This window comes from Roseibium aggregatum IAM 12614, assembly GCF_000168975.1.
GTDB classification, from domain to species: domain Bacteria; phylum Pseudomonadota; class Alphaproteobacteria; order Rhizobiales; family Stappiaceae; genus Roseibium; species Roseibium aggregatum.
In genome coordinates this window covers 1-57671 of record NZ_AAUW01000021.1, presented here as the reverse complement: position 1 = coordinate 57671, position 57671 = coordinate 1, and the positions used below count along the sequence as shown (strand labels likewise).

Sequence of the window (57671 nt, the reverse complement as noted above, 5' to 3'; positions counted from 1 at the left end):
CCGCTGTTTGCAAATTTATTCGGCTTGCGCCTGTTCCGGCAATCTTCAAACACGTCAGGAGTCGGTTCTTTTTCGTCAAATTTTTTTCACAAAGGTTGGCGTTTCCAGTTGGTCTCAAGTGCCAAGCTTTATAATTGAGCAGCTGTTTCTTGGGACAAAACGCAAAGCCCAATGTCTCTTTGTCTGGAACTAATTGGCCATGTTGCTCAATTTCAACTCAGCCTGGTCGGGGACACAAACATGAAAGCTCTTTCGCCCACCGGAACCAAAATCATTGCGGTACGTGAACTTGTACCAGCTCATGCCCGTCTTGTTTCTGCCGGTTTCTCACGTGACGCAAACGGATCACTCCACTTTAAATACGCCCCCTCTGGTTCCTACGTGTTTTGGGACAAGCAATTCATCACGACAAATGACGAAGGCCAACTTTGGACCGAAGTTCAGATCAAACTTGGAACTGAATAATCATTGGTTGCTAGCTGCCAATTAAATACTAAACCAAGTATTTTTTACGAGAAGCGAATTTAGGATGAAAGACGAATACATTCTTCTATTTATTATTATTGTTCTTCTTTTTTTTCTGATTTCGACCGTTTTCTTCTCGGCTATGTTGCTTATCTCGATCGGAGATGTCTCGATATTCTCGTTGGATCTTTTTCAAGCCAACCGCTGCGAAGTAAGCGCCGGTGAAAAATATTAGGGAGCTAAAGCTAAAAGTTGGTGATGGCTCTTCGGGGCGGCGTATCGTGGCGAGTTTGAATACGCCGTCAATTCTCATCAGAAAAAGGGAGATACCACGCAACGCGCCGTCACAAGATGCCAGAGTTAAGGCAACTGATGATAAACTGGCGGGAAAGCATTGCCAGTTGTGGTGACGTCCCATGTTGTGGTGTAGCTCTTTTTAGGCCTCGGTCTTTTAGTGGGCCGAGCTGATCAGTCGCTCTGGGCTGCAGGCAAGCTGAGGGTGAGATCATCGCAGACCGGGGCAAGCGTTTCCAGTGTCATGTATCGGCCGCGCTGCACGGTCCATTCCTCGGTTTGTTCCATCAGGATCGCGCCGACTGGTCGGCGGATTGAGGCCACGTTCGGAAAGATCCGGACAACATCGGTGCGCCGCTTGATTTCACCGTTCAAGCGCTCGATCGGGTTCGTGGAGTGCAGCTTGGCGCGGTGCTGCTGAGGAAAGGTCATGTAGGCCAAGACGTCCTCTTCCGCCCCGTCCATCAGGTTTGCGAGCTTCGGCAGCTTGCCCCGCATCTGGTCGGCCACCAGGCGCCATTGGGCCTTGGCCGCGGCATGACCGGGCTGGGCGAAGGCGGTGGCGATGAAGGCCGAGACCACCCGGCGGCTGTTCTTGCCGGCATGGCCCAGGGCATTGCGCTGGAAATGCACCCGGCAGCGCTGCCAGGTCGTGGACAGAACCCGGGCCGTGGCGGCCTTGATGCCTTCATGCGCGTCTGAGATCACCATCTTCACGCCGGACAGGCCCCGGCGCATGAGATCTCGCAGAAACTCGGTCCAGAAGGGCTCAGCCTCAAAAGCGCCGATCGCCATGCCCAGCACCTCGTGGCGCCCGTCCGTGTTCACCCCCACCGCCAGTGTGACTGCGACGCTCACGATGCGCCCTCCCTGGCGGACCTTCAGGTAGGTGGCGTCGATCCAAAGGTAGGGCCAGTCGCCCTCGATGGGTCAGGTCAGGAAAGCATCAACACGTCATCGATGTCTTCGCACAGACGGCTGACCTGGCTTTTCGAGATCCCGGTCCCGCCCATTGCCATTGGCGAAGCGACGGACGAAGGCCTCACGCACCAGAACGGTGGCGCTCTGCACGCCGATACCTCGCAGGCTGCAGAGTTGTTGGATCATCTTACCTGCCCCATCCGGAGCCGTCGCCTCGGCCACAGCATCTCGCTCGCGCTCCAGTGCGTCGATCTGATCGAGAACGAGTTCCAGCCTGCTGATCAGTCGTTCAACCTTGGCCAACATTCGGCGGAATGGGCCCACCGAGTCCGGTGCGAAGATCAGCCAGCCGTCGCCGGCGACTCTTCAGCAGAGGATTGTAATCGCCGATCCCAAGCGTCACTAGAACAGCACCGATACGATTGGTCAGGCCGACTCGCTCGGACACCAGCTCGGCTCGTTCGCGGACGCATCGCCGCGCATCCTCATCGGCTTCTTCTGGGATAGGGACCATTGAGCAGACACGAGGCTCCCCGCGAAGCCATGCGAGTAGTGCGCGCAACAACAATTCCGCATCGATGCCATCGGATTTCGCTCGTCGCATGCGCCTATCCACCGGAACGCTGGAAGGTTGTATGACGTGCACCTCGACACCCTTCTCAATCAACCAATGCATTGATCAGCATCGTACGTTGGCGCACCAGAAGATCCCGAGCGCGATGCAGCATCAACACGGCCTGCTGGTCAGCGCTTTTGATTGCGACGAAATGCATGTTCTGTCGGGTGACAGCCTCGCAAATCGCTTCGGCATCCGCCATGTCATTCTTTTGCCGCTTCACATAGGGTTTGACGTAAGCAGGCGGGATCAGACGCACCTCATGCCCCAACGCCGCAATCTCACGAGCCCAATAATGCCTGGTCGCGCAAGCTTCCATGCCAATCAGGCAGGGGGAGAGGTCGGACAGTATCTTCAGCAATGCCCAGCGTCGGACTTTCTTCTTGAGCGTGACACCTCCGTTCGCATCAATCCCGTGAAGCTGGAAGACGGACTTGGTAAGATCGATGCCCAATATTGTAATCTGCATGTGGATGGCTCCCATTGCTGTTGGGTTCACCAACATGGCACATTGCGATGCCCTTACGTGGGGCTGTCCACACCATCAACTTGTTTTGTTCGGCGCGCATGGGGCCCGTTTAGACGGATTTCAGGCGTTCATCTCGCCGGTGTAGTCCTGCCATAGTCCGAATGCATCTGCTCTTGCGTGCCCGTATGAGGCGGCCGACAGGGTATATCGACGCGGCCGGAAGATCGTGTTGATCTGAACGTGGGCAGACAAAAACCGTTGAACTTGGCGGGGTGACTTGAACTGGCCCATGATCTTCTCCCGTTTCCGGGTCGGGCGATGGGAATTCTCAATCCTGTTGTTCAATCCCTTGTGAGCGCGATGGTCGGCATCCGGAGCAAGGGCCTGAACCGGCCTGGTGTAGCTGCGCAGCTTGTCCATTGCCCGGCAGTGTATTGCCAATGCAATGTCACGAGAGGGGGTACCACGACCCTGGGCGCGCCGAACTGCGTGACCAGCCCGCCAAAGAAACGTCTGGCCGCCTTTGCATTCCGGTGGGATTGAACCAGAATATCGAGCATGTCTCCATCGCCGTCAAATGCCCGCCAGAGCCAGTATTTCACACCGCCAATGACAATCACCGCCTCATCAAGAGGCCACTTGTTATTTGGTTTTGGCCAGTCCCGACGAGTGCAGCGCGCTAAATGCCGGACAAACCGGTTCACCCATTTGCGGATCGTTTCCCGGCTGACACCAATCCCCTGCTCCGCCAGGAGATCCCGCCTTGCCGGGCGCATCGGGTATCGAAGCCGGGACCGTGGCACCGGTGGGGCCGCGTAAGCCCTACGCAGAGCATCGTTCTCCAGCGTCAGTGCGCCGATCTTGACGTGCAGTGTTTTGACATCGACCGGGGGTGCCGCCGGTCCGGTCTTGGATTCATCGCCAAACACGCCCCCGTCGCCTCCTCAGGGAGCTGGTCTTTCCGCTGCTTGATCTGATTGGCGCGCACGTCGAACCGCTGGGACAGGTCCACCAGCGCCTGTTCGCCCTGATCGCGGCAAGCGCCACTTTCGCCTTGAAAGCCGGGCCAGCTCTGTTGAACCAAGGCTTCCTCCCAGGGAGGCGAACAGCAGCCGTTCGCCTCCGCGCTTTCAACTTGAAAAGCGCACGCTCCTAGTGGGCGGTTTATTGTGTTCAATCCGTATCGACGAATGCTGATTGTCCTGGAATTGATATCGCGGGCTGGCGCGCGAACGGTCCGTGCCCTCCCTCACCGTGCAACGCTGTTGTCACCCGGCTGCATCGCCTCCCGGTCAGGCGGGTTGCGATTTCCGGCGGCCGCCAGATGGCTCGCCCTTGATGTAGCGTCGAGTCCTGGGAATGATGTCACATTTCCTGTTCAAGGTGCCAATTCCAATTTCGACACCCTCTCTATAGAAAATGTTCCGCATGTTCCTTGCGATCTCGTGGGACCTGAAAGTCTCCGCGCCTATGATCGACTTCTGATCCCGACTCAACCTCGTCGAGCAGACAGGCACCTCACTACCCGCGAAATGATACAGCAGACGGATATGGTCCCCGTCTTGCGGCGCCTCTTCATAAACAAGTTGCGCAAGAAAGTCTTTTTTAATCCATCTTACTGGCCAAAATAGTACCCTCATATATTTGGATAACGCCTTCCGAATTATCGATGAGTTACTCTTTGAAACCGCGATGTTGCTCCCTGATGCCCGCACGGAAAGAACCTCTCTTTTATTACCTTGCAACCACTATAGCGCAATGCCGTCCACCTTCTTGTCGTAATTGATACAACCCCGTGCCATTCAGGTCTGTTCAACGCTCTTTACAGCCCGGCGTACGAGAGGGCGCCGGTGGGGCCGATAGCTGGGGCCCAAAGTGCCTTCGCGACATTCGAGACGCCGTTTGCCCTTGCGATGTCGAGTGTCTGACTGCGCAGGCGCGCCATGATGCCGAGATTGCTGCGGATGCGGCTGGCATTCTCTGCAAAGGTGACGTCGCGAACCCAGTGGTTACGGTTCTCGATGGCCTAATGATTGCGGATAGCCGGTGCGAAGGTCATGGCGTCAAGCATGACCGATGAGGCATAAATGCTTGTTTCCTCGCGGCTTTTCCAAAGGGCGGTCGCGACGATCAGCGCCTGGGCGGCCAGGATTTCGTTGGACTTCTCGTCAACGACCTCATGAGTGAGGATGATCTGGTGATCGACGGCAAAGGCCGAGAGCACATAGGCGGCCTTGGTGTCGGAAAACGCATCGAAACTTTGCCGCAACGTCTTGCCGTCTATGGCGATGAAGCGGGAAGGTCCTGCGGGAGCACAGGTTCGGTCCAGCCCCTCGGCATGACGCCGGAACGCCGTCCCCAACGCGTCGGGATCGATCTGCCGCAGTATGCCGCGCACTGATGTGTAGACCGGAGCCCGCCGCAGGGCCGCATTGAGAAGCGGCAATCTGGCGGCAATCAGGGCGTGAATTTACCGATAGGAGCGCGCTCCGCTCAGAATGGCGATGATCGAGAACAAAATCACGCCGACCTGATCGTACATTTTGCCTTCGGCGCGCCGACGGTCGGGGAACACGGCAAGGCAGGACACAAGATCAATAGCTGGGGGTCATGGAGCAACCTTCCCGTTTCGAGGTTCTCTCCATAGTTTCAGAGACTTATCGTCGGGAAAAGCAAAAAATCACGCACGTCAGCGACGCGCTCGCAGTCATGAGCGTTGAACAGTCCTGCTGTGACATTGGGGTGCGAGATTGTGTCCAGGCGCCCTTTTGGCACCAGCCGCGCTCCCAGGAGCGGGCGTTCCGGAAGACGCTTCGATTACCGTTGAATCTAAGGCTGAACCGGTTTGGCCGGTGAACTGATGCGGTGGATGCTCCATCCGACGGCATTTTAATGTGATGGCCGTCACGGCGGCAGACTTGTCGAATATCCGGCACACCTCCGCACGCCAATACATTTCGAAACAAAAAGATACGACGGGTATGCGCGCCAATTACGGCATGCGCATAGACAACACCAAAGAAAGGTCGCCTCCAGATGGCGCTCGCGGACCGGACTTTTCAAAGAAGCCGGTTCTAACGGCGGCATTCCGCGGGTCGGCTGCCTCTGAATGGTTCACGCGGATAACGTCCGGCCCTGTGCCGGACAGGAAGCCGCGAAGTTATCCGAGGTTATCAGAAGTGAGCAGCGTCAGTTCATCGCCCAAACCTGTTCTCGTAACGGGCATGCAGGAATTACTTCGCCCCAACCGTTTTTCCACGGCGATCCTTGAAAAGGATCGTCAGTTCAGCTTCTGGCGGGACCTTTTGTTCCCCTTGATGGATGTTGCGCCTGTTGCGCCAGGGGGCGAGGGTTTCAGAGCAAGTGGGCGCAGCTTCGATCTCGGTGTCGCCCAGGTGGTTGCCCTCAAGTCGGAGGCAATGCGCTTCACCAGGAGCGGCGCGCATTCGGATGCCTCAGCTAATTACTGGTGCTTGACCATCCTGAAACGCGGGACGCTCTTGAACCGGGTCGGCGACAACATCGTCGAGGTTACCCCCGGCACGATCCTGATAAACTCCCTCGCCGATACGTTTTCCGGGAAATCGAGTCGGCTGGAATGCATAAACCTGTTGTTGAACAGGGACTTTTTCTTTGACATGGAGGCGAATATCGATGCCCTCGTCAATACCCGCCTGCAGGGCCCGGCCGCTCGGATCCTGAGCGAATTCGTGCTGAACTCGGAGAAGCTCTTTCCCGCGCTGACGGTTGCGGAAACATCGCTCTGGATCGAGACTTTCTCGCTGCTCCTGGGGGCTGTCACCCGGCAGGCGAGGGAAAATCCACATCAGGCTTCAACGGCTGGCTCCCGGGACCGTGCCTCCGTTGTCCTCAACTACATTCGCGACAATCTCCATTCACCGACCCTGGGGGCGACGTCGATCTGCCAGGCTCTGAGGATGTCCAGGCGCCAGCTCTACTACCTTCTCGCCCCCTATGGCGGCGTCGCGAAGCTGATCACGCGCAAAAGGCTCATCGCAGCCTGCAAGGCGCTCGCCAGTACAGGTGAATCCAGACTGATCAGCACCGTTGCCTATTCCCTCGGGTTTTCAAACCATGCCGTTTTCTGCAAGCAGTTTCGCGAGGAATTCGGCTTCAGCCCCTCCGACGCGCGCGATGCGAGTATCTGCGGATACCTTCCCAGAAAGTCGCCGCCGAACAGCCTTTTCGACTGGCTGACCGATGGCGCGGCACACCGGCAATAAAGAACACGGAGAGGGTTCGACATCGCCTTCGACGGGGCCCCGCGGCTTTTGAAGTCTCGCGCCGGCCCGACGTCGATGCCTTTAGCCTCCGGGTTCTGACGCAAGACCCGTCCTATGAGCCCCTGTTTCGAAAGCGAGAGCAAAGATGGACCCCATCCGAAAAGACGAGTTTCCCCAAGACATGTCCGGCCTGGAAGAGCGGGACAACGGTGCTGCCATCATCGGCTTGGTCGCAGCCGCCTTGTCCGGATCCATAATCGGATTTTGCGTCGCGGGATATTTCACTCTCTCCTTCATTGTGCCCGTGATGTTCGCGGTTGGATGCCTGATGGGGTGGAAGGCTAACGGACTGGCCAGACACGAAACCGGGATTGAGCGCATCCGGCGGCCCTTCCGCCAAGCGCGTGTCGCGGGGCGACGCGGGTCGTCAGACCGCTCGTGACCGGCTTTCGTTGGTGGCCCGGTTTCCCGGCACCAGCGGGCCGGGCCGGTGGCGCACAGCCACCTCCTGCAAGGTGACAGCCGTCACAGCAAACGAGCTTCAGGCTCCCCAAATAGGTGTAAGCGGCACACACCGGACGCAGTGCCGAATGAAGAACAGAAAACATGCAACGAACCGTTGGACCCTCGACAAGCCCGACGCTTCCTCGTCCACTGAAAGAACCAACCCAATGTCAGATCAAGCAATTCCGGCACTGCAACAGACCACAATCATCCGCTCGCCCTTTCGCCTGACCGCGCTTCCCGGTCTGCAGCGCTTGTGCGCACTCGCTGGAAATTTCCGGAAAAGGCAGGCCTACCGGGAATTGCTCGACAATCCGAATTACCTTCTCGACGACGTTGGCCTGTCGGGTACGAAGTTGCGGGCAGCTATCCGGGCGGCTGGCGGTGGCGTTTCCTCAGGCAAGCCCCCGAAGGGTGAGGCCCCACAAACGAACACATGGCGCTGACATCGGTGATGGTTCCCGACTGGCTCGTCCGCATCGCGTGGCGAGCCAGGTGATCTTGAAACTCGGCGCGGTACCCATCTCCGCCCGACGGACCGCGGTTGCTCCGGCCCCCCGGCGAACCAGACCGCGCCAAACGCTGTCACGGGCGGACGGAAATGGGACAGCTCGGATGCCATGTCTGACAGCATCAAGACGATCCGGTGCGACAGATCGGCAGTGCCCTTCGCCGTCAACTTCGTCAGTTCTTTCTGGAATACGTGACGGCCTGTACCGACACGGATGCCGCGTTCCATCAGAAAGCCACGGCCCTGATTGATCAGGCGCGTCCTGTCCGACAACCAGACGTTCCCGCGCAGTGTAATGCCTGGAGGTCGAGTTGTTCTTCGGATTTGATTGGGACGAACGACATGGTCGGTCGGGTGGCGACTTCGGCGATCGCCTCCGCATCGCGGTCGTCATTCTCGTGAACCTTTACATAAGGTCAGACATACAGCAACGACATCAATCGGGGCTCATGCCCATATTCGAGGCAGAAGCGCCCGATGTGATGTGCGCCCCCGCAAGCCTCCATTGCGTCAATACAACTTAACAACTCCACCAAGAAATCCAGCAACCGGAATCGTTGGAGGCGTTTGTGAATAACTACAGCGCCGCTGGCATCAAGCCCGCAAGGCAACAAACCGACTTGATCAGATTAATCCCAAGAACCGTGATGTCCATCAGAATGTTCCTTCTTCTCCAATAATACACGCAAAAATGGCTGCATCTCGGTGGGAAGGCAGTTCATCCCATTAGCTCACCCCACTTGCCCCGGTATTCCTCTGGAGTCAGGTTATAGGTGGAACGCAGATGACGCTTGAGGGATTTGAACCTTTTGCCGTCTTCCAGGCAGACAATATAATCCGGCTGCACGGACTTTTTAATCGCAACGGCAGGAATCAGTCTTTCCGCTTCCGGCTCCTCTGCCACAGCAGCTGCTGCATGCAACGCCTGATGAACGGAGCCGATCAAATCCGTCAGTTCGGTCGTTGTGACCATGTTGTTGCTGACATAGGCGGTCACGATGTCTGAAGTGAGATCGATAAGGCTGGTCTCAACCGAACTGTCGTTCATGAAGGTTCCCGTATTTCTGCCGAAGAGTGGAGAGAGTGCGTCGACAAGACACGCCCATAAGTAGAACGCTCTTAACCTTCCACGTTCAGCCGAGCAACCTATTGAGGAAAAAAGAAAGGCCGGCAGTGTCATTTGACACTGCCGGCCTGTTAGCAATCAAAGTTATAGCGGGCAATGCAAATCATTCGACTTCGATCGCAACTGATTTTCAGGAACAAACATTGAGCAGGATTTGTTTTGAAAACCTGTTTTATCGGCAAATCAATGCCAACGAGTAGAGAGTAATAAATCTATCGACCGATTACCCGTGTCGTTCATCACAGGTTGAGGCGCGGCAAATCAAGGCACGTACAAAGGGGGGCTCCGCCGAGCGACCAGAGCGCGTTCTGCAATCCTTCCACAAGTGCCACAAAGCTCTCTCCGCCGAGAATGACATGGGCGTGCTCGAAGCCGGAATAGACGAGCCGGAAATGGTAGAGCAAATAATCGAGCCGCTGGCCGACAATCGTGACCCCAAGGCTTGCCATGTCGGTGAAGTCCGAAAGGCCGTGCCGGCCGGGTTCGTGAGCCTGACGGAAGATCACTTCCTGCTCCTCGCCGTGAACGGAACGCCCGGAGCGGATGCGTCGTTCGAGCGAACGGCGAATGCCAGAACCAAGTTCCGGATGGCGCCGCGGCATCTCCTCGAAGATGGCGACGGCCCGGATGCCGGGGGCAGCCTTGAGAAGGGGCACAACTTCCGCCTCGAAAATATGTTCGAGCGGATCCGACCGGCGGCGGCCGCGTGTCTTGGACGGCTGGGAAGGCAGACGGTGATCGTTCTCGATACGATAACCCGTCGCCGCGCTGAACCCTGCCTTGGCGGATGCCGCGGCGAATGCATTCGTCCGACGTAACTTCATGAAAAGACTCATCTAATGATCGTTTACATGGCAACTCGGCACAAAGTGATCCCTCTCTTCGGAAAACCACTCCAATACCGGGTCGATCGCGATCAACAGACGCCGGATCTTTGAAAAAATGGCGCCGCGTGTCAGTCGGCCGCTAGAGGTGCGACAGGAGGGCTTGTCAAAAACGGTGCGCGGCATTGCTTTGAAAGCACAGCTTCACCTTTGCATGTGTTGCCGACGGCTGGTGAATGGAGGAAAGCGTCAGACACTGGTCACGACCGCCATTGCTTGCGAAATGGTGGCCTTCCTTTGGGCAATAGGCCAAGACGTTCAACCCACCGGATAAAAATGAGCGCAACGAGCGATACCGGGAAAAGGGCAACGTCAAATCTAAACGCTGCAATCTGACAACACTCTGCGTCTGCGTAGAGCTGGAGGCAGCGCTTCGGCGGGAACCATCGTATGAATTGTGTGGTCGATAATCTCTAAATCGACGCACGATGGCAGATCAAGGCAGCCCTGGACGAACACAGGGAAATGCGGTAACCAACCCGCGCGTCAGAGTCTGCTCAACCGTCGTCTTAAAGCTCTGTCTCCTGCTCCACGCAGCCGCTTCATTTAAAGCCGAGCCCCAATGCTCGCAGAGGGGAACGCCGTTTATTGTGCAATTCACTTTACAATGAACATCAGAGTTCATGCGCGAAAACTGGCTCTCAAACAGGATTTTCAAATCCTACGAACAGATCTTGGCACTATGCTGCCAGGTTTGGAACAAACTTATCAATCAGCCATGGACCATCATGTCCATCGGGAATCGGAAATGGGCGCATGGGTTCTGATCAATTGAGGTTGATACAAGCAACTGGCGCGCCGATAACGAAAACCCACGCCGCCGGCCGGGTCGATACGTTGACCCGCCATCGCGATCGGCTCGCGGATCCGGACGGTCTTGCGTTTGGGCACGCGGCGAACCCGAGTGTTCCCGCGCGCGCTGTTCAGACTGATGAAGCGGGACCCTGGAGTTCCCGGCTTTTCCACGATCTCGCGCGGAATCGGCAGGCTTGAGTCTTGCGGTACGGCGTCGCTCCGATGTCGGATTCATCATCCCGCCGCCGAAAACGGCCCCACCCGGCCCTGAGGCCGAGACCTCTCCCACCACGCTGGATCCGCATGGTGCGGCCATTCAGGCCCACGGCCGGATAGCCCGGCAAAGCCACCCGGAATATAACCTGAAGAGCGCGGGTGGAAACACACCGACCGCTGGAAGCCGGTCATGGAGCATGTCGCGTTAACATAAATTCAGGAAATGGCCCGAACGCATTCGCGATGCGAACGCCGCCTGGGTGCCTGTTCCTGACCCCATCAAACCGCGTGAACGCGACACGCCATGGGGACAGACTGAAAGCCCCCCGGACACTCAAAGAACCGGGGTTCAAATCCGTGTCCAGGTTCTCGACAAGATGACTTCCCCGGGCGTCCCGCGTTCGAGCCCATCTCATGATGCCAAGATCACGGGAAAAGGACAGCCGCGTTTAAGGCCGGAAATTATGCGGCACGGTCGGTCGCAGACGTCATAATGTGGCATGCAATTCGATCAACCGGTCGAGGCAAAGTTCGATCATCTGCAGCGTCTGACTTTCCCCGTCGAGAGCGACCACGAGAACGAGCCCACCTTGAGAACTCATGCCCGCGTTTACGGGAGCGCCGATGACCGGGTCCCAGCTCGATAGCGAAAGGAAGTCCTTGAGATTTCTGGCCTGCAAGCGGCCCTTGTGCCGGGAAAGACTGAGCAGCATGCGACGCCCATCGCGCGCGGGGGTAATGGAGAAGGTTCCGGCCCGTTCGAATTCGAAGGACACGCTGCCGTCTTCGACCGGCTGAACGTCGCCGAGTCCCAGGTTCCGGGTGAACTCGCGAACCACCGCGAACGAATGATCTGAAAAGCTGGACTGCATCGCGCTTCCGATAGATAGCCTGTCAGGGACACAGGTGCCGCCGGCAGCCGGTCGACAGACCTTGCAAAGGGGGGCCGCCGTCAGCCTATACTTGTCCGCACCTGGTGCGAATGGACGGCTCGAAGGCCCAGCTGATCGTTTCTATCCCCGCGATACCTTCCGATTGCGCCTGACTGATCTCGCATTCCACATGCACATAGGCGGCGATCAGGTTGATATGCATCGCTTGCGTGTTGCCGAACATTTCATATGCGTTGGCATTTATGCGAAGATACCGGTTGAGCTCATGATCCTTGTCCACGAATATCGCGAGCGCAGGACCCGAAATATTTGTTCGCGCCTTCAGGAACATGCCCTCCCGCGAAATTTTGAAAACGCGACCGCAGAAATTCGCAAATTTGGGAGATTCAAGAGCACTGGACAGACAAGCTTTTTTGGCACTGAAGATGTTTTCAGCCGCATCGCGCCCGGTGACCGCCCGCGTCGTTTCCGGGACAGCATGAGCCGCGACCACCAGCACGGCGAAAGTGGCCAGCAACAACAGCGCGAAGGCCTGCAGGAATTTCAGCAACGGGTTTTCCCTCCTTTGCCGCGTATGGATCATTTTCTTTTTGATGGACACCGCAACTCCTCACTCATATCTCGCACCGATCTGTTCTCAAGGCGCTGGCCTAGCCGCGAAAAACCCGGACAGAAGAAGATCCATCGCGGTGGGCATCGCCTCACAAAGCTCTCCGCGGAGACTCTCGCGCTGTCCGGCCTCAAAGCTAAAGTGGCGTCATCAACAATAAAAACTGTTATCTCGCGACAGTATTCGGACATTTGGAACTAGTGTGTATCCAACAATCCGGAGCTTTCCGATGTAACTTTTGATACTCGGCGCGCGCGTTTTCGAAACCTCTTTCACCCAGATCGCGAATGTCGGGAGATACGCGTCCTGAAAGCCGCAGGCCCGTTCAGGGCCGTCAGTCACCTGTCGAACCTATGCTCGCTTGAGTCTACGGCCGAATCGGCGTCCGTCTCCGGATGGAGACGGACGCCGGCGGATCAGTAGAATTCCATGTTTCCAAGCACGTTGAGGATCGGCAACTTGGCAGGCTTGCCGATCTTCGGTTCCGGCCTGAACTCCGCGGCCGTGTCCGGCCCATCGGAAAAGCTGGTGTGGAGACCAGTCGAGCGGGACCGCAGCAACCGGGTCAACTCATCCAGTTGATGCGACCGGCGCACGACGCGCGGCGTAATCATCACAAGCAGCTCTGTCCTGTCCTTTACCGCATCGGTTTGCTTGAACAGATTTCCAACGATAGGCATCTTGGACATCAGGGGAACCTTGGTCGTGACTTCTTCCGAGCGGCTTTGGATCAGTCCGCCGAGGAGCGCCATTTTCCCGGATTCGATCACGACATCGGAATTTATCGTGCGTTGGGATATGACAGGGGTCAAATTCTCACCCGACCCGCTTGACTTGGCGGAACTGACTTCCTGTTGAACATTCAGCAAGACCGAGTTGTCCGGGCGAATGCTGGGCGTTACCTGGAGAATAACGCCTACATCCCTGACCTCTATCTGATTGGTCGTGGTCGTCGTGCCGGTCTCGCTCGCGTTCGTTTGCTGCACGAGGAACGGGATCTGATCACCGACGGACAGTCGCGCCGCCTTGCCATCTAGCACCGTCAGGTAGGGTGACGATATGACCTTCAATTCGGTCACGGTTTGCAGGGCTTCCAGTACGAAGGTGGCCGTGGTGCCATCGACTGAATCGACGTCGAACAACGCGACCGCGCCGGGTTCGCCGGTGTCCGCCGGATCGGGAAGTCTCGACGACCTGATCTCCACCCCCTCACCGCTCAGAAATGCCTGGACGCCGTATTTGAGCCGGTCGTTCAGGGCGACCTCAACAATCGTTGCCTCGATGACCACCTGGGCAAGGGGAACGTCGAGCGTCCGCACAACATCGCGAATACGCTTGAACTGCCGGAATTTCGAATGAACGAGGAGTGCATTGTTCCTGACATCGGGAACGATCGATACCGCCTCTTCGCTTGAACGCCTTGTGTCGGCCAATCTGTTCAGTCTTCCCGAGAGCCTTTGCTTGGCAGCCCGTTGCGCGGCAGTGCCGGAGCCGTTGTCCGGGTCGTCGCGTCCCTTGCCACGGATAATCGCCGGCGCGGATATCGATGACGCATTTTCCGCCTCTGGCCCGTGGCCGTCATCGGGAATGGAAGCGGTCAGCAGATCTTGCGCCCGGATGTCGGGCTCATAGCCCGGACCGTCATTGCTGTTCGCGAAAATCGCGTTCAACTGGCCCGCGGTCTCCTCTGCGGACAGGTTCTTGAGAGGGATGATGCGCAAGGATGTCGCGTTCTGGTTCTCTTTATCGAGTCCGCGAACCAAGGTTCTCATGTTGCTCATAGCCTGCTGGCTTTGCGCGACCACTAAAAGGGACTGTTGTTCTTCCATTGGAATGACCAGGGGGATTTGCGTTCCTGTCTTGCCGGAATTCTGGAAGTAACCGACCACGGCGTTTGCGACAACCTCGGGCGGGCTTTCGCGAAGCGGAATAACCGCGATGAACTCGTTTTCTCCGGAATTGCCGATGATGGCCTGAATCAGGTCGACGACAGCTTTCTCGTCCGACGGATTCACTCTTAGCACGAGCGTGTTGTTGGAAAGGACCGGAGTAATCGTGGCACCCGCCGGCAGTATTTGCGCCACCGCCTGGGCAATTTCCTCGACGTTGCCATTCTTCAGCTTCAGGACCCGCGTCTTGAAGTCTCCAATCGCTCCGGCAGCCGCATTCCTCTCCAATTCGACGATCTTCGAAACCGGTCCGATATGGTAGACGCCGTTGATTATCTTCATCACATAGCCGTAATGAGCGAGAATGTCCCGCAGGATGGAGGGTATGGATGACCGCGGAACAGGCGTTTCGGTCTTGAAGGACACAACCCCGGTGAACTCCTCCGACGTCACGTAATTGGCGGAAAGCATGCCACCAAGAAGTTGCTTGACGACATAGCCCAGGGGCTCGTTGTCAAATGCAATCGTCACGGCCTCGTTCGGATTGCCGAAGCCCGCGCCAACCTGCCCGAGTTCGACCAGATTCCTATTGATCTCGTTTGCGCTGACCGAAAAGGTGGTCGGTTCGTTTTGCAGGATCCCGACGAAACCGATTCCCTCGCTGGCCGGATCGGAGCCGTTGACACGCGAAACGTCCAGGTCGCCGGTCTCTACATGTTTCAGATCGTTCGCCAGAACAGAGTTTCCAGAAAAATCCAGTATGTTTCGCTGGTGTCTGCCAACGTCATCTCCCTCCTGTTTTGCGGTTTTTGCGCACGCCGCTGCGAATACCGCCAGGAAGGTGATAACCGCAATTCTTCTGAGACAATAAGTCCGCGTCTTTCGCGCTGATTGCATTCTATATTCCAGTTTGAGCGATACGCCCCCAAGAACACTACTAACTATTTGGGCTTGGAAGAACTTGAAGTAAATTGGACGGAATCAAAACTCAATACTTTCCAGTCCAGGTCTTGCGGGTAGATCAGGGGAGCTACATATTTGTCATACTGTACAATTGCCCCCAACCTGCCGACACTCACGAGTTTGCTGTATTCATCAGGGGATGTACCCTCATGAAATTTCGTCCCATCCGGCGTCTGGATAAAACGCTCGGAACCGCGGACCATAACGCCTGACACAGCAATCGCAGGCGGAACGAAGTCGCGAACAAGAAAGCGAACGAAGAAGGGATTTTTTTCCATCTCCGCCAAGGAACCGGAGCTCAGGACGGAATTGCGTTCGATGACGTTTTCCAGTCGTGACGAGCATTGTCTTGCGCGCGCGGGGTTGAGCGCCGCTTCCAGTACGAGGAGCTGGTCCTCCTGGTCTAGGTCGACAAGAGAATTGTCCGTGGTCGCACTCAGGTGGTCGATCCGGCCGACGATCTCCACCAGATCGGAAACAGCCAACCTCGAACCCGGCCAGCAGCGCATGCCCGTTTCGGTCGCATTGACGATCAGGGGGAGATAAGTGCTGCTGCGGTATCCGCCTCCGGAGTCGAACAACAGGGAGGCCCCGTTTCTCGCGGCCCCGTCACCGGCAACCGGTTTGGGCGACAAGACGTTTCTGCCGGTCAGGCTCGCCTTGACCACGGGCCTGCGGTCGCCAGCTTCGCCCGAAGTCGAAGCCCTTTCGGCAAGCAGCAGGGATGCGGCCTCCTCGTTGAACATGAGATCCTCGACGCCGATCATGCCGTTCTTGAGTTGCCCCAGAGTAAGGCCGGCGGCACCGTCTCTGCCGCTTAATCCAAGCGGGCCGAGACGGGTTGGTTCGGAGGAGATGACCTTCCCGTTTTCATCAACGATCTGTACAAAAGAGATCAGGGAGATTTTTTCCGCATAGCGTCTCGCGTATGTTTGGATAAAGCCTATCCAGGCATCGAGCTTGTCGGTGACGACAACGCCACTGGCCTCGATGCGCATTTCGGACAGTTGAAACAAAACCGCTTCTTCAAGTCTGGCGCGCCTGGCAAGGTCCTTTACTTCTTCAAGATAAGATGTTGCGGTGCTGACCCTGAATTCGACCGCTGTGACCCCGAGGATCTCGCTGCTGATATAGTGCCGGACCCTCTCCGCTACGTTGTCCGAGAGGATTGTTCCATCGACCGAGACCCCCCCCTCGTCGGAGACGTCGAACGTGACATCAACCTCGAAATTGCTGATAGCAGCCGCTATTTGCCGGCGAATGGAGGAAAGCACCCAGATCCGCGGCCTTATCGGAAGATCGATGTCTTCGACGATGTTCAGGACCGCATTGCGCTGCACAAGCTCCTCGACATGGCCGCTCACATAAACGGTGCCGTCCACTTCTGAAACCACGGTAATCGAACTGGAGAACGGCAGCTCCGAGATGCGTCTCTTCAGGTCCGCGACAAGTTGATCCTCATCGACGCTGGCCAGGCTCGGGCTACGGTCGAAATAACCGGACACGCTGCCCACCGCTGCACCGACAACCGTGCACGAGACCAGCAGAATAGCGCCATGCCTGATCCAGGACCGGTTCAGGTTCCACAGGATCCTTCTGCCGAACGGGTGGCGGCTGCGCTCGTTGCCCTGCGCCCGCGCGGCAAACAGAGCCGCCCAATTGTCGTCCTCGGCACCGAAGGCGAACTTGGTTGATCCGATCGTGATGATCTCGAGAGGGTTGAGGGCGCGCCAGTCATCAGCACCGGCATCGATGACCAGACCGTTTTCACCGACCACTTTTCCGGCACCGCCGGCGATACCGGCCCTTCCGCCTTCCACCCGGATACGGGCGTGTCCGGTCTTTAGGCAAACATCCACGAACTGGAGATCATCGTCCGGACCCGAGCCGAGGACGTATTCTCCATCTTCCAGCAATACTTCCACGCCGGCCTGCGTGCCCGTAATTGCTTTAAGAATCAGCGGGCTGCCGACTCTACGAGCTAATTTCATGCCCTTGAAGCCATTCATATGTGAATATCCGGATGATTAGGCCGCAGACCGGCGGCACGTTGCCTGACCTGGAGTTCGCGTCAGGATTTTCGTTTAGTGCTCCCGGTTTTGTCCGGGAGCACCGATCTCATAGACTATGGCTGTACCCAGCCTTCGCCCTTCCTAGACAACGTTTCGGGCGATGCTTTTCAGGGAGTCCGATACCGACTTCAGCATGTTGGTGCGCAGGTTGGTAACCGCCGACCACGAGTTCATGGCCATCTGCATAGAAAACATCTTCTCAGTATCGGAGAGGTTCGTGTTCTGCTCGATGTTTCTGATATCTTCTTCGATTGCGGCAATCTGGTTTTGCAGCTCCGTTTGACGAAAAATCAGATCGAAACCGTCCCGGAATTCGTAGACCTTCGAGTCATCCGCGCCGCCTGGGAGCGTTGGCGCGGAAGGAAACGTATCCGGGATGTCCCAACTGGTTGCTGTATTGTCCATTTTCTCTTCCTATTTCTGTTAACTTGATTTGATTGAAAGACTTCAGTATCTGTTTATGACATCACAGGCAGCGACGAGTGCCTTGTGAACGATCTTGGCCTGCTGAAACTCTTCCCGATTGAGGCCGTTCTTCATCTTCATCTCGATCTGGGACGCCTTTGCCGCCAGATCGTTGGCAATCTGCCGTTTCAGATAGCCGCCGCCTTTCGCACAAAGGCGGTCATCAAGATCCGTCATTCCGAAATTCCGATCTGGACCTTCTCCAGATGCCTGTTTTTTTTCCATCGTCATCCTCCTGATGCGAAAGATTCCTGCTCAAGCTGATCCGGCTTTATCAGTATAATCTTTCTGTCGCTTACAGTTATCAGCCCACTTTGCTGCCACTTTTTAAGTATTTTGTTCACATTTCCGCGTGTACCACGCGCCATTGAGCCAAGATCGCTTTGAGTAACCATTGGCCCCAAATATTCGTAGGTCCTTCCTTCGAATTCTACTTTTTGACCCATCATCTTTGCGAGACGCAGGATCGACAATGCCAGTCTCGATGTCAGGCTGCTGAGATAGAGCACTTTTGTCGCGTCGATATATGTTTTGTACCGATCGATCACGAGCTCGTTCAGCGCACTCATCAGCTTGGCACAGTCAGAACCGCCACCGCGGAACAGATCGGCACGCAAAGTGAGATAGCTTACCGGTCCAATTGCCGAGGCCGTGTCCTGGTATACGGATCCGTCCAGCACACCCAGCTCTCCGAAGCTGTTGCCCGGGGGGACAATCGCGTAAAGGATCGACGTTCCATCCTCCAGAAGGTACGACAATCTGACATAACCACTGACAACGATGTAGAACACGTCCGCGGGGTCTTCCTGCAAGTAGATCACCCCTCCGTCCGGAAGGACGTTCCGTCTCGCATTGGCCAGCAAATCGATGCTCAGCTCGCCCGGCGAGAACTTTAATTCTTTCGGCCAGTGAAACATGTCATTTATCCGTCGTTATCTTTCCCGGTCAGCGTTGAGTTGGGATCCAACGAAGATCTATAATTGCGAATTGATCTGCAAAATCTGATTAGCGATCGCATTTACTTAATATGCCTGAATTAATTGCCTCGTAACATAACAAGTGCCTTCTTGTTTACTGTTTAAATACCTTCCCGCACCCTCGACGTCGACTTGCCTGCCAGCCCGGCATATGCGCAAAGCATCTCCGGCGCTCTTTAAAGCCACCGCGCCGGGAGAAATCGTTAACTTCTTGTTAACTACTTCCCTGGGACGAGCTTTCTCTTGCTTGCAATCAGTATCAAAGGCGAATACCGTGATGTCATAAAGCTAATTCAAGTGTATCTGGCCTGCGAACCTTTTCTGGGCGATTGCATGCGACAACAAGCAAACGACACTCTGTGACAGTTTCACTTGCACGCCGGTCCTGTTTTCGAGCCGGGTCGAATTTTTTGGCCTCAAATCGCCATGATGTACGGCGCCACGCCCGTGGACTGTTGATCACCGGAACACATGTAGCTGAAAGGCGCCGGTCCGACGTGTGATCGACGGCACAGCGCAAAAGGGAACGGGCAAACAGAGCGCATCGCTCATGCGTATCGCCGGCATTTCCTGCGCTATGTGCGGTTGTTTCCGTTTCCACATGAGCACCGGTGATGTGTAAGCATGAATTTCTCCGCACCTTTTGGCATTGAGTGCTGTGATGCATGAGGTGTCCATCAAAGATAGGTGGACACCATTTCATGGAAGAAGATCAGAAGCTGAATGTGAGGCTGGTGGGTCGTGACGGACGGCGTTGGTACGATCCAGCGTCGAAAGCGCGTCTTGTTGCGGCCTGCCATAAGCCCGGCGTGTCGGTATCGCGGCTAGCGCTTGAACACGGGATCAATGCAAACCTGCTGAGGAAGTGGATCAAGGCAGCTCAGGAGACCGGCCCTGTGCCGTCATCTTTAACGCCGGCGTTTCTCCCGGTTTTGGCCGTGGATAGGGGGCGTTCTCTCATTTCGCCAGCATCTTCTCCCTGAAGACTTCGGCCGGCGTCTTCCATCCGAGGCATTTTCGAGGCCTCGTTTTGAGCCGGTCACAGATCCCTTTCAACTCAGGATCGGTGACCCGACTCATATTGAGTTTGCGGGGAAGCCATCGTCTGGCGCGTCGGTTGGTGTTTTCCACGGTGCCTTTGTGCAAGGGAGCAGACGGATCACAGAACCAGGTCTGTGTTCCAATTTCCGCTTGAAGATGCGGCCAGGCCACAAACTCGGTTCCTCGATCGAACGTGATGGATTTTCGGGAACGGATTGGCAGGTGGCGGATCGCATCGATGACCTTGCCGAGCACCAAATGTGTTCTTCTGTTGTCATTCTTCAAAAGCACGGTGAACCGGGTGACGCGTTCCACCAGGGACGTAACGTTGCCAGAACCAAAGTGCTGTTTGAACAACATTAAATCGCCTTCCCAGTGCCCGAACTCCTACCGATGTGCCACGGCATCAGGCCGGAACAAGATGCTGACGTCACGATGGAATTTGGGTGGCAGGCGCTTTCTCGCTCGTCTGGGCTTGCGCGACTTTCGATGTGTCGGCAAGTACCACCACAGCTCCTGGGCCAGGCCTTCTTTCGAATAGATGTAACGGTAGATCGTTTCCTGGCAGACCCGGTGGGAGGCGCCTTCGTATCTCATGCGCCCGGCAATCTGTTCCGGCGTCCAGCCATCTTTGATGCGATCGGTCACAAGATGGCGCAGACCCGAATGCCTGATCAGTTTTCGTTTTCGTGACCGACGCGTGGCGCATTCCTGGTGGGCCGCCACGGCAAAATAGCCGACGATGTCCGGCACCTGTTCATCTTGAAAATGGTTGCGTTTCAATTCTCGAAAAATCGTTGATCGGTGCCGCCCAAGGATCTTCGCCATTCGACAAGGTGACACTTTCGCCTGGCGCCAGCGTTCAATCTTGCGGTACTCATCCAGCGTCAGGTGGCTGTATTTTGATCCCATGACACAATCCTCCTGTTTGATAACCTATTGGTTTCAAACAAAAGTCGCACTTGGGAATAGCGCGCACCGATTTTGGACGTTATCGGTGTTGCAATGCCGGGGAAGCTATCGCGGATGCGGTTGCCCGTTCAGGTGACGCGAGGCTGCGGCACGGCTCGGGCTTGCCGAAATTGACTTTTTCCCGTCGGTCGGTCAGGGTTTCAGAACCACGGTAGCCGGATCGTTTTGCATAGCCGACGGATCGACCACGGCGTGTGAGGAGGCCTCGACGTCAAATTCCTCCAGCCAGTTCGCGACACCGACGCTCTGTCTCGCGAAATCGATGATCTCATCGCCAAAACGGTCCAGCGTGTAAATCCGCAGCGACAGAAGGAAAACCCCGGCGTCGGTTTCAAGGCCGAGGCTGCACATGTTCTCGATATTGAAGCCAAGGGCCGCCCTGAGCATCGCGGCCTGACCCGAGAGCGGCGCGAAGGCATCCAGTTGCCCGACTGGGGAAAGCAATCGCAGGCTGCCGGCGGCCTCGTCATAACAGATGGCGACGATTCCCTCGTCTCCGAATTCCGCACTGGTGACATTGTCCGGTCCCAGGGCCAGTTCCTCCAAACCGGCGCGCACGGCGAAGGCCGCGAGCGCGTTGTTGACGTCATGCCTGCTCAGCATGGAGCCTGAGCGCGTAAGCACGGTCATGTGCCAGTCTCATGCAGTTCGTTGGTTGATCCGTCCGGAATTTCGAGTTTTTGTCTAAAATTCTGACCCGTGCTACCGAAAACCGCAAACGAATCTCCCGTTGGCTGGATTTTTGGCTCTGATAATTCCATTGTTTTGCCTGACATGCCCGCATACCGGCGCTCGAAAGTTTTGTAGAGACGAAGTATGTCGGTGTCATAGTCATCGTCATAGTTATCGAGCATAGCTGCGTCGTGGAGTTCGTCCAGAGCGGCAAAGGTTTTTTCAAGGGAAGCGCCGTGCGTGTCCTTTGTGTCCATGCACGCTATGCCCCGGGTCTCGAGCATTCTCCTTGATGTCGAACCGATGGGGTGATTGTCATAGACGCCAGCGATCGGGGTCCATTCTTTGTTCTGATCTCTACTCTTCAAAAGACTCTTGAGTGAGGCACTAGTATTGTAGGATTCTGCAAGACACTTCACGACAAGCCAGACCACGGGTGCTTGAACATAATTCAAGCAGATCTTCTTGAAGATATTTTTGCTTCGCGTCCGCGTGAGTGCCGCCGCGCCCGTGGCGAGTTTTTCCATAGGGCGGTCCAGAATCAATCCGCCAAGCCTTAGTCCCCTGGCCTCCGCGGCCTGCAGCACGTTCGCGGCGATATTGCCTCCCATACTGTAGCCATGAAGAACGATCCGTTCCGGGTCAATTCCGCTGTCCAGAAGATGGTTCAATATGGCGACACCGTCTTCCACCATGGTCCGGCTGGAGGGCACGCCGCCCGAGGAGGCACCGTAGCCACGATAGTTCAGCGCGAGGAAGTTAGCCTGCTTTTGGATGACATAGTCCTCGCCGGTACAGCCACCATGAGGAGTAGACTGTTGTTCTACCGGCAGCCCGTGACCGCCGAAATAAACAACGACCGGCCTGTCATTCTGTGTGAAATTGGGAACCGACGCGCATTCTGCGTTAGAAAAGTTTTTGGATACAGCAGCTCCGCCTATGTTGTTGGAAGAGTTACTTCCAGTTTTATTTTCCGCTTTCTCTTTAACCGTATATGCAAAGCCGACCAACTTCTGCTTACTCCGCCCTCCAAGGAATCTGGAACGCGCGGAATACTCCAGTTCGACTCTCTTGCAAAACGCCCAATCAAATTCAGGGCCGTCCTTATCTGAGATTTTTCCGTTAGACTTTGGTGCACTTTCTAACTGATTGAGTGCGTCCTCATCAGAACAACAGATGAGCGTTTGAGGTCCTGCCGCTGGCTGCGACTCCTGAACGCCAGATATTTTGCAGGCAGCCCTCCAAGCCAGCGTACCCGGCCAAGGCGCCCACTGCCGTATCGACCGAGGTCTACCGTCAGCCCGCCCTGTCAATCCGCCCGCCACGCCGGAAACGACTCGGAACAGCGGGTTTCGCTGGCGCCATGCGCTGGTGTCCTTGAACGTCAAGGCCCTCTCGGTATCATCGTGGCATGTGCCCCTGATATCGTCTTGGGGGGCAGCTTCGCTCCGGCACGAAGCTGCGGTACTGTTTGTGGATCTGTTTACACCGGGCATTTCGCGCCTTTATTGATATCAGGAATAAACCGGAAAAATCCGGTTCCGCCGCATCGCGTAGCCGACCCGAAACAGCATCGGTCGCGGATTGAATTTTTGTCAGATTAGCCGCCTGTGCGGCAGGGCGGTGTGTCGATTGGCACATGACACTCGATGACATGCGCGCCGCGCCTGAGTATCCTTTCTTACTGCGGAATGAGCCGCCGATGGCTCCTGTTGACGGCACGCCGAAGAGGAGATCGCGGCCGCCCTTGCGCGTGTCAAGAACCCTGGTGGCGCAGTTCGAGCAACCATCGTTCGAAACTGGACACTCCGGTCCGGCCGGCTTGGTCGCACAGGTCCGACGGCGTCATGCCAAACTGGTACTTGAAGGCCCTGCTGAAATTTGCGCCACTTGAGAAGCAGTATTCCTCCGCTATCGACAAGACGGATCGCTTGCCGCTGGAGAAGATAATTTTCCTGTATGCCGCCTTCAGTCTTTGTTCGCGAATATACTTTTGGACGCCACCGGTTTGTTCAAAGATATCGTGAAGCCTCCTCCGGGAAACATTCAGGAATTCAAGCACCGCATCGGAAGAAAGCCCGGGAGACTTGAGGTTGGCGTTTATGTATTTTTGTGCGGCTTCCAGGCGTGCGGTTTTGAGCGGCGCTTCCGCGGCCGCGATGTCCAGAGGCCGCTTGGAAACGCACGCGCGAATGATTGCGATCGTGGCTTCCGCAATGGACTGGGCCTCACGGCTTTCGATTGTTTCTATCGTGCTTGCGAGTGCCGTGAAATAGTGACCCAGCAAGGGGTGGATCATCTTGCCGTTGGCGCAGCTGTCTCCGTTGGTGAGCAAGCTCCCCAGACCGGTCATTTCCTTTTCGTCCAAGAGAAGAACAAGGAAATCACAATCCATTATCCTTCCGTATATGCTTCTGGAGGGCTCGGAAATCAGCACATGTCCGGGGTTCTGACGCAAGAATGTGCCGTTTGAAACATATCTTGCCGTACCTTGCAGCGGAACTGAAAGGATCCAGGCTGTGCAGTCCAGGACCGTTGCATGGATCCGTGATCTCGGACGGAGCCGGAACGCCTCCGACTGAAAGCGGATGAAGGGCGTGTTTCCGAGCACATAGGCCTTTCCACTGTTGCGGAAGCCAAGTTCGGGAGCCTTTCCGTCCGCGGGCAGGATGTTGCCGAAGGAAGCGAATTCGTTGTTTACAAACGCGAACTGCTCTTTTTTCTGGAGGCTGGCGGTGTCCCAGGAATAATGCGGTTGAAGCGGCCGGTTCACCGGGGCGAGCGCGCCGCCGGAAGGCGTTCCGCCGCTTGTGTCAGGATCTTCACGAACTCGCATGAGCATTATGGTTTCCGTACGCAGGTTTATTTGTCGGTTTATGGATGCAGCTGGCAGGACAACGCCAGCATCGGGAGCGTCTGGCCGGCGGGAAGGCTCCGGTCCGGTTACGATGACCGAGGTTTCCGGCTGGCTCAGAAACAGTCAGCAATGTCGTTCACAAAGGCTCATTCGGGACGTTGTTGACGAAACGCGAGCATTTGCAGAAAAATTGATCGGGTGTTGCGATTCATTGGATCCAGTCGAATCCGAAGTGTTCGGTATAGTCGGAGCGTCACCCCATCCATTCAAGGCGGCGGCGCCGGGCATTGCACGCCCGGACCAGCCTTTTGCAGAAAACGGCATACCTGCCCTGACGGCTTGACGAGGCTTTTGCTTTCGGCGGGATGTGGGTGAACGAAGCGTCAATTCCCGATTGCGGCCGAGGCGTATCGCGTGAGCCGGGGTACCGTTGGCCGGGCAATAGGTGCAATACGGTCCGGCTGGCGGAAATGATCTGCCGAAGGCCGGGTTTGAAGGCTCTTCGGGTTGCATTGCGCGTCACCTTCCGGTGTGGGATGCGTGTGAAACACCATGCAGTTCATTCCCGTCTCGGCTTGCAAGAAAATGTCGCGCGTCAGCATGATGCGGCTCGAAAACGCATGACCCGGATCACCTGCCAATTGCTTGGTTGCGACCTCGAGAGATTCGTGAAGAACCACAGCCCCTTCTCGGGACTGCGTTTCAAACTGGTGATGTGCCGCTGTGGCGAGACACGGGCTTTCCCGCCCCAATGTACGCGAAGTCTTAGTGGTCTTGTGGTCTACGATCATTCATACACCCGGTCACTTCCAATGGATCACGTAAATGCGGGTTGTCTACTTGAAACTCTCGACAATGATTTGAGTAATTCGCTCATTCTCAGGCGGGCGGCCGGGTTGGACTGGCCGCCGGGGCCAAATCATGGCACGAGGTTCGAATACCGGTGGTCCTGAACGAATCTCTTCATCAGCCCGGGCGTTTCGGAGCCTGTGTTGAACCCCGTGACCTTCATTCATGAGGTTGATTTAGCGTATGCGGACGGGAAAGCCTGTGACGCGCGTCATACCGCTCATATCGACCTCCGGAACTGACGGGACCCGCGAACCGGCTTATCCCAAAGGGTTTTGATTGTGTCCCGGCTGACCAACTTTGGTGGGGCGCAGCAAGGCACCAGCCGTGGGGGCGCGGCGCGTACTGGGAAAACACGCGCAACACAGCTCGAAGGGGCTCCCAAGCAGGCCTGTGGTGGCCTGTTCGAGTCCGCCGGACCATGATGCATCGCTTGCCCGGTCAAACAGACCTCCCCCAGGTATGACGTGTCAATCTTTCGGCTTTACCCGCCATGTTGTCTGACTGCTTGCGGTCAGACTGGCGGTGCTGCCTAACTGGAACAGCACCGGCATTCGCGCCGACGTCCAATACATGCGGGTCTCAGTGGTCTTGACGGACACACACTCGCCGAAACCACGGTTCTTTATCTTTTCCGCGTCGAGTGAACCTGACTGAAACTCCAGGCTCTCCTGCTCCGAGGTCTTCATGTTCATGACGATTTCCTTGCTTCGGGACTTGCGCTGCCATGCCGAATCATTCGCATCGCCGGTCAATTCCTCAAGGCGCTCCAGCTCCTGTTTGAATATTGCGTTGTCTTCAGGCATCATTCCTTGAATTCGGGACAGGCTCTTGCGAAAATTCGCACGGTCCTTGTAGGCAAGAAAGTCAAGCAGACTTTCCATTCTTGCCAGTTCTTTGTCGATGGAAACGTTGTTGCTATCTGCTGTTTCTCTGAGCGCGCGCAGTGATCCGCGGATTTTTTCCCTGTTTTCACGGGTTGTATAGCTGATGGAGTCGATCAGCGTATCGCTCGTTTCGCTTTGTTCCCCTGCAAGCAGCGCTTTCACGGGCGCAGCCTTGAGCGCGCTCGCCGCGCGAGGCAATGTCATCGTCCAGGTGATTTCACCCACGCCGCCTTTCAGGGGCTTGTGAATCTCGGGAACGCTGAATTTTGCCTTCGGGGTTCCAACGAAGATTTCCCGCCAGGTCTTTCGTTCGGTCTGGTAGTGTATGCCTATCCCGACTTCTCCCGTCGCAGCCGGGCCGTGCAAGCGACCGGCTGTCGCGAGACTGGTCCCGGAGAAACTGTTGCCGAACCGTCCCCGCAGCATAGCGGAGCTTCCTAAAGTGAACCTCATCTTCGGCCTGTGCGTCAGAAGCGAATACAGTTCGTGCGAATTCTCGGTTTGATAAGCGCCGCTGGACGTGAAGAATTTCCCGCCCTCGCGCGCGCTGGAACTGTAGATCTCGGCATCCAAGCGCGCGTACACCGGCGAGATAAAAGACTGGCCTTCCGATTTTGCCTTCAGATTCGGGCTGACGTTCACCGATAAGCTGAAGAGCCCGTCAGGCGTCAGGGACGCGGTCGCGCTGCTGGCTTTCGTTTTGTAATGACCGGCCTCCGACACCTCACCCATCGCCAGGACCTCGTAGGGGTTACTGATTTTACCTGAAAGGAGAAGCTCAAGATTCGCGCGTAGGCCTGGTGAGGCTTTTCCAAGTGTGATAGAGATTGTGTCCTCTACTCCCCATTGCTTGCGCAGGTTGACGCCGACCGTACCGCCCGCGTAGAACCCCACCTCTTCCGGACCGACCCCAATTCCGAACCACCCGCTGGCTCCGACGTTGACCCCTTCGATTTCCAGGCGGCCTAAACCGACCTCTATAGAGCCGTTCACGTTCATGAAGGTAAGCGTGTAGTCAAAGCTCCGATCGCGCCCAATATAGTTGGTCGCTCCGAAAAAACCCGCTTTCTTGAGACCCACTATGATCCATTCGAGACGCACCCCGCGGCTCCAGCCGCTGCCGACAGTTATATGCTGTCCTTCCTTCAGGCTTGCGATCAGTTCAGCATAGGAGCCTGCAACGTCCTCTCGGTTGATCTTGCCGCCATCGGCGAGGACCTTGTTCAGTTTGTGCTTCGGGATCGACATACCGCGGGTCAAATAGGAGATGGCGCGGAAAATGTGGTCGATCTGAGCCATGCTGGCAAATCCGTTGCGGCGCAGCTGCTGGATTTTGCTGTGCTGTCTTTTGAGAAGGATATCGTTGACGGCTGAAATGTTCGTCGTATCCGGCAGCGCGGCGAGCCTGTCGAGCGTTGTCTGATCCATCGCCAACTGTGCGACGAGGGCACTTGTGTCATAGGACTGCAGGCTGAGAACCACGCCCTTGCCGATCAGGTGTTCAAGTTTCTCGATCACCTCCGCGGACGGCCCCGCTGCATAGCCTCCCGAAGAGTGGAACAGGTCTTTTGCCCGGGTTTGAATTTGTTCAAGGAAATTGTCTTCTTTTGCCGCCCGCCGCAAAAAACGGAACAGGTTCCAAAACCAGGATTTCCTGCGTCTCAGGTGTTTGGGATTCGCATCGTGGAGTTTTTCGAGGTGATCGAGTGTCGCAAGCATGTCCTCATGGATCGGACTGATATGCTTCGCAAGCAACTCGTTGCGCAGGAGTTCACTCTGGGGACTGATGTGAATAGGCCCCGACTTCCCGGGTCCGGTTTGCCTGGGACTGAATTTTGTGGGCACGGTTTCGCTGGATGCCTTGCGCGTCCGTATGGCAGGCTTCTGAAATGGCGCCTCGAACTCGGCTTTTTCGGCAAGAACTTCCTTTATTGCGTCGAAATGGGGGCCACGCCCCTTGCTCATTAGGCCAAAGTGGAAATGGGCATCCCACCAACTCGACAACGCGGCAGCTTGCCTTGAAGTCCAGCTGGTTTTCTCTTGGGGGGCCGGGTCTGTTCCGGATGTTCCGGAACGAAGAGGGCGGTTGCTTCCCAGCAAGAAAAAGCTCCAACTCCACGACCATCGACTGGGTTCCGGCAACCGCGCGCACAACGTATTGTGGTTAAACTGCGGCGCATCTTCTTCGTCCAGGGACGGCTCCATGCCGTCCGCGGGGGCTCCGGGCGGGCGCTTCGCTGAGGAGCTACCATGAGCTTCAAAATGCTCCGGGCGCACGGCTATCCGTTCCGTTTCGATCACTGTCTCCAGCGTCCTTTGATCGCGAGCGAAACATTCCTCTGGTCGCACGGCCGATGGATCCGATCCGCCGGGTTTCCTTGCTCCGAGACAAGCCTGGGAAGGTGTTCCCGCGTCTGCCTGAAGCGCAAGGATTTTGCTGGAAGAAATCCCGCTATCCCTGACGCTGGACACTTTTCCGCCTTCCCGGAACCAGGTGACCAGTCGCCTTTTCCAGCGGCCAGCAAGGCTTTCTGGTCTGGCCGCTCCGCCATCAGTCTGCCGGAGCGGGCTTGTATTGAGATGACTGGCTTGAACTGTATTCATTTTTCACCCCCCTATCCAGCTACACCACGTCAAGGGACGTCACCTTTCGATCAGACCGAGGCCTTTCCCAACTCGCCGCTCTCGTCGCGGCGGACCCGGCTTTCCGAATGTTCGCGAGAGTTGCAGGGCAGCATTCCGGGCGGCACACCCCTCCGCCGTGTGCGATGTCGGCCGACCGCCCTCCTTCCTCACCAGGCCTCACCAAAATGAGAAAGAAGATCCTACTCTCAGATATAAAATTTTAATCGATTTAACTTCCATGCAAAAGATGTTTCTCAGCGCTCATCAGGTATGAACCCACGTTAGCCAAGTCACTAATATCACGAGACTACATCGCACCAACCCGACTCATTCCGCGGACCGTTTTTATTGCAGCGCCGCCTGCCGACGATGCCGGTAATACGCAGACGCCAGGTGCGTATCTAAAGCATATTTCAATGCAAAATCAGGTGTTATTTAGTACACTAGCTGATGTTTTGCGCGCATATCTGTCGAATAGAAGGTAGTCTGGAAGATTAGCCGCAAGCAATAGTTGTGTCTTCCGTGACACGGCCATGCACTTTGCCATTTTAAAGAGCGCGGTTTGCGATTCGTCCACCCGCGACTGGAAGCACTTCTCGTACCTTGAACGTTGCTGCACCGCTTGTCCGGTCAACCGGCCCACCGGCGCGCGGCGCGCCTTGTGGGCAGACGGAAACACGTCATCAACGGGACCAAAAATCCGCTGCGGCGGCACCGGTTTTCGCGCCTTTTTCAATTTCAATGTATGTTTTGATACAGTGGCAGCCTCTGTTTCGCGGCACAGTACTTCGGGCGCGCATGAGCGCTCAAGCTGGGTCTTGCCATTGTCGGCGACTGCCGGACTCCTCAGCTTCCCTGAAGAAGGATTGCATTAATGACTATACCAAATACTATCAATTATTATTATCTTCGGAGTATCTTTAGTGGAGAGAAGGGGGAGAAGGCGCAACCATTAAATAACTCGGATCATTATGTGCATAAGCCAGGACAGGCCGTGGTTAAAAGAGAAACGGTAGACGAAAACCTGCGTGCACCAGTTCCAAATCGTGCTTTGGCTTCGCGCAAGGCTTCGCTCGAAGCTCCCAATACATTGCCAAGAATTATCGAAGACGCTGCGCAAAAAATCAAAGATAATGGTTTGGATGAATACCTTCATGCTAAATACTTTGAGATTGGCGTGACAGATTACGGTAGGGATTTATGCGCTTTTCTGGCAAAACGGCCAGTAACCTTTGGGGAGAAAGAGGGTAAGATATACTTGGCCGAAATTTTTGATCTTACAATTTCAGACAATGGAATGATCCAGGGCGACGAGACGTCAATCACCTCGAAGATCCAGCGCAAGTTGCAAGGCTGGATTTACACCAGTGCCTCGCGGGAGGATGTGGTTGGGATCGTCAGCGGGGATGAAAGCAAAATAACGAGGGCGGCAGAAAACCTGCTTGCTCAGTTTGAGCAATATGAAGCCCTCTGGAGAGAGTTGGAAACAGTGGTGGACGATGGTTTGAACAGGAAGTTTACAAAGGAGGAAGTCGTGCTTGCCAAGACCATGTTCTTCAATGAGGGCGAAGACTGGTACGCCAAGTTTCTGCGGATGGTAACAATCAGCGAACATCGGAACACTCCAGTGTCTGTGTGCGTATCCCAATGAAGTCGGCCATGTGTTCCGAACTAAAGCCGCCCCCCCATTCCGATTTCATTCCTGTAAATCGGCATTGAATGTTGACCCTTTATCGGCTTCCAAAACTGACCCCTTGGTGATCTTGTTGCATTAATCGGGTTTCGTGCCTACCTGCTCGGCGTTTCCTTGCTTCTGAAGTTTTGTGAATGCCGTTCAAACACCACGCATCTCGTCGCCACAAGTTTGCGAAGTCCATGCATCGTGTAACGAACTGTCCCGAGTATACGGAAAGCCTGCGACGGCGTAGGGACATCACGGTCTGGGTTGATGAAAGCGTGGCGCATCACTGGGGTGTTACGCACACCGGCAAGCGTCGTCGGTCGGGGTAATACACTGATCTTGCCGTAACGGTTCGGCGATTGAATTGAGCAGCAAGAGTTGGGTCCTGGCGGCGCAGGTTCCTGGCTTTCCACAGACCAAGGCGAAGCGGACGATCGAGCCAGATAAGCTAGCTCTTCAATCTGCAATCGACGCGTATTAAGCTCGTTCCGTTGCAGCTTGGCCTGCTGGCCATTCAGTGGATCGGGTCGTCGCAATCAAAAGCGCTGACCAGCAGGCCGTGTTGATGCTGCATCGCGCTCGGGATCTTCTGGTGCGCCAACGTACGATGCTGATCAATGCATTGGTTGATTGAGAAGGGTGTCGAGGTGCACGTCATACAACCTTCCAGCGTTCCGGTGGATAGGCGCATGCGACGAGCGAAATCCGATGGCATCGATGCGGAATTGTTGTTGCGCGCACTACTCGCATGGCTTCGCGGGGAGCCTCGTGTCTGCTCAATGGTCCCTATCCCAGAAGAAGCCGATGAGGATGCGCGGCGATGCGTCCGCGAACGAGCCGAGCTGGTGTCCGAGCGAGTCGGCCTGACCAATCGTATCGGTGCTGTTCTAGTGACGCTTGGGATCGGCGATTACAATCCTCTGCTGAAGAGTCGCCGGCGACGGCTGGCTGATCTTCGCACCGGACTCGGTGGGCCCATTCCGCCGAATGTTGGCCAAGGTTGAACGACTGATCAGCAGGCTGGAACTCGTTCTCGATCAGATCGACGCACTGGAGCGCGAGCGAGATGCTGTGGCCGAGGCGACCGCTCCGGATGGGGCAGGTAAGATGATCCAACAACTCTGCAGCCTGCGAGGTATCGGCGTGCAGAGCGCCACCGTTCTGGTGCGTGAGGCCTTCGTCCGTCGCTTCGCCAATGGCAATGGGCTCGGATCATACGCGGGCCTAACCGCGACCCCTTACAGCAACGGCGGGGTAGAGCGTGAACAAGGGATTGGCAAAGCCGGAAACCGAAGGCTTCGGACTGTGATGGTGGAGTTGGCCTGGCTCTGGCAACGTTACCAACCCGGCTCCCCCCAGGGTTACCTGGTTCCGTGAGCGCACGGGCTCTACCGGGCGGCGGGTTCGCAAGGTGATGGTTGTCGCCCTCGCTCGCAAGTTGCTGATCGCTCTGTGGCGGTTCGCTGTCGATGGCGTCGTACCCGAAGGAGCGACGATGAAACCTGCCGTATAATTATCGGGATCGGGCCGCACTGCGACGGCATTGCAGCCCGGTGACCGAGTGAACGTCGCCGTTGTCCGGCGTGGCACATTAGTGCCGTCTTCACAGAGTGGTGCCGTTCCTTAGAAGCTCTCCAGTCCCGAATGAGGGACCGTGGTTGGGACTATCACCCCGCCGGATGTGAGGTTAGCAGGCAGGTCCTGCAGGAAGAGAGCTCACCTCGGATCACAAATGCGAAAACCATTGACAGGAGAATCATCATGTGAGGCCGGACAAATGACCGCTCGCAACATGATCGCAATCACGGAAGAAAACTCTTGCAAAACCGGAGCTGTCCACAAATGGCAACGCCACCGGCTGTATCAAATAATACTGCGTCCGACGCCTTTTCGTTTAATTCTACCCAAACTAAATGTAGGAAGAAAATCGATGAAAATTTTTGGCGATAGCACTGACAGCGCAAGCAGCTGTTTTGGCCCTGGCGTTGACAGCGTAAGCAGCAGTTTTGGCGATAGCGTTGACAGCGTAAGCAGCAGTAACAAAAATACAGAACGTGGTAACATAGGCTCTTGGGCGATCAATGGCATTTGTCGCAGGGTGAGTTTGCTTGGAGGGGGGTTGTTGTGGATTTGCACCTCTTCGAATTTCAAAATCAGAAATGCCAACATGATGCCTTCGTCTTTTTCAAGAGGGCAATCTGAACTCCATCTCCCAAAATCGATGGATGAAGAGATTTCTTCCTTAAGAAAACCAGCGCCATCTACAACCCGAAGCTTTGATTGGTTTAAGTTTAAAGTCCGGTTTCTGCCGCCATTCAGAGGGTATTGTCAGCCTAAGTTGGGTGTGGCCTACATCCAAGATAAAATTGCCCGCACGCATGAAGACGTTTTTAATTATGACCCAGAAATTGACAAAGCAGTAGATAAGTTTGTTTCGGATTTAGTGATTTCCCGCTCCATAAAAAGAGGGGAGGACATAAGTCTTGTTAAAATGTGGCTTGATCCGGAAAAACACTCACCTAGAGGCAAAGAAATTTGGCACCGCGACTGTGAAGAAGCACTAACTTTTGCACGTAAATCGGTGTCAACGGTAGTTAGCGATGTCAAGAATGATCTGGACAACAGTGGGGTTTTAGAGTTTCGGGACAGCGTCTCTCCTTTAGAGTACTCTAAATTCGCGAAAGAATGTCAGTCATACACATCTAAGGCTAGCGTAAGAAAGGATGTTAAACAAAAGTTAGACCAAAAATTGAAAGCATTTTTGGACGCTGACCGTCTTCCTTCTACCTCGGATGCTAGCCAAAGCTCTGAAAACTCGAAAGCTGTGACAGGATGGCCTGCTGCCGGTTTTTCGGACCACGAGTTAAGCTAATCCCGCCTTGTTTTCAAATTCCATCGGGCTGAGGTAGCCTAGGGTCGAGTGACGCCGCTTGGGATTGTAGAAGTGCTCGATGTAGTCGAACACGTCGGCCCGGGCGTCGTCTCGGGTTCTGTAGACCTTGCGTGCCGTCCTTTCCGTTTTCAGGGATGAGAAGGAGCTTTCCATCGCGGCATTGTCCCAGACATTCCCAGACCGGCTCATCGAGCAGGTGATGCCGTGACCGGCCATGAGGCGCTGGAACTGTTCGCTGGTGTATTGGGCAGATTCAACCGGTCGTCGCAACACCCCGCTACAGGAGGTGTTGATGGTTACAGGAAGACGGAAATCAGAACGCTCAATGCGGCACAAATTGTCCTCGCCTGGGCGGCCACCGGTATGGCAGCGTGAGAACCTGTGCCGGTTTTGGCAAGGAGTGGCGTCGGGTCTGTCCAGTGAAGAAGCCGCCGCCGAAGCCGGCGTCTCCGGTCCCGTTGGTATCCGGTGGTTTCGGAGTTCAGGTGGCATGCCTCCAACACACCTTTCGCCCGCAACGGCACCACTCGCGAGTCGAAACCTTTCGTTTCGGGAACGGGAGGAAATTGCTTTGGAATGCGCGCGGAGCACGGGAGTGCGTGCTATAGCGCGCAAGCTGGGGCGGTCTCCCAGCACAATTTCGCGTGAGATCAGGCGCAATTCGGCGACGCGCGGCGGCGACTTCGACTATCGAGCCATTACCGCGCAGTGGCATGCTGATCGAGCAGCACGGCGGCCGAAGGCGGCAAAGCTGACAACCAATCCTGTCCTCCGTGACTATGTGCAAGACCGGCTCGCCGGACGGATTGCAATGCCCGACGGCATCGCCTTCGATGGCCCAGTCGTGGTATGGAAAGGACGACGGGCTGTTCATCGGCAAAGTCGACGCTGGTCCACAGCTTGGAGCCCGGAACAAATTGCGCGGCGTCTGAAGCTGGACTTTCCCGAGAACCCGACCATGCGCATCAGCCACGAAGCCATCTATCAGGCGCTCTACATTCAGGGCCGAGGCGCCTTGAAGCGAGAGCTATCGGCCTGTCTGCGCTCTGGACGAGCGCTGCATTTGCCCCGCGAACGTGCTCGTAACCGAGGCAAGTCCTTCTTCGCAGATGCTTTCATGATCAGTGATCGTCCGCCTGAGATAGGCGACAGAGCAGTGCCCGGTCACTGGGAGGGGGATCTCATTCTCGGTCTCGGCAGCTCAGCGATCGGCCCGTCGGTCGAACGTACGACACGGTTCACAATGCTCCTGCACCTCCCACGAATGGAACGCATGGGAAGGATTAGTCTGTCAAAAACGGCCCAGCACTTGCCGGACAGGGTGCGGAGATGGCTCAGCATGCACAGCTCCGTATCGACACCGGCCTCGAGATTTACTTCTGCGACCCTCAAAGCCCCTGGCAGCGCGGGAGCAACGAAAACACCAACGGCTTGCTGCGCCAGTACTTTCCGAAAGGCACGGATCTAAGCCAGCATGGGGTCGATGAATTAAGCGCTGTAGCACATGCTCTGAATACCAGGCCCCGAAAAACGTTGGGCTGGCGCACACCTGCAGAGGCTCTCGACCAGTTGCTCAAACAAGATATAATCAAGGGTGTTACGATAACCGGTTGAATCTGCCTTGGACGCCCCTGTCCGAGTGGTGAACGAGGCCACCGCCATGAACGGGACGCCGATCATGAAGTGCCTGCTCCAGAGCATCGAGAACGAAGGGCGCATGCGCCGTCCGGCTGACACGCCAGCCGACGATACGCCGGGCAAATGCGTCGATACCGAAAGGGACATAGACGAAGCCCTGCCAGGTGACCAGTGGAGTAAGAAGCGCGGTTGCGCTTCTCCTCCCCGAACCGGACGTGCACCTTTCAGCGCATACGGCTCTCCATTCAAACTGAGCCCATGGCCATGGCAACATCATTAAAGCGACTGGTGACGGTGCTGCGGTTTTCACTCCGGAAGATGTATGGATTGACCTCCGGATTGCGCCAACGGAATTGAGCCTTCGGGCTTGAGACAAGCCGTTGCAGGTCTTTTCCGATGGCCTCGCCATGTTTGTTCCGACCGTAAACGAGCCAGGTTTTCGCCTTGCCCGGTTCCGGGGGCCTGAACCACTTCCGCATCAAGGGTTTGATACGGCATCGGTATTTATGCCCCAGCCAGTGCGCCAGTTTCCAGAACACGACATGGTCGATGCGCCGGAAGACGTACGCCCTGAAGTCGGTGAACTTGTAGAACGCCGCCCATCCCGCCAACTGGCGGTTCAGGCTGGCGATCATGTCGACCGTACTGACACTATGATTGCCGGAAAGGGTCTCGGTCAGTTTGCGGACAAACGCCTTGGCCTTTTCCCTGGGTATCGTCGTGACAACGGACATGCGTCCGTTCGATCCTCGCTTGCGAATGATCCGGTGCCCCAGAAAGACGAACCCGTCATCGGCGTAGCGACAATAGGCTATCGCAGGTTTCCATTGCCGGTTCTCCCGAACCGTGATGGGGCGTCCCTGCTGAATGCCGAAGTTCCATGCCCAACGATCCTTGCGGGCTTTCCGGTTCAGGTATTTCGCCTCCAGCCAGACATCGAACTCATGGAGCATGATGTTGGACAGGAGCGGTGACAGCACGCCACCTTGCGGAACACCCTCGCTGGCAGCCCTGAACAGGCCACGGTCAATGTGGCCTGCCTTGAGAATGCGCCAGAGGAGATCGACAAACCGTCCGTCCCGCACCCGCCGCCGCACACATTTAAGAAGCAGTCGGTGATGGACGGTGTCGAAGTAGCTCGCCAGATCACCTTCGATGATCCAGCGGCCCTTCGTGCCTCCACATCCCGGTAGGAAACCCCATAGCGCACATAAAAGAAAACTGCGAACAGGACCTCTTCCTTCGGGAAGTGGATCCCTTTGAAACTGATCAACGCTACACACCAGGCAAAAATCTGATCAGAGGACCGCCTCCTAAACCTCAACGCGCAAAAAGGGACCCGACAGATAAAAATATTGCGACAGAACCAGAAGAGAAACTGAAACCAAAGAGGTGTCGACCAGGCCAAGGGCACGCGGAAGAAGCCCGCACTATCGCAGGAAATTCCCGCCTTCCATATCGATTACCCCGTGCTTGAGCGGCTCCGTATAAAGCGACTCCCGGTTTTTATCGACCCAGACCAATATCTTCGCGATAACCTCGAACCATTCATCCGGCACGAATGCGCCGACATCGGACTCCGCATAGAGGGAACGGGCCAGAAGCACGTTTCTGAAAACGGGAACGCCGTGTTTTTCCGCCTCCGTTCTCAAGTCATGGGCATGCAGGTTCCTTCCCTTGGCAACAATCAGGGGAAGCGGCGCGATATCCGGCTTGTAATCGATGACGACGGCAAAATGTGTCGGATTGACAATCACGGCCGTCGCATTTCTCGTGCGGTCGATACCATCGCTCAACACCATTTCCTGCGCCAGCTGCTTTCGTCTTCCCTTGATCAGCGGGTCGCCCTCAGTCTCCTTGTACTCCCGTTGAACCTCCGTTTTCGTCATCATCAGTTCCTTCTTGTGCTGAAACTTCTGGAAAATGAAATCGAAGCCGGAGACGATGGCAAATGCGAGCGCAGTAAAAAGCAATGTCGTGAGCAGCATGGAACTGGTCACCGCCGTCAGGCATTGGAGACCGCACTGAACCGCGTTCATATAGGGACCGATCGCATCCCTGATCACGAAGAAAAGAAGGACCGAAAGAAATATGATCTTGATCAGGGACTTCAGGAATTCGACAAGCTGCTTGACCGAAAAAATCTTCTTGAGCCCTTTGGCCGGGCTTATGTTTTCAATCTTCGGCTTCAGGTTCTCGAACGCGAAAATAGACCCGAACTGAAAATAGTTGCCTGCGATCCCCAAAGCGAACCCCACACCAAGCAGCGGCAGAACGACAACAATCGATATATCGAACATGGCTTGTAAGGCATTGAAGGCGCTTGCGCGGAACCCAGCACCATGTAGTGCGGCCACTATATCGAGCATTTCGACAAATTTAGCGAAGTTGTAGTCCCAAGCCAGCCACAGATAGGCGATGACACCCAACAGGGAAATTGTCGTCACCAAATCCTGGCTTCTGGCGACCTGCCCCTTCTTTCTCGCGTCCCGTAACTTCTTGTGTGTCGGTTGTTCGGTCTTTTCACCCGTCGGCTGCTGGCTCATGGCTCGGTGCCTGTCCGGGGAGCAGTCTCTGACAGGATATCGGTTCCCGCTTCAAGTATTTCATAAAGGCGGTTAGTATTTTCGAAAAACAACGCCTGCCCTTCCGTTGCGTATGGGAAAAGAATCTTGATATAAAAAACTAGGACAAACGTGGCTATACCGCTCTTGATACCCATGGAAAGGATAAAGACCTGGATTTGGGGTGCGAAGCGGCTCACCAGTGCGAGTGCCAGCTCGGACAGAAACATCAGGGCAATCACCGGGGCGGCCAGGACAAACATGGTCCGCATGCCAAGGTCGAGGATTTCCAGAATCAAAACCGGAAACCGCTCGGAAACGATCGGCAGCATTCTGGTGACAGGCCAGATCATGAAACTCTTGTAGAGAATCCCGATAATGATCAGGATCCCGCCCACAGAATACATGTAGGTCAGAAAGGCTTGAGAGAACAAGTTCCCAAGCGGCGTCGTTTCCTGCCCCTGTAAGGGGTCAATACTTGAGGCGATAGCCGCACCGCGCTGGTTGTCCATGAAATCGCCCGCCGACGTTACCGACCAGAAAATCCAGCCGATCATATAGCCTATCAGAAATCCGATCGCATATTCTTTCGCGAAATAGAGGGCAAGAGCCGGCAGGGAATCGCCGATGAGCGAAATATTCGCCATGTTGACCGGCACGAGGGGCAGCGCAAGGATCAGAATCGCGCCATTGCGTGCAAGCCTGGGCACGACGCCTGTACTCAGAATGCCCGACATGGCGATGAAGGCATAAATTCTCGGCAGGGACATCGCCAATGAGAGCATATGCTTCTCGAAAATTTCGAAAGCGGCGATCAAATCCCACATACGGAGCTATCTTGTCAATTCAGGAAAAGTGTCAAACAAATTCATGGTGAAGTTATACATTTCACCTCCGAGATACGTAGATGTAGCGGCCAGCGAGATCGCGACAGCGATAAGTTTGGCCGCGAATGGGAGCGTTTGTTCCTGTATTTGCGTCAGTGCCTGTAAAAGACTGACCGCAAGCCCCACTATCGACGCAGCCAGAATGGGCGGCATTGACAACAGCAACACGAGGAACATTGCTTCGGTGGTTACATGGAGCGCATCAGCCGGTGCCATTAGGTAAGTTCAGCCTTTAAATATAGGTTTTGACCAGACCCAGAATGAGCCTAGACCAGCCATCCACCATGACAAAAAGGAACAGCTTGAACGGCAGTGATATGGTCAGTGGGGAGACCATCATCATTCCCATAGCCAGAAGGATGTTGGACACGACCAGATCGATGGCAACGAAGGGCAAATACAGCAGGAAACCGATCTCGAAGGCCTCGCGCAATTGGCTGATCGTAAAGGCCGGCAGTATCACGAAGATGCTGTTTTCATCGGCCATGGCCGCCAGATCAGCCGGCCACAACTCCGCTGTCGCCTTCAGAAAAAACAGCTTTTCCCGGCCTTCTGCGTGCTTGTCCAGAAATTCGATGAGAGGCCCCTTGCTGGCGTTGTAAGCCTCCTGGAGCCCCTCGAGATTTCCGAAGTTGAAGTTGCCTTCCTGCACGATCATGAAGGTCTGAAAAAACACAGGAGCCATGATATAGCCCGACAATATTATGGCAAGTGCATTCAATGCCATATTGGGTGGAATCTGCTGGACGCCCAAAGCGTTGCGTACCAGCAGCAAGACGACCGCGATCTTGATGAAAGACGTCGCAACCACCGCCATGAAGGGAACGAATGCAGCAGCTCCCAGCGCGAGAATTAAATTAAGTGGTTCCATATATTTCGTTGCCAGTCAAATCTAGGTATTGAAAAATATTCGGCTTAATCTCACGCCGACGCGATCCCCAACCCGCACAAGGTCCCCCTGTGCAATCGTTGTGTCGTTGGCAACAACTTTTACTTCTGTATTGCTTTCGTTCAGGCTATCCGGAAGGTTCGCAATGGCACCCGGCCTCCAATTTGCGATCTCAGTCGCCGAAAGATTAGCTGAACCAAGCCGGAATGAAAGACCAATCTTCAACGGCGCTTCGGGCACAAACTTGCCTACTTCCTCAAGAAATTCGGGCAGTGCCGACTCACAATTGTCCAGCAAGGTCTCGCCTGCGTCCCGGCTCTTGAACAATAATTGCTTCAGGGGCACGGTTTTAGCGCAAGACCAGCCTTCATCGACCTCCTCGAATGCAAACACCCTGTCGCTTGCGATGACAGTTAGTTGGTCCGCGGCGGCGGCCTCGGAAATGAGAATGCAATCTCCCGGGGCCAGCTCGCAAATTTCCACCCACATAAGTTCCGCGGTGCCCACCAGACGCTCGACCTGAATGGGGATCATTCGACCCAGCTCAGCCCCGACCTTGTCAGCTTCCGGTACGCGCCCGGCAAGCTCGCGGCAGATCGCATTCGGAGCAATGCCGATGAAAAAAACCGTCTTCTCCTCGGGTTCCCGCCGCAAGGCGATCTCGAACCAGCTGAGGTCTTGTACCTGTTCGGCGGCCTCGACGTCCCCAAGAACGACATCCGCTCCGATGTCGAAACCCGTACCTATTTCGCTCTGAAGCGTATCCAGTATCGTCTGGATCATGCCCCGTCTCAGGGCGCCGGCCAGGTCCTCGGGCATGTCGCGAAGATCGGATACGGACAGGTCCGCCCCCGACAGTCTGCCAAACGGAAATTCCTCAATACCGATGTAGGCACGGACCTCGTCGCCGAACAGGACGGATGTCAGCACGCCGGGGGCAGGCAATCCCACGCGTGGTGTGAACGTGACACTTGCCCCGCCCGTAAGCGGGAGCGGCTGACCCGCACGGGACATCGCCGCGTTCCATAGGGAAACGTCGTCCGCTTTTATTTCGAATCTTGGAAGAGGCCAGTTTTCGAAGGACATCACGCCCCGCCCGCCGAAGGCCGCGATCGGATGAGCGGCTGCCCCGCGAGCAATTCGTTTTCGACAAAAACCTTTTCGCCGGCTTCGTCCGATTGCGAGACGGCCTGCAGGATCTTGATACGCCGGTTGGGCAGATGTCCCTGCAGAAGATGCCCGAGCTGTCCGGCGGCAAGCATCAGATCCTGACCGGCCTCTCCCGCGGGAAAGAACAACTTGACCGTCACTTGCGCGTCTGTAAAGCTCACCTCCAGCCGGCTTAGCCCCTGCGCGCCGGCATTTACGGGGATATTGAAATTCACGGGAGCATTGGAAACAACCGGCCCCGGCCTTTTCACCGATTCCAGCCTTGAAATTATTTTTTCATAAATTTGTTCGACTTGACTGTCGAGACCGGCCGGAGATGATTGCTGAGCCTTCGCCGGTGCGGAAATGCTTGTACCGCCTTGACGGGTCTCGAAAAGGACGATCATGGTTTCGTCACCACCTTCCCGCGTCCCGTCGCGATCGGCGCCGTCATCTTTGGCAAGCCCCATCATCACCTGAAAAAGAGCGCTGCTCTGGGATGACGCGATGCCCCCCCCCTTTTGAGAAGACAGCGCCCCTTCGCGGAATTCGCCCGAATTCTTCTTCGTGTCTTTCGCGCCGGCACTCCCCTTGCCGCCTTCTCCACGGTGAGACGCCCCGCCTTGCGCATTCGACGAAAAGCCCATACCTATACTGGGCATCCTCAGAAAAGCGGCCGGAACCAAAACATTATCTTTAGTCATCGGTGTCCTGAACTCCGGTTTGCAACGACATCTTCCAGCAGAGCCTCTTCATCCTTCTCGTTCAGGAGTGCAAGCTCGGCCCCTCGACCAGCGATCAAGGCATCATATTTTTCCCGGTTCCGCTGTGCTATTTGATACTTGCATTCCGTGATTGCCGCTTCTTCGGCCAGTTTTTCACGCTGCCGGGTTGAAAGATCGAGGTCTTCTTCCGTCTTCCTATGACGACGATGCAGTTCCGACAGCCTTTCGCCAAGAATATCTAGCTCATCCAAATCCACTATTTTATTCAACACTACATCGTAGGCACCGTCTTCCCGCTCCGGCAACTTTTTCCTGCTCTCCCTGAATTCCTTTTCCTTATTATTTCTTATTTTGTTCATTTCGAACAGATCGCTCTTCTTTGCTCGCATCAGCCTCAGGGCGGCAAATTCCCGCTTTTCCTTGACCTTTTGCAGAAGTTTCAGCTTTTCGATCAATCCAGGACGCTCCGCAGTCTATCGAGCGTTCCATCGATGTCCTCGAATGGCTCGTCACCCTGTCTAAGGAATTCGTTGATGTCCTGGATCTTGGCAACGGCAAGATCCGCTACAGGATCGCTCCCTGCTTGGTATTCACCAATTTTCACCAGCAACTCAACGTCAGAATAGGCGGCGAGCAGGTTCCTAGTGATTGCGGCCAGTTCCCTGTGCTCATCGCTGATGACCATGTCCATCACGCGGCTCTTGGAGTTCAGGATATCGATCGCCGGAAAATGGTGTGCGGCAGCCAGCTTGCTGGACAGGATGATATGGCCGTCGAGAATGGATCGAGTTTCGTCAGCGACCGGTTCATTCATATCATCACCTTCGACCAGAACAGTATACATCGCCGTGATCGATCCCTTGTCGTTCATGCCAACCCGCTCCAGGAGTTTGGGCAGGGAAGCAAAGACGGAAGGAGGGAAGCCCCTGCGTGTTGGCAATTCGCCAGCGGCCAACCCGATCTCGCGCAAGGCGCGCGCGAACCGCGTAACGGAATCCATCAGAAACAGGACCTTCTTGCCCTGATCGCGAAAATACTCCGCCACCGCAGTTGCGGCGTAGGAAGCTTTGACACGCTCCATGGGACTTTTGTCCGACGTGGAGACAACCAGCACGGTCCTCTTCATACCTTCCTGGCCAAGTTCGCGCTCGATAAATTCCTTTACCTCGCGGCCACGCTCGCCGACCATGGCCATTACGGTGACATCGACATCCGCATTTTTTACGAGCATTGAAAGAAGCGTCGATTTGCCAACGCCGGCGGCCGCGAAAATTCCTATACGCTGGCCTTCACCCAACGTCAGCAGGCCGTCTATGGCTCGTATCCCCGTGGTGACTGGCGCGTCGATGACCCGTCGCGTCATCGGGTTGGGCGGTTTCTGGTAAACCGGATAAAAGGTTTGAGGGCAACATTCGTCTGACTTGCCGTCTATGAAATTTCCAAAGCCGTCGATTACTCGCCCCAAAAGGTGTTCGCCGACGGGAACGCTTTGAACTTTTCCTGTCGGTCTAACCTCGGTTTGCGGAGAAACGCCCTGTGTTTCCCCGAAAGGATAGAGCAAGGCTTCGTTATTCGCGAAACCGACGACTTCGGCCTCAAGTTTCCTGCCGGTCGAGCGCGTATAAAGCTCTACGATTTCGCCAATTCTAACGTTGGAAACAACGGCATAGACGACCGTTCCGATTACCTTGCTTACCTTGCCGTTGACGGAATACAGGTTTTTCTTGTCCACGGCGGCGCCCAGACCGGATATTATCTCGGCAAATCTTTCATCGATACGTTCGCGTCTTTTCTCAATCGCCATTCTGTATTCAAGTTCGGTTGAGGAACTCATTGCTCCTCCTCCTGGAGAAGGGCGCCACCTGGAACCTCATCCTCATAAAGACTGTAGATATTTCTATCAATTGCGTCTTCCACTTCCGAAAGTTCGGTAAGAATGTCGCATTCTATACGCCCGGTTCCGGTTTCAAAGACTAGGTTTGGCGGTGGGATACTTGCGTCCTCGATCAGTTCGACCGACCTCTCTCCAGAGTACTTTTCCTCGAATGCCTGGGCAATTGGCGCTATGGATTCCATCATGGACGGGGCGAGGCGAATTTGTATGACCTGTTCTTCTCGCATTTGCCGCAACGCGCTTTTTGTTACGGAAACTGCCAGATCCGTTTCGTCAAATTCCGAAAGAATTTTCCGTACGCTGGATTTGACGAGAAAAGCCAGACGCTGCTCCATGCCCTGAAGCTTCTTGTCGATATAGACATGCTCCGCTAACAGGCATGTCAACGCTTCCCTTTGGGCCAGTTCCTTACCTTCGAGGTATCCACGCTCTTTTTCATGGTCGAATTCGGCCCGCGCGGCAGCGATTATTTCAGCGGCTTTTTCTTCAGCAGAGGTGACAATTTCAGTTGCTGACCAGAGGGCATCAAGATCCTTCGCCTTGATCACCCCCTCGCCTCGAACAACGGCAAGACCGATCTTTTGCGGATTGTACAGAAATTTCATCGTGCCCCTCCCCGATGCTTGAGCAGGTGAGTCACCTCACACATCTGTTGCTTCGTCATGGTTTGTTCCGTGACATGTCTGGAAACCGCCGATTTTGGAAATCGCAAGACAAACAGCGAGGAACAGATGCTGTCCGTATTCTTCAGAAAGGCGAATAGCGTCGACAATCCGAGCCAGACCACGGGGTTCAGGTCGCGAAAACTGTCATCCGCCGAAGCCGGCGACGGCATGCCCTCGAAGTCCGCCGCTTTCGGGTCCCCGGCAAGCAGGGCGTCGATCCGGATCTCTTTCCCCTTCTCGACCAAATGCGGATAGAGCACAGGCGCTTCCCTCAAGGACGTCAGAAAGGCCTGGGCCCCTATGTAATTCTCGATGAGATTCCGCCGGCTCTTTTTCACGCAATTGCGCAGATGATGGTAGAGGTGGATGGAGGCAACCTTGTTTGCCGTCGAAACAAGTAGTTCTTCCTGACTGGTGGCTAAGTCAAAAGCGATCTGATGCTCGTCGGAGCATTTCAGGCTCCGCAGCCAGGCTTCCGATAGGTCAAAAGTGTCTGTTCCCGCCTGACGTGCGATTATACGGTTGATGGACCTGGAAAAAGCCGGATGGGCGGCAAGGAGGCACACGGAACCGGCATCCAGAGAAGTGATCTCCAGATAGTCCTTGTGAATGAACCCGACCGGGTGCCTTAAATACATGGCAAGCTGAACGTTTCGTGTTAATACATCCTCATCCAGGTTGTAGCGACTGTTATTCATTCAAAAAATACCTAATACCGAAGAGTATTGACTTGGACCAGACAGAGCACCGACTTCCGATTTCCGGCCGCAGCGAAACACGGTGCGGCCCGCCCGATACGCAGGTACACCGGGTAAACCCTGCCGCCGTGGTCCCCCGCCAGACGGAGCCTACCGTCACCTTCCCGGCCCCCCCGCGCGTGGAATGAAAGCCATGAGGCGGTCTTTCGGCGACCGACATATGCCAGAATGCACCGCATAACGCAGGGCCCTTAGCCTGCCGGGTTAACCTCGCCCGCTTCCTGACGTTTCAACGTCCTGCGAACTCTGAGGAATGCGAACACAGCGGAAATATTGGTTGCCACAAGCAGGGCCAGAATAGTTGCGGTTACAGCAGCAATGCCCCAGAACTTGTCGATGTCGCTGGCGCGAACACCTAAGCCCGGAACCAGTTCGGTAACCGGTATTCGAACCTGCCCCCCGGAGATAATCTGAGGAGGCTCGGCCTCGACGAGTACTACCGTGACGCTGTCGTATTCGACACCCTGGATGGAATTGCTGACCAGGCGCCTGATCTGGGGCGTGATAAAATCAAGATCGACATTCTTGCTGTGCTTGATGAAAACAGCGGCAGATGATGGTACAATAACCTCGCCGAGTTCAGGTTTCTCCGGAAGAACGACATGCACCCGCGCCATAAGAACCCCGTCAATTTCGTTCAGGGTTCCGGACACCTCTTCTCCCAAGGCATGAATATAACGGACACGCTCCTCGAAGGGAGACGACATGATCCCGCTCTTCTGAAAGACGCTTCCGATGCTTTCCCGCTCCGTACGAGGAAAACCGTTTTCGGACAGAATCCCGATGGCCGGAGCCAAATCTGCCTCATCGACAAGCAGCGAGACCCCGTCGTCACCATCGTAGCGTTTCTCGACACTGATTCCGTTCGCCATCAGTACCGACAACATGCCATTCGCATCCTGCTCCGACAAACCCGTATAGAGGTCTTGCCGGCAACCGGAAACAAGAATACAGCCAAATAAAAATAGTATTCGAATTACGTATTTGCGCTTCTCAAAAATAGACATATTTATTACTTAGCCTTGTTTATTGACCCTTCATCAAAGTGTCGAAGGTCTGCGTGGATTTCCCGACGAGTTTTGACGTAACATCCATAAGCAAGGAATACTTGACTATTTCCATTTGTGTTTCCAAGAGTCTTTCCGTTCCGCTTACTGAAGCTGTCGAAGTTTCAGCCACCTTGTCCGCCTGTGCATCGAAGGCACCGCGCAACCAGCTCAGCCCGTCAAGGATGATGTCACCCTTGTTGTCTTCCACTCCGTCGGCTCGGGGGACAAATCCCACTTCGGAGGCGGATGCCCTGGCAGCGGCCTTGGCCGCGTCGGCAGCGGCCGAGATTTCGGCATAGGTATTCCCCGCGCCCGCGGCCTCGTCCGGGCGGATCGGTTCGCCCGGAACGCCGCCTTGCCGCCGCGGACCGGTTCCTCCTTCAGCCGTCTCCGCAACACTTGCCGGCCGCACAACCAGGTCAGCCTCAACCTCCGGCGCGGAGTGCGCCTGCGCCACCTTCATCGCGCCGACGAAACGATCGACCGACGATGCGGCCGCGCCGCCAGCGTCAGCCGCGACCTCCTCGCGCGGAAGAGGCATCTGCATCGAAAAACTTGCTACATCGCCGTTGGAAATCATCTCGCTAACACCTCAAAAACCCGAACAGGATAGACTAAACCTTCCAGCACCAGTTGCCGGCCACTTTCTTCCGGCACGAGCCGCCATCACCCGGCGACTCAGACAAAGCCGCGACGATACGGTACCCTCCCCGTCATTTCGAAGCCCCCCTCCGCAAGAACCCCCCGCGCAAGCTCCTCCAACGGGGTAGAAGGCGCAAGATCGACAACGGATTGCAGGACACTCCGCCCATTTCCGCACTCCCCCCGCAGGACGAGAGCAAGTCCGAGAAAGGCTCTGGAAGCGGCTGTTTTCGGCCCAGCCCGCAGGAACTGGATAGCCGCCTCCGCCTCACCTTGCGCGAGACACGCCAGAGCACCGCCGATATATCCAGCCTCCTGCTTCGGACGCACCAACCTAACCGCCTCGAAGACAGCTGCCGCGGCACAGGAATTACCCCGCGAGATCGCGACAAAACCGATATCAACAAATAAACGGAGTTCATCGGACGAAAAAATTTCACAAAATTCGAAGGGCTGCCTCATAATTTATATACAACTCGCCTTTTAAACCGCAATTGACCGAAGTATTTGGCAATTGTGCTTTGTAGAGGTAAAATCGGCGCCCTGCTGTGCTAAATAGCACACCCAATTACGCTGAAATGGTATTTTGTGCGTTTTTCGAAACAGCGTTTGGCCGATTTTCACAGATGTCCAGATTTTTAATGATTTTATCGCAGCGCAGCGACATTGTGCTTGCGTTCCTGTTGCTCAGCGTCGTGTTCATGATGATTCTGCCGCTGCCAACGCTGATGGTGGACAGCTTGATCGGCGTGAACCTGTGTATCTCGGCGATCCTGCTGATGGTCGCCGTTTACATTTCCGACGTCACGCAGTTTTCCGCGTTCCCCTCGATCCTTCTACTCACGACGCTGTTCCGGCTGGCCCTGTCCATTACCACGACCCGGCTCATCCTGCTTCAGGCGGATGCCGGACAGATTGTCGAGACCTTCGGAAACTTTGTCGTCTCAGGTAACCTCATCGTGGGAATTGTCATCTTCCTGATCGTCACCATTGTGAACTTCCTGGTCATTACCAAGGGTTCGGAACGCGTGGCGGAAGTCTCCGCGCGTTTTTCTCTGGACGCCTTGCCGGGCAAGCAGATGTCGATCGATTCCGACATCAGATCCGGCTTGATCGACATGGAGGAAGCCAAGCGGCGCCGAACGAAGCTGGGGAAGGAAAGTCAGCTGTACGGCGCTATGGACGGCGCTATGAAATTCGTGAAGGGCGATGCTATCGCGGGGCTGATTATCATTGCGGTCAACATCATCGGCGGCATCCTGATCGGCACAAACCAGCGCGGAATGAGCACATCGGAGGCGTTGGATATCTACGCGCTCCTGACGATCGGCGACGGGCTTGTCGCGCAGATCCCGGCACTCTTCATTTCCATCACCGCGGGCTTCATCGTCACTCGCGTGTCATCGGAAGAAAACACGGATCTGGGCAGCGATATAACCTACCAGTTGGTCAAGGAGCCCAAGGCCCTTTTGATCGCCAGCGGTATCCTGCTCGGTTTCGCGGCGATCCCCGGCTTTCCTCCAAGTGTTTTTCTGTCCCTTTCGTTCTTGTGTGGGGCGGGCGGCATCATCATTATACGCAACCGCAAGAATGTTCAGAAATCGAGAACATTGAACGATCTGCCCAGTTTCGCGCCGGCCGTTTTCGGCGATGGCAACGTGCCTTCGTTTCCTGAAGGGGACGATGCTCCGGGCGGAGCGGCCAAGGCCGTCACCTTCCAGCTGACGATTCCCCTCATGGTTGACATTTCCTCTGCCGTCCGCGGCGCGATTCGTCCCGAGGTGCTGGATCAGGAAGTTGCGCGCGTACGCAAGGCTCTCTATTTCGATCTCGGCGTGCCGTTTCCGGGCATCAACCTCAGGCTGAACGATAATCTGAGGGAAGGTGAATACAGGATCATGGTCAATGAAATCCCCGTTGCGGCGGGCCGGGCAAGACCCGGGTTCTTCATTGCCCGGGAAACTGAAGCTAATCTGGACATGTTCGGCATTCCCTATGAGGTCGGCGAGGCGTTTCTGCCGCGAACGAAAAGCCTATGGGTTGCCATGAAACACCAGACCACCGCGAAGAGCGCGGGCATTCAGGTGCTCACGCTGACCTCGATGCTGACCTTTCACCTCGCGCATGTGTTGAAGAGCCATGCCTCAGAATTCGTCGGTATCCAGGAGACCATGTATGTACTGAGTCAGATGGAGACGGATTTTGCCGAGCTGGTGAAAGAGGTCTCCCGCGTACTGCCGGTGACCACGATTGCCGACGTCCTGCAGCGGCTGGTGAGCGAGGAAATCTGCATCCGCGACACGCGCACGATCCTGCAGTGCCTGGTGGAATGGGGCGCCAAGGAAAAAGACCCCATCATGCTGACCGAGCATGTGCGGACCTCCCTCAGCCGTTATATCACCTACAAGTTTTCGGCCGGTCAGAACATCGTGCCGGCTTACCTCCTGTCAAAGGGCGTTGAGGATGAAATCCGCGCCGCGGTCCGGCAGACATCCGGCGCATCTTACCTGGCCCTGTCGCCCGAGTTGCACCGCCAGCTGGTGTCCTCGATCAAGCAGACGGTAACGGATCAGAGCCTGAACGCCACCCAGCCAGCGATCATCGCGCCGATGGATCTGCGCAGGTTCGTTCGCAAGATTGTCGAAAGGGACTTTCCCGACCTACCCGTCCTGTCGTTTCAGGAGCTTTCGGCGGACGTCAACATCCAGCCCCTGGACCGTATCAGCATAGACGATCAATCAGCCCTTCTGCAGATGGACGAATAACCCTCCCGGGGCAATCCCCCACACTGCGCTTTGCCTGTACAGTCGGGGGGGCATCGGATCGGCTCTGCGCCTCTCCGGATTTCGGGAGCGCCGGCCTTGGGTTATCAGCCCTGTGACGCCTGCCGTGATATTGTCGGCCGGTCGGAGCGGCGTTGAGGTGAGCCCCTTAATGCTTCAGATCCCAGACTGTATCCCACATTCATAATCACACCTAACTCTTCAGCATACCGAGACGCCAATGCAAAATTTTGTCTGTAGAGTGCTCGCGCCTGAGGACTCCGAAGCGTGGCAGAAATTGAGGCTGGAAGGCGCACGTGACTTTCCCTCGGGATTTCTGGTGACCTATGAGGAGACGGCTGCTGCCCGCCGCGATCATTGCCGCAAGATTCTGGCCGGCGGAAGCTTCCGTGGTGTCTTTACTGAAGAAAACCTTGTTGGACTCTGTGGTTATCGCCCTCAACAACTGAAACGCACCCAACATCGAGGTGTGATCGGGCCGTTTTTTGTTACTCGAAGCTACCAAGGCTCAGGTGCGGCAAAGGTACTAATGGCAGGTGTAATAGAAGAAGCAAAGAGCAACGGACTGGCCCAACTTGAACTCTTCGTTGATACTGAAAATCTTCGCGCGATGGCTTTCTACGAAAGGCAAGGTTTTGAGCGTGTGGCGACTCATTATGACAGCGTTAGGGTCGACGGAGAGTCTCGGAACGATCATTTATTCACGCTGCGTCTGTAACAATTTGGGCTCTTTCCAGACCTTAATTGCGATCGGCAGGAAGGACCGCAGCAGGCCGAAATCGACGTCAGCGAAGTAGATATCGGATACGGCAGACCTTCCGCGGCTACGCATGGCTGCATCGAGCCTACAGGGTTCAATGCCGCGCAGGCCACGAATGGCGGCTATCGACCTTTGGCGCTGGTCAGCTTTTGAGCTACGAGACAGTAGCTCATCGGAATCTGTGCGGCGCAACCCTCGTAAAGATCGTACTCCGGTTCACGGATGGTGTGCCCGTATTCCCTCAGTTCGACTATAGCAAGCGACCTTATCGCATTAATCGGGTTTCGTGCCTACCTGCTCGGCGTTCCTTGCTTCTGAAGTTTTGTGAATGCCGTTCAAACACCACGCATCTCGTCGCCACAAGTTTGCGAAATCTATGCATCGTGTAACGAACTGTCCCGAGTATACGGAAAGCCTGCGACGGCGTAGGGACATCACGGTCTGGGTTGATGAAAGCGTGGCGCATCACTGGGGTGTTGTGCGCACCGGAAAGCGTGGTCGGTCGGGGGTAATACACTGATCTTGCCGTCACGGTTTGCCCGGAAATCCGGTCCGTTTTCCATTTGGCCCTGCGGCAAACCCAAGGGTTTCTTCGTTCGCTGTTCCAGCTGATAAAGCTGGAACTGTCCGTTCCTGACTTTTTCACACTCTCGCGCCGAGCCGGCGGGCTTGAGCCTTTGCCGCGGGAACGATCCGAGGCGCCCGGGTTCCCTTGAGCTTGTGGTGGACAGCACCGGCCTGAAGGTCTTTGGGGCCGGAGAATGGCAGGAAACCAAACACGGCAAGGCGTCCAGGCGCCGCTCGTGGCGCAAGCTCCACTTGGGGCTGGATCTGGAGACAGGTCAGATCGAATGCAGTGAACTGACGACAGACGACATCGGCGATCCGTCGGCCGTGCCGGGTCTTTTGGACCAGACTGAAGAACCCGTGCGCCGCTTTCTTGCAGATGGTGCCTATGATGGCACCGCCACCCGGAACGAAATCACGCAGCGCTTTGCCGATGTGGAGATCCTCATCCGGCCGCCGAAGACGGCTGTTGCCGGCCCTGAGGCCGAGACCAACCCCACCGCGCGGGATCTGGATGTTCTGGCGATCAAGGCCCATGGCCGCATGGCCTGGCAAAAGAGCACCGGATATGACCAGTAAGCGCGAGTGGAAACGCAGATGGGCCGCTGGAAGTCGGTCATCGGGGAAAGGTTGAAATCACGTACCCTGGACAATCAGAGAACCGAGAGCCGGATCGGCGTCTCGGTCCTCAACAAGATGACTTCCCTCGGACACCCTACGTTCGAGCGTGTCTCATGATGCCAAAATCCGGGTAAGAGACCACTGCGGCCCGGCTCGTGATTTGCGCAACACGGTTCACCACAACAACGTCGGTTTTGGCTGCAAATTGGGACACCTCGATTGAGAGCAATTGGGGGAATGTGTATTAAATAATACACACCCTCGGATGAGGGGCTCCCATATAGAATAATCTACTTGAGAAGTTATACGGGTAGGCGTCGTCGTGACGAAATAATTGCAGATACCCACTTTGCTTGTTTGCTTGGCAACCGGCCCGTCGCTCGTCGGCGGGCTGTCGTTTTAGAGACTGCGGGGACAACTGCGTTCAAAGCACGAATTTCTGCAACAACGTCCCAGGGTTGACGCAATAACGTCGCACGAATGCGCTCCTCCAGTGTCATTCAGCACAGGGCTTTCCGGCCGCAATAAGCCATCTTCAAATCAACAGCTGGGCGAGGATCGAACGAGCAAAAATTGTCCTCCCAAGACCGTACACTAACAAGTTTTTGAAGAATTCGACCACTTGCCTCGGCGAGCAAATGCCGCCATCAGGCCGTCTAGAAGATGCGTTGCATGCATTCATATACCTTTTGGCTCAACAATATCCTGACTTTTGTCAGCGTCACGCTAATGCTTGGAGGAGTCCTTTCAGGGTGCGTTCAAGTCACGATGCCCTTGGGCAGCAGCAATGTGGACAAGCCGACGGTACTGACGAGATCAATTTCGTCTTCTGTCGATCAAGTCCATGATGACATCAATGCCGATGATCGGGCTGTCATAGCGCACAACCTTGATACGATCGGTTCGCAGCTCGACACCGGTGTTGACGATCAGGATGCTCTTCTGTCGTGGTTTAACCCGATCAGCGGAAATTCGGGCTCGTTGTCGAAGATTGATGCCAATGGCTTTTGGGAAACAGGGTGTCTGTCTTTCCAGACAACGGCCAACACGATCACCGGCATCCGTATTTACACCGGAACCGTCTGCAGGGACGTCACTCGGAAATTCGCCGTGACCACGCTCAGTGTCACTGATGTTTGATTGCCCGGCTAAATCCGCGCGACCGGTCCTCCAGAGTGAGCGATGTTTGGATCACACCTTGGCGGCGTAATTCCACGGCACCGTGTTGCGCAAATCACGAGCCGGGCCGCAGTGGTCTCTTACCCGGATTTTGGCATCATGAGACACGCTCGAACGTAGGGTGTCCGAGGGAAGTCATCTTGTTGAGGACCGAGACGCCGATCCGGCTCTCGGTTCTCTGATTGTCCAGGGTACGTGATTTCAACCTTTCCCCGATGACCGACTTCCAGCGGCCCATCTGCGTTTCCACTCGCGCTTACTGGTCATATCCGGTGCTCTTTTGCCAGGCCATGCGGCCATGGGCCTTGATCGCCAGAACATCCAGATCCCGCGCGGTGGGGTTGGTCTCGGCCTCAGGGCCGGCAACAGCCGTCTTCGGCGGCCGGATGAGGATCTCCACATCGGCAAAGCGCTGCGTGATTTCGTTCCGGGTGGCGGTGCCATCATAGGCACCATCTGCAAGAAAGCGGCGCACGGGTTCTTCAGTCTGGTCCAAAAGACCCGGCACGGCCGACGGATCGCCGATGTCGTCTGTCGTCAGTTCACTGCATTCGATCTGACCTGTCTCCAGATCCAGCCCCAAGTGGAGCTTGCGCCACGAGCGGCGCCTGGACGCCTTGCCGTGTTTGGTTTCCTGCCATTCTCCGGCCCCAAAGACCTTCAGGCCGGTGCTGTCCACCACAAGCTCAAGGGAACCCGGGCGCCTCGGATCGTTCCCGCGGCAAAGGCTCAAGCCCGCCGGCTCGGCGCGAGAGTGTGAAAAAGTCAGGAACGGACAGTTCCAGCTTTATCAGCTGGAACAGCGAACGAAGAAACCCTTGGGTTTGCCGCAGGGCCAAATGGAAAACGGACCGGATTTCCGGGCAAACCGTGACGGCAAGATCAGTGTATTACCCCCGACCGACCACGCTTTCCGGTGCGCACAACACCCCAGTGATGCGCCACGCTTTCATCAACCCAGACCGTGATGTCCCTACGCCGTCGCAGGCTTTCATTGGTGACGTCCCCGGACGTGGTTTAGCTTTGGGTGGTCATCGGTTTTTTCGGTAAGGTCGGGTTGCGACCACCAACCTTCCCCAGGTACGACACCCGATGACCAACCCCATGATGGCCCTGCGCGCGCTCGTGGAAAAGATCGCCGATGCTGACCTGCTTCGAGAAAAGATCGGATTTGCGGCGGAGCGGCTTATGGAGCTCGAAGTCGGCGCCAGGACCGGTGCTGATTATGGCGAGAAGAGCACAGACCGTCAGGCGCAGCGCAACGGATACCGTGACCGGGACTGGCAGACCCGTGCGGGCAGCGTTGAGTTGCGCATTCCCCGGCTTCGCACGGGGTCCTACTTCCCGTCTTTCCTTGAGCCGAGGCGATCCGTGGAGAAGGCCCTGACGGCTGTGATCCAGGAGGCCTATGTTCATGGCGTGTCTACGCGATCGATGGACGATCTGGTGCAGGCAATGGGCGGGACCGGGATCTCGAAAAGCCAGGTCAGCCGTTTGTGCGAAGACATCGATGAACGTGTTGATGCTTTCCTGACCTGACCCATCGAGGGCGACTGGCCCTACCTGTGGATCGACGCCACCTACCTGAAGGTCCGCCAGGGAGGGCGCATCGTGAGCGTCGCAGTCACACTGGCGGTGGGGGTGAACACGGACGGGCGCCACGAGGTGCTGGGCATGGCGATCGGCGCCTCTGAGGCTGAGCCCTTCTGGACCAAGTTTCTGCGAGATCTCATGCGCCGGGGCCTGTGCGGCGTGAAGCTGGTGATCTCAGACGCGCATGAAGGCATCACCGCGACGTTTCTTCGGTTGACCGCCGATAAAGAAATGATCGACCTCTACCGTTCCCTCCAACATGTGCTCGCGAGCAACCATCAGACGCAAGGCATGTCCCATCCGCCAGACCGTCGGCTGGCTGACACCCAAAGCCTCAGCCAGTCGAACCGAAGACATGCCTTTGTCCGATTGCAGAATGAGCCACACGCCTTTCAGCCACACACTCAAGGGAAGCTTGGTGGGGTGCTGCGGCGTGTGCCTTGTCGCAGTGAACTGGATGCGGCAATTGCCGTTGGAACACTGATAAAGACCTGGACGAGCCCGGCGCTTTCCCATGTCACGGGCGGCAATCTAAAAGGAGCGTTCATAGCCACACGCCGGGCCGATCCGTCCATTCGGCCAAACCATCGCTTCCACCAAACGCCGACAACGCGCTTCGTCATGTCGTCGACAGTTCGGATCACCGAAAGCACAGCCAGCACGTCTTCAGACATCGAAATCTCCTTCAAAACCTGTCTGAAGAATCTCATCTAAACAGAGCCAATGCAAAAAATCGCTGTCTTTGGATGATAAAGGCCGCGCAGAATTTCGAGCAAATCTTGTTCTAACCCCAGTGTACCGACCAAACCGCAGAACTCGATCAGAGTGTGCCAATCCCGGCAATTGCGGGCCAGTCGCAATGCTTCGATCGCCAGCACGGCACCCACCCAGCCTTCGCAGATCGCCACCAGCAGCTTCTCGAATCCGGGGCGGTTGATACCGGATCCTGAACGGCCCAGGTCGTCGTCAATGACGACGACGTTACTCCTGCCAAGGGCACGGGCGCGCTCGAGTAGACCGTATTGGCGGCGTTGGCTCTCGCGATTGTTGACAAGTTGGTCAGCTGTGGACTGGCGAACATAGACATAGGCGCCGCGTTCCAGGTGCTCAGGCATGACATTCATGATCCGCCTCCCTGGCCTTCTTCGCCGCTTCCGTGAGCAGGGCCTCGATCAATGACAGGAGGTGCTGGCCGATGTCGCTCGAAAGTTCCCGTGGCGCGGTCGGCGCTGCAAACAGATCCGGTTGGACGGAAATAGGTTGCCTTTGCTGCATAGCTTTCTCCTCCACGGCGTGAGACGCCGTCGAGCAAGCTTAAACAAGTGTCGATCTCGCGACGCAGATCGCGCAAGCAGGAAAGGGAAAGGCGTGGCGCCTCGACGAGCACCATTGCGACCGCGGGCTCTTTGGTCATCCAGATCGGTACCAGCGCCAAGCTGCCATCCGGCTGCCGGCCTACATACGCCGGCTCGCCGCAATAACGCTGCCGACCGACGACACAAATCTCCTCGCTAAACCGTGGATGAAACGTGTAACAAACAATCTTCGTTGTGTCTTCTTGCTGAAAACGGGCATTATAAGCCCCTTCCACCGGGCGGCGGTAAGAGCCATCTCGCCGCGGCCATCGGGCTCGCGCTCATCGAAAATGGCTGGCGGGTCCTCTTCATATGACCACTGATCTCGTTCAGAAGCTTCAGATCGCCCGCCGCGAGTTGCAGCTCGCATCCGTCATTAACAAGCTCGACAAGTTCGACCTGCTTATTCGCGACGATCTCACCTACGTCGCCAAGGACCAGGCTGAAACCAGCGTGCTGTTCGAGCTCATCTCCGCACGGTATGAACGCAAGTCCATCCTGATCACCGCCCATCAGCCCTTCGGCGAGTGGAACAAGGTCTTTCCTGACCCCGCCATGACGCTCGCTGCCGTCGACCGCCTTGTACACCACGCCACAATCTTCGAGATGAACTTCGAGAGCTACAGGCGCAGATCCGCCATGGAAGCAAAGCGTAAGCGCGGAAGGCCGGTGGCCTACGCGACAATCACAGGACGAATAACAGCTTGCCAGCGACAGGCTAATCCGTTTTCTCAAAAACATCGCGACGCCAGATCGCGACCCGAACGCAGTGCGTCCTGGGCCATCTTGAAGGCCGGATCGGCCTATGCAATCAAATCCTACGTCAGTTCAACGGCTTGCACCACATCCGCCAACCCGCCGTCAATTATGCGGGCTAGTTGAGTTGATCTTGGCTGCTTCATTTGTGAAGGTAATCACTTTTTCAGCCATGACTTGTGACGGTTTGCAAAACCAAAAAAATTCAATTCCCCTTGGACATTCAGAGAATTGAGGTCCGGATCGGCTTCTCGGTCCTCAACAAGAGTACTTCCCTCGGGCAGAGACGTTGCTATAATGGTCCCGTCGATCAGACGAAACCTGACCAAGGACCGCGCCGCAGGAATGGCTACAGACAGCTCCCACGATAAATACAAGTTGCTCGGGAACAGTTTTATTTTCGATGCGCTCGACGCCCAGGCGCGCGAAGACCTCGCCCGCTTTGCCTTTCTGAAGAAGTTCTCCGCGGGTGAGGTGATTTTCACGATGGGTACTCTGGGCCAGAGCATGATGGCCATAGCGGAAGGCACGGTGCGCGTCAGCATGTTCACTCCCAGCGGAGGCGAGGTCACTCTTACCGATCTGAAGACCGGCGATGTCTTTGGGGAAATCGCCTTACTGGACGGACAGGAACGGTCCGCTAGCGTCAAAGCCCTGACGAATTGCACCGTTGTCGTTCTGGAAAGACGAAACTTTCTTGAAGTTCTGCGGAGAGATTCGAACCTGTCGATCAAGCTCATCGAACTGCTGTGCCAAAGGGTGAGGCGCTCCGACGAGCGTATGATCGAAGGCACGTTTCTGGAACTGCCGGCGCGCCTTGCGAAGCTGATCTTGCGGCTGTCCGCCCCCGTTTCCGAAGAACGACCCCTGAAAAAACTATCTCAATCCCAGTCCGAACTGGCGGGAATGATCGGCAATACGCGTGAGAACGTGAACAGGTGCTTGCGGAAATGGCAAAAGGCCAACCTTGTGAACATGCAGGACGGATGGCTGTTCCTCCTCGACAGGCCAGGTCTGATGAAGCTCGCCGACCCGGACGGGGAGGCCTGACGGCATTGTTGCATAAAATCGGCACCGCGCTTCCCGCACGCGGTGGATCCAGAAGGGGATTGCCATTTGTGGACAGCTCCGGTTTTGCAAGAGTTTTCTTCCGTGATTGCGATCATGTTGCGAGCGGTCATTTGTCCGGCCTCACATGATGATTCTCCTGTCAATGGTTTTCGCATTTGTGATCCGAGGTGAGCTCTCTTCCTGCAGGACCTGCCTGCTAACCTCACATCCGGCGGGGTGATAGTCCCAACCACGGTCCCTCATTCGGGACTGGAGAGCTTCTAAGGAACGGCACCACTCTGTGAAGACGGCACTAATGTGCCACGCCGGACAACGGCGACGTTCACTCGGTCACCGGGCTGCAATGCCGTCGCAGTGCGGCCCGATCCCGATAATTATACGGCAGGTTTCATCGTCGCTCCTTCGGGTACGACGCCATCGACAGCGAACCGCCACAGAGCGATCAGCAACTTGCGAGCGAGGGCGACAACCATCACCTTGCGAACCCGCCGCCCGGTAGAGCCCGTGCGCTCACGGAACCAGGTAACCCTGGGGGGAGCCGGGTTGGTAACGTTGCCAGAGCCAGGCCAACTCCACCATCACAGTCCGAAGCCTTCGGTTTCCGGCTTTGCCAATCCCTTGTTCACGCTCTACCCCGCCGTTGCTGTAAGGGGTCGCGGTTAGGCCCGCGTATGATCCGAGCCCATTGCCATTGGCGAAGCGACGGACGAAGGCCTCACGCACCAGAACGGTGGC

The 57671-nt window shown here is 56.0% G+C and carries 44 protein-coding genes and 20 pseudogenes; 19 read left to right on the top strand and 45 right to left on the bottom strand.

All coding sequences use genetic code 11. The annotated features are described in order from the left end of the window. The first annotated feature begins 240 nt into the window (after positions 1 to 240). Positions 241 to 465, top strand: a complete 225-nt coding sequence (locus SIAM614_RS24340; protein WP_006938623.1) for a hypothetical protein — start codon at positions 241 to 243, stop codon at positions 463 to 465. A gap of 85 nt (positions 466 to 550) precedes the next feature. Here SIAM614_RS24340 and SIAM614_RS32190 read toward each other — a convergent pair whose 3' ends face one another. From SIAM614_RS32190 to SIAM614_RS24310, 7 genes and pseudogenes are all read right to left on the bottom strand, one after another. Next, a complete protein-coding gene (locus SIAM614_RS32190; RefSeq protein WP_157140062.1) occupies positions 551 to 883 on the bottom strand; it encodes a hypothetical protein in 333 nt (110 codons plus the stop codon). Between the two features lie 50 nt (positions 884 to 933). Continuing rightward, a pseudogene (locus SIAM614_RS24335) lies at positions 934 to 1775 on the bottom strand (IS256 family transposase); the annotation flags it as partial. A gap of 1 nt (position 1776) precedes the next feature. Next, positions 1777 to 2335 (bottom strand): annotated as a pseudogene (locus SIAM614_RS31760) (IS110-like element ISMno25 family transposase); the annotation flags it as partial. 13 nt (positions 2336 to 2348) lie between these two features. Then, positions 2349 to 2765 (bottom strand): annotated as a pseudogene (locus tag SIAM614_RS24325) (IS110 family RNA-guided transposase); the annotation flags it as partial. A 120-nt stretch (positions 2766 to 2885) separates the two neighbouring features. Further along, positions 2886 to 3523, bottom strand: a pseudogene (locus SIAM614_RS24320) (IS6 family transposase); the annotation flags it as partial. A gap of 60 nt (positions 3524 to 3583) precedes the next feature. Beyond that, positions 3584 to 3830 (bottom strand): annotated as a pseudogene (locus SIAM614_RS31365) (IS3 family transposase); the annotation flags it as partial. A 961-nt stretch (positions 3831 to 4791) separates the two neighbouring features. After that, complete coding sequence (locus tag SIAM614_RS24310) at positions 4792 to 5211, bottom strand: hypothetical protein (protein WP_006938610.1); 420 nt, start codon at positions 5209 to 5211, stop codon at positions 4792 to 4794. Positions 5212 to 5944: 733 nt separating this feature from the next. On the opposite strand from SIAM614_RS24310, the gene SIAM614_RS24305 reads away from it, so the two are divergent. Continuing rightward, complete coding sequence (locus SIAM614_RS24305) at positions 5945 to 7009, top strand: helix-turn-helix domain-containing protein (RefSeq protein ID WP_157140061.1); 1065 nt, start codon at positions 5945 to 5947, stop codon at positions 7007 to 7009. A 671-nt stretch (positions 7010 to 7680) separates the two neighbouring features. Beyond that, on the top strand, positions 7681 to 7959 hold the full coding sequence (locus tag SIAM614_RS24295) for a hypothetical protein (RefSeq protein WP_040441011.1): 279 nt from the start codon (positions 7681 to 7683) through the stop codon (positions 7957 to 7959). A gap of 783 nt (positions 7960 to 8742) precedes the next feature. Here the strand turns inward: SIAM614_RS24295 and SIAM614_RS24290 are convergent. Together SIAM614_RS24290 and SIAM614_RS24285 are read right to left on the bottom strand one after the other, a co-directional pair. Beyond that, positions 8743 to 9072, bottom strand: coding sequence for a MucR family transcriptional regulator (locus SIAM614_RS24290; RefSeq protein ID WP_006938605.1), 330 nt, complete (start codon positions 9070 to 9072; stop codon positions 8743 to 8745). Positions 9073 to 9428: 356 nt separating this feature from the next. Continuing rightward, positions 9429 to 9986, bottom strand: a pseudogene (locus SIAM614_RS24285) (IS21 family transposase); the annotation flags it as partial. Between the two features lie 665 nt (positions 9987 to 10651). Here SIAM614_RS24285 and SIAM614_RS33065 point away from each other — a divergent pair. Continuing rightward, a pseudogene (locus SIAM614_RS33065) lies at positions 10652 to 10801 on the top strand (IS630 family transposase); the annotation flags it as partial. A gap of 732 nt (positions 10802 to 11533) precedes the next feature. Here the strand turns inward: SIAM614_RS33065 and SIAM614_RS24280 are convergent. The 7 genes from SIAM614_RS24280 to SIAM614_RS24250 all read right to left on the bottom strand — a co-directional run bounded on the left by SIAM614_RS24280 (position 11534) and on the right by SIAM614_RS24250 (position 18854). Further along, positions 11534 to 11917, bottom strand: a complete 384-nt coding sequence (locus tag SIAM614_RS24280; RefSeq protein WP_006938602.1) for a CesT family type III secretion system chaperone — start codon at positions 11915 to 11917, stop codon at positions 11534 to 11536. Positions 11918 to 12002: 85 nt separating this feature from the next. Then, on the bottom strand, positions 12003 to 12539 hold the full coding sequence (locus SIAM614_RS24275) for a hypothetical protein (protein ID WP_006938601.1): 537 nt from the start codon (positions 12537 to 12539) through the stop codon (positions 12003 to 12005). Between the two features lie 425 nt (positions 12540 to 12964). Continuing rightward, complete coding sequence (locus SIAM614_RS24270; RefSeq protein ID WP_006938600.1) at positions 12965 to 15334, bottom strand: secretin N-terminal domain-containing protein; 2370 nt, start codon at positions 15332 to 15334, stop codon at positions 12965 to 12967. 44 nt (positions 15335 to 15378) lie between these two features. After that, positions 15379 to 17409, bottom strand: coding sequence for an EscD/YscD/HrpQ family type III secretion system periplasmic domain-containing protein (locus SIAM614_RS24265; RefSeq protein WP_006938599.1), 2031 nt, complete (start codon positions 17407 to 17409; stop codon positions 15379 to 15381). Between the two features lie 144 nt (positions 17410 to 17553). Continuing rightward, positions 17554 to 17877, bottom strand: coding sequence for an EscF/YscF/HrpA family type III secretion system needle major subunit (locus SIAM614_RS24260; RefSeq protein ID WP_006938598.1), 324 nt, complete (start codon positions 17875 to 17877; stop codon positions 17554 to 17556). Positions 17878 to 17919: 42 nt separating this feature from the next. Further along, positions 17920 to 18114 (bottom strand): EscE/YscE/SsaE family type III secretion system needle protein co-chaperone, encoded by a 195-nt coding sequence (locus SIAM614_RS24255; protein WP_157140060.1) that lies wholly within the window; start codon positions 18112 to 18114, stop codon positions 17920 to 17922. A gap of 50 nt (positions 18115 to 18164) precedes the next feature. Then, positions 18165 to 18854 carry a Crp/Fnr family transcriptional regulator gene (locus tag SIAM614_RS24250; protein WP_006938596.1) on the bottom strand — a complete coding sequence of 230 codons (690 nt, stop codon included), beginning with the start codon at positions 18852 to 18854 and terminating at the stop codon, positions 18165 to 18167. Positions 18855 to 19615: 761 nt separating this feature from the next. On the opposite strand from SIAM614_RS24250, the pseudogene tnpA reads away from it, so the two are divergent. After that, positions 19616 to 19858: pseudogene (tnpA, locus tag SIAM614_RS31355) on the top strand (IS66-like element accessory protein TnpA); the annotation flags it as partial. Positions 19859 to 19871: 13 nt separating this feature from the next. Here the strand turns inward: tnpA and SIAM614_RS32185 are convergent. The 6 genes and pseudogenes from SIAM614_RS32185 to SIAM614_RS24210 all read right to left on the bottom strand — a co-directional run bounded on the left by SIAM614_RS32185 (position 19872) and on the right by SIAM614_RS24210 (position 29559). Continuing rightward, positions 19872 to 20867 (bottom strand): annotated as a pseudogene (locus SIAM614_RS32185) (IS30 family transposase). A gap of 192 nt (positions 20868 to 21059) precedes the next feature. Next, positions 21060 to 21557: a type III secretion system chaperone gene (locus SIAM614_RS24235; RefSeq protein WP_006938592.1), complete on the bottom strand. Its 498-nt coding sequence runs from the start codon at positions 21555 to 21557 to the stop codon at positions 21060 to 21062. Further along, positions 21554 to 22987: an alpha/beta hydrolase fold domain-containing protein gene (locus SIAM614_RS24230; protein ID WP_157140058.1), complete on the bottom strand. Its 1434-nt coding sequence runs from the start codon at positions 22985 to 22987 to the stop codon at positions 21554 to 21556. The genes SIAM614_RS24235 and SIAM614_RS24230 overlap by 4 nt, the downstream gene beginning before the upstream one ends. Before the next feature lie 368 nt (positions 22988 to 23355). Continuing rightward, a complete protein-coding gene (locus SIAM614_RS32180) occupies positions 23356 to 24036 on the bottom strand; it encodes a helix-turn-helix domain-containing protein (RefSeq protein ID WP_157140057.1) in 681 nt (226 codons plus the stop codon). Between the two features lie 1739 nt (positions 24037 to 25775). Beyond that, a complete protein-coding gene (locus SIAM614_RS24215) occupies positions 25776 to 28796 on the bottom strand; it encodes a hypothetical protein (protein ID WP_157140056.1) in 3021 nt (1006 codons plus the stop codon). A 445-nt stretch (positions 28797 to 29241) separates the two neighbouring features. Next, a complete protein-coding gene (locus SIAM614_RS24210; protein ID WP_040441008.1) occupies positions 29242 to 29559 on the bottom strand; it encodes a hypothetical protein in 318 nt (105 codons plus the stop codon). Between the two features lie 132 nt (positions 29560 to 29691). Between SIAM614_RS24210 and SIAM614_RS24205 the strand changes: the two genes are divergently transcribed. From SIAM614_RS24205 to SIAM614_RS32175, 5 genes and pseudogenes are all read left to right on the top strand, one after another. Beyond that, complete coding sequence (locus tag SIAM614_RS24205; RefSeq protein ID WP_040441007.1) at positions 29692 to 30468, top strand: hypothetical protein; 777 nt, start codon at positions 29692 to 29694, stop codon at positions 30466 to 30468. A 553-nt stretch (positions 30469 to 31021) separates the two neighbouring features. After that, a pseudogene (locus SIAM614_RS33060) lies at positions 31022 to 31123 on the top strand (IS110 family transposase); the annotation flags it as partial. Further along, positions 31116 to 31502, top strand: coding sequence for an IS110 family transposase (locus tag SIAM614_RS33055; RefSeq protein WP_229598008.1), 387 nt, complete (start codon positions 31116 to 31118; stop codon positions 31500 to 31502). The pseudogene SIAM614_RS33060 and the gene SIAM614_RS33055, both read left to right, overlap by 8 nt. After that, positions 31486 to 31875 carry an IS110 family transposase gene (locus tag SIAM614_RS33050; protein ID WP_006938585.1) on the top strand — a complete coding sequence of 130 codons (390 nt, stop codon included), beginning with the start codon at positions 31486 to 31488 and terminating at the stop codon, positions 31873 to 31875. The genes SIAM614_RS33055 and SIAM614_RS33050 overlap by 17 nt, the downstream gene beginning before the upstream one ends. A 400-nt stretch (positions 31876 to 32275) precedes the next feature. Continuing rightward, positions 32276 to 33370 carry a hypothetical protein gene (locus SIAM614_RS32175; RefSeq protein ID WP_157140055.1) on the top strand — a complete coding sequence of 365 codons (1095 nt, stop codon included), beginning with the start codon at positions 32276 to 32278 and terminating at the stop codon, positions 33368 to 33370. Here SIAM614_RS32175 and SIAM614_RS24185 read toward each other — a convergent pair. After that, positions 33362 to 33640, bottom strand: a pseudogene (locus SIAM614_RS24185) (IS3 family transposase); the annotation flags it as partial. The gene SIAM614_RS32175 and the pseudogene SIAM614_RS24185 overlap by 9 nt on opposite strands. A 43-nt stretch (positions 33641 to 33683) precedes the next feature. Between SIAM614_RS24185 and SIAM614_RS31345 the strand changes: the two are divergent. Beyond that, a pseudogene (locus SIAM614_RS31345) lies at positions 33684 to 35005 on the top strand (IS30 family transposase). Positions 35006 to 35012: 7 nt separating this feature from the next. Here the strand turns inward: SIAM614_RS31345 and SIAM614_RS31340 are convergent. The 16 genes and pseudogenes from SIAM614_RS31340 to sctI form a co-directional block, all read right to left on the bottom strand. Then, a pseudogene (locus SIAM614_RS31340) lies at positions 35013 to 35207 on the bottom strand (DDE-type integrase/transposase/recombinase); the annotation flags it as partial. A 67-nt stretch (positions 35208 to 35274) separates the two neighbouring features. Then, positions 35275 to 35763, bottom strand: coding sequence for a group II intron maturase-specific domain-containing protein (locus SIAM614_RS33670; protein WP_456153878.1), 489 nt, complete (start codon positions 35761 to 35763; stop codon positions 35275 to 35277). A gap of 51 nt (positions 35764 to 35814) precedes the next feature. Beyond that, a pseudogene (locus SIAM614_RS33665) lies at positions 35815 to 36192 on the bottom strand (reverse transcriptase/maturase family protein); the annotation flags it as partial. Between the two features lie 14 nt (positions 36193 to 36206). Then, positions 36207 to 36302, bottom strand: a pseudogene (locus SIAM614_RS32565) (IS6-like element ISPmar1 family transposase); the annotation flags it as partial. A 157-nt stretch (positions 36303 to 36459) separates the two neighbouring features. Further along, entirely contained in the window at positions 36460 to 37575 is a 1116-nt protein-coding gene (gene sctU, locus SIAM614_RS24165; protein WP_006938579.1) for a type III secretion system export apparatus subunit SctU, read from the bottom strand. Beyond that, positions 37572 to 38420 carry a type III secretion system export apparatus subunit SctT gene (sctT, locus tag SIAM614_RS24160; protein ID WP_006938578.1) on the bottom strand — a complete coding sequence of 283 codons (849 nt, stop codon included), beginning with the start codon at positions 38418 to 38420 and terminating at the stop codon, positions 37572 to 37574. Before sctT ends, sctU begins: the two co-directional genes overlap by 4 nt. Before the next feature lie 6 nt (positions 38421 to 38426). Next, a complete protein-coding gene (gene sctS, locus SIAM614_RS24155; protein ID WP_006938577.1) occupies positions 38427 to 38696 on the bottom strand; it encodes a type III secretion system export apparatus subunit SctS in 270 nt (89 codons plus the stop codon). Positions 38697 to 38712: 16 nt separating this feature from the next. Beyond that, positions 38713 to 39351 (bottom strand): type III secretion system export apparatus subunit SctR, encoded by a 639-nt coding sequence (gene sctR, locus SIAM614_RS24150; protein WP_006938576.1) that lies wholly within the window; start codon positions 39349 to 39351, stop codon positions 38713 to 38715. A 21-nt stretch (positions 39352 to 39372) separates the two neighbouring features. Then, on the bottom strand, positions 39373 to 40455 hold the full coding sequence (locus SIAM614_RS24145; RefSeq protein ID WP_006938575.1) for a FliM/FliN family flagellar motor switch protein: 1083 nt from the start codon (positions 40453 to 40455) through the stop codon (positions 39373 to 39375). Then, a complete protein-coding gene (locus SIAM614_RS24140) occupies positions 40455 to 41165 on the bottom strand; it encodes a hypothetical protein (protein ID WP_006938574.1) in 711 nt (236 codons plus the stop codon). The genes SIAM614_RS24145 and SIAM614_RS24140 overlap by 1 nt, the downstream gene beginning before the upstream one ends. 53 nt (positions 41166 to 41218) lie before the next feature. After that, positions 41219 to 41698, bottom strand: coding sequence for a type III secretion system stalk subunit SctO (gene sctO, locus SIAM614_RS24135; RefSeq protein ID WP_006938573.1), 480 nt, complete (start codon positions 41696 to 41698; stop codon positions 41219 to 41221). Beyond that, positions 41695 to 43047 (bottom strand): type III secretion system ATPase SctN, encoded by a 1353-nt coding sequence (gene sctN / locus SIAM614_RS24130; protein ID WP_040441028.1) that lies wholly within the window; start codon positions 43045 to 43047, stop codon positions 41695 to 41697. Before sctN ends, sctO begins: the two co-directional genes overlap by 4 nt. A gap of 26 nt (positions 43048 to 43073) precedes the next feature. Further along, positions 43074 to 43742, bottom strand: coding sequence for a type III secretion system stator protein SctL (gene sctL / locus SIAM614_RS24125; protein WP_006938571.1), 669 nt, complete (start codon positions 43740 to 43742; stop codon positions 43074 to 43076). Then, complete coding sequence (locus SIAM614_RS24120) at positions 43739 to 44500, bottom strand: hypothetical protein (protein ID WP_157140053.1); 762 nt, start codon at positions 44498 to 44500, stop codon at positions 43739 to 43741. Before SIAM614_RS24120 ends, sctL begins: the two co-directional genes overlap by 4 nt. A 251-nt stretch (positions 44501 to 44751) precedes the next feature. After that, positions 44752 to 45567: a type III secretion system inner membrane ring lipoprotein SctJ gene (sctJ, locus tag SIAM614_RS24115; RefSeq protein WP_081455335.1), complete on the bottom strand. Its 816-nt coding sequence runs from the start codon at positions 45565 to 45567 to the stop codon at positions 44752 to 44754. Between the two features lie 19 nt (positions 45568 to 45586). Beyond that, a complete protein-coding gene (gene sctI / locus SIAM614_RS24110; protein ID WP_006938568.1) occupies positions 45587 to 46189 on the bottom strand; it encodes a type III secretion system inner rod subunit SctI in 603 nt (200 codons plus the stop codon). A gap of 703 nt (positions 46190 to 46892) precedes the next feature. Between sctI and sctV the strand changes: the two genes are divergently transcribed. From sctV to SIAM614_RS24080, 5 genes are all read left to right on the top strand, one after another. Then, entirely contained in the window at positions 46893 to 49016 is a 2124-nt protein-coding gene (gene sctV / locus SIAM614_RS24100; RefSeq protein ID WP_006938566.1) for a type III secretion system export apparatus subunit SctV, read from the top strand. A gap of 238 nt (positions 49017 to 49254) precedes the next feature. Next, entirely contained in the window at positions 49255 to 49752 is a 498-nt protein-coding gene (locus tag SIAM614_RS31335) for a GNAT family N-acetyltransferase (protein ID WP_081455334.1), read from the top strand. A gap of 605 nt (positions 49753 to 50357) precedes the next feature. Beyond that, positions 50358 to 50510, top strand: a complete 153-nt coding sequence (locus SIAM614_RS33045) for a transposase (RefSeq protein ID WP_229598007.1) — start codon at positions 50358 to 50360, stop codon at positions 50508 to 50510. Positions 50511 to 50517: 7 nt separating this feature from the next. Beyond that, positions 50518 to 50940 (top strand): transposase, encoded by a 423-nt coding sequence (locus SIAM614_RS33040; RefSeq protein ID WP_157140052.1) that lies wholly within the window; start codon positions 50518 to 50520, stop codon positions 50938 to 50940. 714 nt (positions 50941 to 51654) lie between these two features. Further along, a complete protein-coding gene (locus SIAM614_RS24080) occupies positions 51655 to 52122 on the top strand; it encodes an RT0821/Lpp0805 family surface protein (protein ID WP_208984092.1) in 468 nt (155 codons plus the stop codon). A gap of 295 nt (positions 52123 to 52417) precedes the next feature. Here SIAM614_RS24080 and SIAM614_RS30800 read toward each other — a convergent pair whose 3' ends face one another. Beyond that, positions 52418 to 52840, bottom strand: a complete 423-nt coding sequence (locus SIAM614_RS30800) for a transposase (protein ID WP_157140052.1) — start codon at positions 52838 to 52840, stop codon at positions 52418 to 52420. Between the two features lie 7 nt (positions 52841 to 52847). After that, a pseudogene (locus SIAM614_RS33565) lies at positions 52848 to 53039 on the bottom strand (transposase); the annotation flags it as partial. 214 nt (positions 53040 to 53253) lie between these two features. Here SIAM614_RS33565 and SIAM614_RS24065 point away from each other — a divergent pair. Beyond that, positions 53254 to 53970: pseudogene (locus SIAM614_RS24065) on the top strand (IS256 family transposase); the annotation flags it as partial. Here the strand turns inward: SIAM614_RS24065 and SIAM614_RS31325 are convergent. The 3 genes and pseudogenes from SIAM614_RS31325 to SIAM614_RS32170 form a co-directional block, all read right to left on the bottom strand. Then, positions 53962 to 54428 (bottom strand): annotated as a pseudogene (locus SIAM614_RS31325) (transposase); the annotation flags it as partial. The pseudogenes SIAM614_RS24065 and SIAM614_RS31325 overlap by 9 nt on opposite strands. A gap of 36 nt (positions 54429 to 54464) precedes the next feature. Further along, positions 54465 to 54878: a recombinase family protein gene (locus SIAM614_RS24060; protein WP_081455332.1), complete on the bottom strand. Its 414-nt coding sequence runs from the start codon at positions 54876 to 54878 to the stop codon at positions 54465 to 54467. After that, complete coding sequence (locus SIAM614_RS32170; protein WP_006938557.1) at positions 54862 to 55029, bottom strand: hypothetical protein; 168 nt, start codon at positions 55027 to 55029, stop codon at positions 54862 to 54864. Before SIAM614_RS32170 ends, SIAM614_RS24060 begins: the two co-directional genes overlap by 17 nt. Positions 55030 to 55341: 312 nt before the next feature. Here SIAM614_RS32170 and SIAM614_RS33035 point away from each other — a divergent pair. Continuing rightward, positions 55342 to 55796: pseudogene (locus SIAM614_RS33035) on the top strand (ATP-binding protein); the annotation flags it as partial. A 414-nt stretch (positions 55797 to 56210) separates the two neighbouring features. Beyond that, positions 56211 to 56915 carry a Crp/Fnr family transcriptional regulator gene (locus SIAM614_RS24050; RefSeq protein ID WP_050789484.1) on the top strand — a complete coding sequence of 235 codons (705 nt, stop codon included), beginning with the start codon at positions 56211 to 56213 and terminating at the stop codon, positions 56913 to 56915. Positions 56916 to 57310: 395 nt separating this feature from the next. Here SIAM614_RS24050 and SIAM614_RS32165 read toward each other — a convergent pair. Then, positions 57311 to 57671: pseudogene (locus SIAM614_RS32165) on the bottom strand (transposase); the annotation flags it as partial.

Excerpts from the sequence above, each read along its gene's own strand:
- sctT (WP_006938578.1), bottom strand. The coding sequence starts at position 38,420 with ATGTGGGATTTGATCGCCGCTTTCGAAATTTTCGAGAAGCATATGCTC.
- sctS (WP_006938577.1), bottom strand. The coding sequence starts at position 38,696 with ATGGCACCGGCTGATGCGCTCCATGTAACCACCGAAGCAATGTTCCTC.
- sctJ (WP_081455335.1), bottom strand. The coding sequence starts at position 45,567 with ATGTCTATTTTTGAGAAGCGCAAATACGTAATTCGAATACTATTTTTA.
- SIAM614_RS24205 (WP_040441007.1), top strand. The coding sequence starts at position 29,692 with ATGACTATACCAAATACTATCAATTATTATTATCTTCGGAGTATCTTT.
- SIAM614_RS24145 (WP_006938575.1), bottom strand. The coding sequence starts at position 40,455 with ATGTCCTTCGAAAACTGGCCTCTTCCAAGATTCGAAATAAAAGCGGAC.
- SIAM614_RS33670 (WP_456153878.1), bottom strand. The coding sequence starts at position 35,763 with ATGTCCGTTGTCACGACGATACCCAGGGAAAAGGCCAAGGCGTTTGTC.
- SIAM614_RS24080 (WP_208984092.1), top strand. The coding sequence starts at position 51,655 with ATGCATTCATATACCTTTTGGCTCAACAATATCCTGACTTTTGTCAGC.
- SIAM614_RS24265 (WP_006938599.1), bottom strand. The coding sequence starts at position 17,409 with ATGAATGGCTTCAAGGGCATGAAATTAGCTCGTAGAGTCGGCAGCCCG.
- SIAM614_RS24235 (WP_006938592.1), bottom strand. The coding sequence starts at position 21,557 with ATGACCGTGCTTACGCGCTCAGGCTCCATGCTGAGCAGGCATGACGTC.
- SIAM614_RS32175 (WP_157140055.1), top strand. The coding sequence starts at position 32,276 with ATGACCGCTCGCAACATGATCGCAATCACGGAAGAAAACTCTTGCAAA.
- SIAM614_RS24140 (WP_006938574.1), bottom strand. The coding sequence starts at position 41,165 with ATGGGCTTTTCGTCGAATGCGCAAGGCGGGGCGTCTCACCGTGGAGAA.
- sctL (WP_006938571.1), bottom strand. The coding sequence starts at position 43,742 with ATGAAATTTCTGTACAATCCGCAAAAGATCGGTCTTGCCGTTGTTCGA.
- SIAM614_RS24250 (WP_006938596.1), bottom strand. The coding sequence starts at position 18,854 with ATGTTTCACTGGCCGAAAGAATTAAAGTTCTCGCCGGGCGAGCTGAGC.
- SIAM614_RS33055 (WP_229598008.1), top strand. The coding sequence starts at position 31,116 with ATGCATTGGTTGATTGAGAAGGGTGTCGAGGTGCACGTCATACAACCT.
- SIAM614_RS31335 (WP_081455334.1), top strand. The coding sequence starts at position 49,255 with ATGCAAAATTTTGTCTGTAGAGTGCTCGCGCCTGAGGACTCCGAAGCG.
- sctI (WP_006938568.1), bottom strand. The coding sequence starts at position 46,189 with ATGATTTCCAACGGCGATGTAGCAAGTTTTTCGATGCAGATGCCTCTT.
- SIAM614_RS24050 (WP_050789484.1), top strand. The coding sequence starts at position 56,211 with ATGGCTACAGACAGCTCCCACGATAAATACAAGTTGCTCGGGAACAGT.
- SIAM614_RS24060 (WP_081455332.1), bottom strand. The coding sequence starts at position 54,878 with ATGAATGTCATGCCTGAGCACCTGGAACGCGGCGCCTATGTCTATGTT.
- sctN (WP_040441028.1), bottom strand. The coding sequence starts at position 43,047 with ATGGCGATTGAGAAAAGACGCGAACGTATCGATGAAAGATTTGCCGAG.
- SIAM614_RS24340 (WP_006938623.1), top strand. The coding sequence starts at position 241 with ATGAAAGCTCTTTCGCCCACCGGAACCAAAATCATTGCGGTACGTGAA.
- SIAM614_RS24295 (WP_040441011.1), top strand. The coding sequence starts at position 7,681 with ATGTCAGATCAAGCAATTCCGGCACTGCAACAGACCACAATCATCCGC.
- SIAM614_RS24270 (WP_006938600.1), bottom strand. The coding sequence starts at position 15,334 with ATGCAATCAGCGCGAAAGACGCGGACTTATTGTCTCAGAAGAATTGCG.
- SIAM614_RS32190 (WP_157140062.1), bottom strand. The coding sequence starts at position 883 with ATGGGACGTCACCACAACTGGCAATGCTTTCCCGCCAGTTTATCATCA.
- SIAM614_RS24215 (WP_157140056.1), bottom strand. The coding sequence starts at position 28,796 with ATGAATACAGTTCAAGCCAGTCATCTCAATACAAGCCCGCTCCGGCAG.
- sctU (WP_006938579.1), bottom strand. The coding sequence starts at position 37,575 with ATGAGCCAGCAGCCGACGGGTGAAAAGACCGAACAACCGACACACAAG.
- sctR (WP_006938576.1), bottom strand. The coding sequence starts at position 39,351 with ATGGAACCACTTAATTTAATTCTCGCGCTGGGAGCTGCTGCATTCGTT.
- SIAM614_RS24290 (WP_006938605.1), bottom strand. The coding sequence starts at position 9,072 with ATGAACGACAGTTCGGTTGAGACCAGCCTTATCGATCTCACTTCAGAC.
- SIAM614_RS32170 (WP_006938557.1), bottom strand. The coding sequence starts at position 55,029 with ATGCAGCAAAGGCAACCTATTTCCGTCCAACCGGATCTGTTTGCAGCG.
- SIAM614_RS24280 (WP_006938602.1), bottom strand. The coding sequence starts at position 11,917 with ATGCAGTCCAGCTTTTCAGATCATTCGTTCGCGGTGGTTCGCGAGTTC.
- SIAM614_RS33050 (WP_006938585.1), top strand. The coding sequence starts at position 31,486 with ATGTTGGCCAAGGTTGAACGACTGATCAGCAGGCTGGAACTCGTTCTC.
- SIAM614_RS24255 (WP_157140060.1), bottom strand. The coding sequence starts at position 18,114 with ATGACGGATCTTGATGACCGCCTTTGTGCGAAAGGCGGCGGCTATCTG.
- sctV (WP_006938566.1), top strand. The coding sequence starts at position 46,893 with ATGATTTTATCGCAGCGCAGCGACATTGTGCTTGCGTTCCTGTTGCTC.
- SIAM614_RS24260 (WP_006938598.1), bottom strand. The coding sequence starts at position 17,877 with ATGGACAATACAGCAACCAGTTGGGACATCCCGGATACGTTTCCTTCC.
- SIAM614_RS24120 (WP_157140053.1), bottom strand. The coding sequence starts at position 44,500 with ATGAATAACAGTCGCTACAACCTGGATGAGGATGTATTAACACGAAAC.